This window comes from Pseudomonas sp. NBRC 111127, from assembly GCF_001320345.1.
Classification (GTDB): Bacteria; Pseudomonadota; Gammaproteobacteria; order Pseudomonadales; family Pseudomonadaceae; genus Aquipseudomonas; species Aquipseudomonas juntendi.
The window spans coordinates 1-56,063 of the sequence record NZ_BCBD01000012.1; the positions used below are offsets into that span (position 1 = coordinate 1).

General features: G+C 64.4%; 50 protein-coding genes and 1 pseudogene. 20 read left to right on the forward strand and 31 right to left on the reverse strand.

Annotation, left to right across the window (positions count from 1 at the left end):
- The first annotated feature begins 254 nt into the window (after positions 1-254).
- Complete coding sequence (gene rhtA, locus APH30_RS04060; RefSeq protein ID WP_054911752.1) at positions 255-1,142, forward strand: threonine/homoserine exporter RhtA; 888 nt, start codon at positions 255-257, stop codon at positions 1,140-1,142.
- Positions 1,143-1,331: 189 nt separating this feature from the next.
- On the forward strand, positions 1,332-1,613 hold the full coding sequence (locus APH30_RS04065) for a hypothetical protein (RefSeq protein WP_009684158.1): 282 nt from the start codon (positions 1,332-1,334) through the stop codon (positions 1,611-1,613).
- Between the two features lie 39 nt (positions 1,614-1,652).
- On the opposite strand, the gene APH30_RS04070 is transcribed toward APH30_RS04065, so the two are convergent.
- A complete protein-coding gene (locus APH30_RS04070; RefSeq protein WP_054911753.1) occupies positions 1,653-3,461 on the reverse strand; it encodes an aminopeptidase P family protein in 1,809 nt (602 codons plus the stop codon).
- 186 nt (positions 3,462-3,647) lie between these two features.
- Between APH30_RS04070 and APH30_RS04075 the strand changes: the two genes are divergently transcribed.
- A complete protein-coding gene (locus APH30_RS04075) occupies positions 3,648-4,760 on the forward strand; it encodes a DUF3182 family protein (protein ID WP_054911754.1) in 1,113 nt (370 codons plus the stop codon).
- Entirely contained in the window at positions 4,744-5,514 is a 771-nt protein-coding gene (locus tag APH30_RS04080; RefSeq protein ID WP_054911755.1) for a S9 family peptidase, read from the forward strand. The genes APH30_RS04075 and APH30_RS04080 overlap by 17 nt, the downstream gene beginning before the upstream one ends.
- Here APH30_RS04080 and APH30_RS04085 read toward each other — a convergent pair.
- The gene (locus tag APH30_RS04085) at positions 5,493-5,873 is read right to left on the reverse strand and encodes an antibiotic biosynthesis monooxygenase (RefSeq protein ID WP_009684162.1); all 381 of its coding nucleotides are present in this window, start codon (positions 5,871-5,873) and stop codon (positions 5,493-5,495) included. The two genes, APH30_RS04080 and APH30_RS04085, sit on opposite strands and share 22 nt — an antisense overlap.
- 74 nt (positions 5,874-5,947) lie before the next feature.
- On the opposite strand from APH30_RS04085, the pseudogene APH30_RS27490 reads away from it, so the two are divergent.
- Positions 5,948-6,136: pseudogene (locus APH30_RS27490) on the forward strand (cysteine hydrolase); the annotation flags it as partial.
- Between the two features lie 78 nt (positions 6,137-6,214).
- Here APH30_RS27490 and APH30_RS04090 read toward each other — a convergent pair.
- Positions 6,215-6,778 (reverse strand): helix-turn-helix domain-containing protein, encoded by a 564-nt coding sequence (locus APH30_RS04090; RefSeq protein WP_054906208.1) that lies wholly within the window; start codon positions 6,776-6,778, stop codon positions 6,215-6,217.
- 84 nt (positions 6,779-6,862) lie between these two features.
- Here APH30_RS04090 and APH30_RS04095 point away from each other — a divergent pair, with 84 nt between their 5' ends.
- From APH30_RS04095 to APH30_RS04125, 7 genes are all read left to right on the forward strand, one after another.
- Entirely contained in the window at positions 6,863-7,813 is a 951-nt protein-coding gene (locus APH30_RS04095) for a DMT family transporter (RefSeq protein WP_054911756.1), read from the forward strand.
- Positions 7,814-7,963: 150 nt separating this feature from the next.
- Positions 7,964-10,879, forward strand: coding sequence for a monovalent cation/H+ antiporter subunit A (locus tag APH30_RS04100; RefSeq protein WP_054911757.1), 2,916 nt, complete (start codon positions 7,964-7,966; stop codon positions 10,877-10,879).
- Positions 10,879-11,223: a Na+/H+ antiporter subunit C gene (locus APH30_RS04105; protein ID WP_003250128.1), complete on the forward strand. Its 345-nt coding sequence runs from the start codon at positions 10,879-10,881 to the stop codon at positions 11,221-11,223. Before APH30_RS04100 ends, APH30_RS04105 begins: the two co-directional genes overlap by 1 nt.
- The gene (locus tag APH30_RS04110) at positions 11,220-12,899 is read left to right on the forward strand and encodes a monovalent cation/H+ antiporter subunit D (protein ID WP_054911758.1); all 1,680 of its coding nucleotides are present in this window, start codon (positions 11,220-11,222) and stop codon (positions 12,897-12,899) included. Before APH30_RS04105 ends, APH30_RS04110 begins: the two co-directional genes overlap by 4 nt.
- A complete protein-coding gene (locus tag APH30_RS04115) occupies positions 12,896-13,384 on the forward strand; it encodes a Na+/H+ antiporter subunit E (RefSeq protein ID WP_009684169.1) in 489 nt (162 codons plus the stop codon). The genes APH30_RS04110 and APH30_RS04115 overlap by 4 nt, the downstream gene beginning before the upstream one ends.
- A complete protein-coding gene (locus tag APH30_RS04120; RefSeq protein WP_009684170.1) occupies positions 13,381-13,659 on the forward strand; it encodes a K+/H+ antiporter subunit F in 279 nt (92 codons plus the stop codon). Before APH30_RS04115 ends, APH30_RS04120 begins: the two co-directional genes overlap by 4 nt.
- Entirely contained in the window at positions 13,656-14,021 is a 366-nt protein-coding gene (locus APH30_RS04125; RefSeq protein WP_009684171.1) for a Na+/H+ antiporter subunit G, read from the forward strand. Before APH30_RS04120 ends, APH30_RS04125 begins: the two co-directional genes overlap by 4 nt.
- 12 nt (positions 14,022-14,033) lie before the next feature.
- On the opposite strand, the gene APH30_RS04130 is transcribed toward APH30_RS04125, so the two are convergent.
- From APH30_RS04130 to APH30_RS04190, 13 genes are all read right to left on the reverse strand, one after another.
- A complete protein-coding gene (locus tag APH30_RS04130; protein WP_029885263.1) occupies positions 14,034-14,246 on the reverse strand; it encodes a hypothetical protein in 213 nt (70 codons plus the stop codon).
- Positions 14,243-14,713 (reverse strand): hypothetical protein, encoded by a 471-nt coding sequence (locus APH30_RS04135; RefSeq protein WP_033744322.1) that lies wholly within the window; start codon positions 14,711-14,713, stop codon positions 14,243-14,245. Before APH30_RS04135 ends, APH30_RS04130 begins: the two co-directional genes overlap by 4 nt.
- 336 nt (positions 14,714-15,049) lie before the next feature.
- The gene (locus tag APH30_RS04140; protein ID WP_054911759.1) at positions 15,050-15,244 is read right to left on the reverse strand and encodes a hypothetical protein; all 195 of its coding nucleotides are present in this window, start codon (positions 15,242-15,244) and stop codon (positions 15,050-15,052) included.
- Between the two features lie 177 nt (positions 15,245-15,421).
- Entirely contained in the window at positions 15,422-15,826 is a 405-nt protein-coding gene (locus APH30_RS04145; RefSeq protein WP_003250099.1) for a TraR/DksA family transcriptional regulator, read from the reverse strand.
- Positions 15,827-16,108: 282 nt separating this feature from the next.
- Positions 16,109-16,882 (reverse strand): enoyl-CoA hydratase, encoded by a 774-nt coding sequence (locus APH30_RS04150; RefSeq protein WP_054911760.1) that lies wholly within the window; start codon positions 16,880-16,882, stop codon positions 16,109-16,111.
- 13 nt (positions 16,883-16,895) lie between these two features.
- On the reverse strand, positions 16,896-18,023 hold the full coding sequence (locus APH30_RS04155; RefSeq protein ID WP_054911761.1) for an acyl-CoA dehydrogenase: 1,128 nt from the start codon (positions 18,021-18,023) through the stop codon (positions 16,896-16,898).
- Positions 18,024-18,031: 8 nt separating this feature from the next.
- On the reverse strand, positions 18,032-19,225 hold the full coding sequence (locus APH30_RS04160; protein ID WP_009684177.1) for an acetyl-CoA C-acyltransferase: 1,194 nt from the start codon (positions 19,223-19,225) through the stop codon (positions 18,032-18,034).
- Between the two features lie 11 nt (positions 19,226-19,236).
- Positions 19,237-20,004, reverse strand: a complete 768-nt coding sequence (locus APH30_RS04165; RefSeq protein WP_054911762.1) for an SDR family NAD(P)-dependent oxidoreductase — start codon at positions 20,002-20,004, stop codon at positions 19,237-19,239.
- A gap of 14 nt (positions 20,005-20,018) precedes the next feature.
- The gene (locus APH30_RS04170) at positions 20,019-21,665 is read right to left on the reverse strand and encodes an AMP-binding protein (protein ID WP_054911763.1); all 1,647 of its coding nucleotides are present in this window, start codon (positions 21,663-21,665) and stop codon (positions 20,019-20,021) included.
- Positions 21,666-21,822: 157 nt separating this feature from the next.
- Positions 21,823-26,316, reverse strand: coding sequence for an NEL-type E3 ubiquitin ligase domain-containing protein (locus APH30_RS04175; protein ID WP_054911764.1), 4,494 nt, complete (start codon positions 26,314-26,316; stop codon positions 21,823-21,825).
- 98 nt (positions 26,317-26,414) lie between these two features.
- Positions 26,415-30,914: an NEL-type E3 ubiquitin ligase domain-containing protein gene (locus APH30_RS04180; protein WP_054911765.1), complete on the reverse strand. Its 4,500-nt coding sequence runs from the start codon at positions 30,912-30,914 to the stop codon at positions 26,415-26,417.
- 67 nt (positions 30,915-30,981) lie between these two features.
- A complete protein-coding gene (locus APH30_RS04185; protein WP_054904903.1) occupies positions 30,982-32,004 on the reverse strand; it encodes an AraC family transcriptional regulator in 1,023 nt (340 codons plus the stop codon).
- 92 nt (positions 32,005-32,096) lie between these two features.
- Positions 32,097-33,161, reverse strand: coding sequence for an AI-2E family transporter (locus APH30_RS04190; protein WP_009684185.1), 1,065 nt, complete (start codon positions 33,159-33,161; stop codon positions 32,097-32,099).
- 135 nt (positions 33,162-33,296) lie between these two features.
- Here APH30_RS04190 and yegQ point away from each other — a divergent pair, with 135 nt between their 5' ends.
- The 4 genes from yegQ (at position 33,297) to APH30_RS04210 (ending at position 36,616) form a co-directional block, all read left to right on the forward strand.
- Positions 33,297-34,631: a tRNA 5-hydroxyuridine modification protein YegQ gene (yegQ, locus tag APH30_RS04195; protein WP_054911766.1), complete on the forward strand. Its 1,335-nt coding sequence runs from the start codon at positions 33,297-33,299 to the stop codon at positions 34,629-34,631.
- 45 nt (positions 34,632-34,676) lie between these two features.
- On the forward strand, positions 34,677-35,105 hold the full coding sequence (locus APH30_RS04200; RefSeq protein WP_009684187.1) for a DUF411 domain-containing protein: 429 nt from the start codon (positions 34,677-34,679) through the stop codon (positions 35,103-35,105).
- Positions 35,105-35,542 (forward strand): YqaA family protein, encoded by a 438-nt coding sequence (locus APH30_RS04205; protein WP_054911767.1) that lies wholly within the window; start codon positions 35,105-35,107, stop codon positions 35,540-35,542. The genes APH30_RS04200 and APH30_RS04205 overlap by 1 nt, the downstream gene beginning before the upstream one ends.
- A 75-nt stretch (positions 35,543-35,617) precedes the next feature.
- Positions 35,618-36,616 carry an alpha/beta fold hydrolase gene (locus tag APH30_RS04210; protein WP_054911768.1) on the forward strand — a complete coding sequence of 333 codons (999 nt, stop codon included), beginning with the start codon at positions 35,618-35,620 and terminating at the stop codon, positions 36,614-36,616.
- Between the two features lie 20 nt (positions 36,617-36,636).
- Here APH30_RS04210 and zapE read toward each other — a convergent pair whose 3' ends face one another.
- The 5 genes from zapE to APH30_RS04235 form a co-directional block, all read right to left on the reverse strand.
- Positions 36,637-37,749, reverse strand: a complete 1,113-nt coding sequence (gene zapE / locus APH30_RS04215; protein ID WP_054911769.1) for a cell division protein ZapE — start codon at positions 37,747-37,749, stop codon at positions 36,637-36,639.
- A 33-nt stretch (positions 37,750-37,782) separates the two neighbouring features.
- Positions 37,783-38,934 carry a PQQ-dependent sugar dehydrogenase gene (locus APH30_RS04220; RefSeq protein WP_009684191.1) on the reverse strand — a complete coding sequence of 384 codons (1,152 nt, stop codon included), beginning with the start codon at positions 38,932-38,934 and terminating at the stop codon, positions 37,783-37,785.
- Positions 38,935-38,956: 22 nt separating this feature from the next.
- Positions 38,957-39,274 carry a hypothetical protein gene (locus tag APH30_RS04225; RefSeq protein ID WP_009684192.1) on the reverse strand — a complete coding sequence of 106 codons (318 nt, stop codon included), beginning with the start codon at positions 39,272-39,274 and terminating at the stop codon, positions 38,957-38,959.
- Between the two features lie 141 nt (positions 39,275-39,415).
- Positions 39,416-40,381: an agmatinase gene (gene speB, locus APH30_RS04230; RefSeq protein WP_054911770.1), complete on the reverse strand. Its 966-nt coding sequence runs from the start codon at positions 40,379-40,381 to the stop codon at positions 39,416-39,418.
- Positions 40,382-40,405: 24 nt separating this feature from the next.
- A complete protein-coding gene (locus APH30_RS04235) occupies positions 40,406-41,485 on the reverse strand; it encodes an extracellular solute-binding protein (protein ID WP_054911771.1) in 1,080 nt (359 codons plus the stop codon).
- A gap of 102 nt (positions 41,486-41,587) precedes the next feature.
- Between APH30_RS04235 and APH30_RS04240 the strand changes: the two genes are divergently transcribed.
- Positions 41,588-42,478, forward strand: coding sequence for a LysR family transcriptional regulator (locus tag APH30_RS04240; protein ID WP_054911772.1), 891 nt, complete (start codon positions 41,588-41,590; stop codon positions 42,476-42,478).
- Between the two features lie 121 nt (positions 42,479-42,599).
- On the opposite strand, the gene APH30_RS04245 is transcribed toward APH30_RS04240, so the two are convergent.
- Both APH30_RS04245 and APH30_RS04250 read right to left on the reverse strand, forming a co-directional pair.
- Positions 42,600-45,026: a TonB-dependent receptor gene (locus APH30_RS04245; RefSeq protein WP_054911773.1), complete on the reverse strand. Its 2,427-nt coding sequence runs from the start codon at positions 45,024-45,026 to the stop codon at positions 42,600-42,602.
- A gap of 124 nt (positions 45,027-45,150) precedes the next feature.
- Positions 45,151-46,275 carry a sigma-70 family RNA polymerase sigma factor gene (locus tag APH30_RS04250; protein ID WP_054911774.1) on the reverse strand — a complete coding sequence of 375 codons (1,125 nt, stop codon included), beginning with the start codon at positions 46,273-46,275 and terminating at the stop codon, positions 45,151-45,153.
- A gap of 134 nt (positions 46,276-46,409) precedes the next feature.
- On the opposite strand from APH30_RS04250, the gene APH30_RS04255 reads away from it, so the two are divergent.
- Complete coding sequence (locus APH30_RS04255; RefSeq protein ID WP_009684200.1) at positions 46,410-46,892, forward strand: LEA type 2 family protein; 483 nt, start codon at positions 46,410-46,412, stop codon at positions 46,890-46,892.
- A gap of 11 nt (positions 46,893-46,903) precedes the next feature.
- Here APH30_RS04255 and APH30_RS04260 read toward each other — a convergent pair whose 3' ends face one another.
- A complete protein-coding gene (locus tag APH30_RS04260) occupies positions 46,904-47,167 on the reverse strand; it encodes a hypothetical protein (protein WP_009684201.1) in 264 nt (87 codons plus the stop codon).
- A 122-nt stretch (positions 47,168-47,289) separates the two neighbouring features.
- Here APH30_RS04260 and APH30_RS04265 point away from each other — a divergent pair, with 122 nt between their 5' ends.
- Entirely contained in the window at positions 47,290-47,610 is a 321-nt protein-coding gene (locus tag APH30_RS04265; protein WP_047149846.1) for a YqjD family protein, read from the forward strand.
- 26 nt (positions 47,611-47,636) lie between these two features.
- On the opposite strand, the gene APH30_RS04270 is transcribed toward APH30_RS04265, so the two are convergent.
- Positions 47,637-48,254: a tRNA-(ms[2]io[6]A)-hydroxylase gene (locus tag APH30_RS04270; protein WP_009684203.1), complete on the reverse strand. Its 618-nt coding sequence runs from the start codon at positions 48,252-48,254 to the stop codon at positions 47,637-47,639.
- Positions 48,255-48,408: 154 nt separating this feature from the next.
- On the opposite strand from APH30_RS04270, the gene APH30_RS04275 reads away from it, so the two are divergent.
- The gene (locus APH30_RS04275; protein WP_054911775.1) at positions 48,409-49,272 is read left to right on the forward strand and encodes a universal stress protein; all 864 of its coding nucleotides are present in this window, start codon (positions 48,409-48,411) and stop codon (positions 49,270-49,272) included.
- 54 nt (positions 49,273-49,326) lie between these two features.
- Here APH30_RS04275 and APH30_RS04280 read toward each other — a convergent pair whose 3' ends face one another.
- The 6 genes from APH30_RS04280 to APH30_RS04305 form a co-directional block, all read right to left on the reverse strand.
- On the reverse strand, positions 49,327-49,530 hold the full coding sequence (locus APH30_RS04280) for a formate dehydrogenase subunit delta (protein ID WP_009684206.1): 204 nt from the start codon (positions 49,528-49,530) through the stop codon (positions 49,327-49,329).
- Positions 49,527-52,397 carry a formate dehydrogenase subunit alpha gene (gene fdhF / locus APH30_RS04285; RefSeq protein WP_054911776.1) on the reverse strand — a complete coding sequence of 957 codons (2,871 nt, stop codon included), beginning with the start codon at positions 52,395-52,397 and terminating at the stop codon, positions 49,527-49,529. The genes APH30_RS04280 and fdhF overlap by 4 nt, the downstream gene beginning before the upstream one ends.
- Positions 52,394-53,953: an NADH-quinone oxidoreductase subunit NuoF gene (locus APH30_RS04290; protein WP_054911777.1), complete on the reverse strand. Its 1,560-nt coding sequence runs from the start codon at positions 53,951-53,953 to the stop codon at positions 52,394-52,396. Before APH30_RS04290 ends, fdhF begins: the two co-directional genes overlap by 4 nt.
- Positions 53,947-54,429: a formate dehydrogenase subunit gamma gene (locus tag APH30_RS04295; protein ID WP_054911778.1), complete on the reverse strand. Its 483-nt coding sequence runs from the start codon at positions 54,427-54,429 to the stop codon at positions 53,947-53,949. Before APH30_RS04295 ends, APH30_RS04290 begins: the two co-directional genes overlap by 7 nt.
- A gap of 228 nt (positions 54,430-54,657) precedes the next feature.
- On the reverse strand, positions 54,658-55,155 hold the full coding sequence (locus tag APH30_RS04300) for a PaaI family thioesterase (RefSeq protein ID WP_029885287.1): 498 nt from the start codon (positions 55,153-55,155) through the stop codon (positions 54,658-54,660).
- Positions 55,156-55,212: 57 nt separating this feature from the next.
- Positions 55,213-56,063: amino acid permease (locus APH30_RS04305; protein WP_156326365.1), on the reverse strand; the 851-nt coding region annotated here is incomplete at its 5' end.

Here is a 56,063-nt window from a genome sequence, read left to right on the forward strand (position 1 = left end):
AACACAGTGCCTGGCAGTGCCTGCTACCGCGTTGGAGTGGTGCGCATTATAGGGCGGCGTTTTTGTAGGTCAACCTTTAATTTCAATAATTTAGGTTTTCCGCAGAATCCCTGCAGCCGAGCAACAGCGTGCTCGCCCTGCACCCTGCCCTACACGCTAGCCAGCGCTACAAAACCTCTGCAGGGTACCTTGCCCATCACCCTGCTAATTGCGCACTATATTGCTCACCCCCCTCCAAGGAATGCCGCCCTTAAATGAACACCCAGCCCCGGAGCCTGGCCGCCACCCTCTTCCCGATAGGCTTGCTGCTGATTGCCATGGCATCGATCCAGTCAGGCGCTTCCTTGGCCAAAAGCATGTTCCCCATCGTTGGCGCACAAGGCACCACCACCCTGCGGCTGATCTTCGCCAGCATCATCATGCTGCTGATACTGCGCCCCTGGCGGGTTCGCCTGACCGCCAAAACCCTGCGCAACGTCATCATTTATGGCATGGCCCTGGGCGGCATGAATTTCCTCTTTTATATGGCACTGCAAACGGTGCCCATCGGCATTGCCGTGGCCCTTGAGTTCACCGGTCCGCTAGCCGTGGCGCTGCTGTCGTCGCGTCGACCCACCGACTTCCTTTGGATCGCATTGGCCATTGTTGGCTTACTGCTCTTGCTGCCAGCCGGCCATGGCGGGCAAGCACTTGACCCTGTGGGCGCAGCCTATGCGCTGGGGGCGGGTGTTTGCTGGGCACTGTATATCCTGTTCGGGCAACGCGCCGGCGCCGAGCATGGCATCCAGAGTGCCGCCCTGGGCGTTGTGGTAGCCGCCCTGTTCGTCGCACCTATCGGCATCGCCCATGCCGGCAGCGCACTGCTCACCCCGGCGCTGATTCCCGTAGCGCTCGCCGTTGCAGTGCTGTCGACCGCCCTGCCCTACAGCCTGGAGATGGTTGCCCTGACGCGCATTCCGGCGCGCACTTTCGGCACCCTCATGAGCATCGAGCCTGCATTCGGGGCGCTGTCGGGCCTTTTGTTCCTTGGCGAAGTTCTGACAGTCACCCAATGGCTGGCGATCCTGGCGATCATTGCGGCCTCTGTGGGCACTACGCTGTCGATGCGAAAAGAAACCAGCCCACCCATCGCCGCCGACTGATATGAGAAATATTTTCATTTGAGACCGTATTAGTGATTGTCGCGATCGGCCCCGCTGATTAAGCTGTCACGGCATCACGATCTTCACGCGCTCTACTGAAGCGAACCCTGGCGCTGAGGAAGCTCAGGAAGAACCGAAGCGATAACGACAGAGTCTGACATCGGATTCGCCCTGCATATAAGGACAGGAATGAAACGTATTTTTCTCATCCTGGCCATCTTGGCTATTGCTGGATGTGCCGCCACGGCCAAGACCGAGGTCAAGAAGGGCAAAAAGGGCCTGCATATCAATTGCTCCGGCCTTTCATCCTCGTGGGACAAGTGTTACAGCAAGGCTGCAAGCGCTTGCAGCACCCGCGGTTACCGGGTGGTCGCACGGTCTGGTGACAGCGACGAAGAAGACGGTGACTATTTGTTCGGCATCAACCCAGCGGGCTACACCAGCCGCAGCATGATCGTCATCTGCAAATAGCAGCAAGGGCAGCGCATCGGCTGCCCTCTTTGCCGCGCTTTACAGCGGCGCGGTGCGCGCTTCGAGCCAGCCAAGCGCCTCCCCTTTCAACAACGGGGCCAAACGCTCGCGCACGTGGGCATGATAGCCATTGAGCCACTCCAGTTCGCATTGGGTCAGTCGTTCGGGCAGGAGGCAGCGGGTGTCGATCGGGCACAGCGTCAAGGTCTCGAAGTTCAGGAAGTCACCGAAGGCGCTCGTGCCTGCTTCGCGGTTGACCACCAGATTCTCGATGCGTACCCCCCATTGCCCTGGCCTGTAGGTGCCCGGCTCGATCGAGCTGATCATGCCCGCCTGCATGGCCGTATGGGGCGCCGGTGCCGCCTGGTAGGCAATCACTTGCGGCCCCTCATGCACATTGAGGAAATAGCCCACCCCGTGCCCGGTCCCATGCCCGTAGTCGACCTGGTCCGCCCAGATCGGCGCGCGCGCAATGGCATCGAGCAGGGGCGACAGGATGCCACGGGGAAACGTGGCCCGCGACAGGGCGATCATGCCTTTGAGCACGCGGGTGCAGTCTTCCTTCTGCGCGTGGCTGGGAACACCCACCGGCACCATGCGAGTGATGTCAGTCGTCCCCCCCAGGTACTGCCCACCCGAATCGATCAGCAACAGCCCGTTGCCTTCGATGCGTGCATGCGACTGCTCGGTGGCGCGGTAATGCGGCATCGCACCATTGGCATTGAAGGCTGCAATGGTCGAAAAGCTCAGCGACACGAAATTCGCCCGCCGTGCACGTGCGGCACTCAATTGCTCGTCCACGGTCAGCTCGGTGACGACCTCTCGACCAAGGTTGGCTTCCAGCCAGGCGAAGAATTCGCACAATGCCGCCCCGTCTTCCTCCATGACCTGACGGATGTAGGGGAGATCAGCGTCACCCTTGCAGGCCTTGCTCAGGGTGGTGGGGTTCAGCCCCTCGACCAGCTCCACACCCACCGGCAAGTTGGCCAACAGGCTGCAGGTGACGCGTGCCGGGTCCACCAGCAGCCGGCTGCCTGCCGCCACGGCAGCCAGCGCCTGCCCTGCTTCGCTGTAATCGCGCACTTCGACACCGTCGCTCGCCAGTACCTGGCGCAGGTGCGCATCCACCTTGCCTTGGCCAACGAACAGCATGGCCTGCTGCTGGCTGATCAAGGCGAAGGCCAGAAACACCGGGTTGTATGAGACGTCGCTACCGCGCAGATTGAACAGCCAGGCGATGTCATCGAGGGTGGCAATGAAGTGCCAGTCGGCCCCCTTGGCCTGCATGGCCTGGCGCAACTGCGCGAGCTTTTGCGCCCGGCTCGTCGTGGCGTGCGGCTGCAAATGCTGATAGACCGGATTGCCAGGCAGCGCCGGGCGCCCGTCCCACACCTCGCCCAGCAGGTCCTGGTCGGTTACCAGCCGCGCCCCGCGCGCCTTCAGGCGCTCTGCCAATTGCCGCGCCGAGGCCAATGCCATGACGGCACCGTCGACTGCCACGGTGCCGTTGGGCTCAGCGTGCTCTCCCAGCCACTCCAGCGCGCCAGGCTTGCCCGGCGACAGCTTCATCAGCTCGATGCCACTGCCGGCCAATTCATGCTCGGCCTGTTCCCAGTAGCGGCTATCGACCCATAGCCCGGCAAACGCCGAGGTCACCACCAGTGTACCCACCGAGCCATGAAACCCCGACAGCCACTGGCGCCCTTGCCAATAGCCGGGCAGGTATTCGGAGAGGTGCGGGTCGGCTGAAGGCACCAGCAAGGCATCGATGTGCCTTGCCGCCATGGCCTGGCGCACCCGCACCAGGCGCTGTGGCACGCTGTGTTCAAAGGGGGTCTGCACGTTCATGCGCTCTCCTGCGGCTACATCACGGTTGATCCTATAGGCGGATAATGGAGCAGGCGCCAAAGCCCTGCAATCGCCCAGGCCCGAACCGGAACCGTCCTACACAAGGACCGCCGATCAAGTATTGATGAACTTCCCCAGGGTCACGGCTTCACACACTGTACATTCGCCACACACAGGCAGCAGACCATGCCCAGTGCCTGCCCCGCTAAAACTGCAGTCGTGCTGCTCGACACTCGGGAACATACCCCCGAGCATGAGCGGGCCGTGCACCTGAAGCTCGCCGAGGGCCTGGCACGCTTGCTGGGCTGCCCCCCTGTGCAGCCCACCCGGCTGCCTGTTGCCACCAACAACTGCTATTGCATCCCGACCGCAACCCTGACCGACACCGAGCAGGCTGCCAGCCTGGGCATTGTCAGTGAGTCCGATCTATTCGGCGGCGTGGTACCCTGCCCCTACATGGCCACCAAAGCCATTTCCCACCCCCTGCCTGCGGGAGCCTCCGGCCCTGAGGGCTGGACCGACGGCTTCGCCCGCCAGGCCGGCGACGCCTTGCTGCGCGGTTTTACGGTGTTCAGCAAACCCGATGCCCGCCATGCTGCAGCCTTGCTGTTGCGCGCTGGCCCTGTGCGGGTCAAGCCAGTACGGGCCAGCGCAGGCCGCGGGCAACAGGTGATCACAGAACTGGATCAGCTGACCCCTTTGCTGAACGGTATGGACGACCAGCAGATGGCGGTATGGGGACTGGTGCTGGAAGAAGACCTGAGCCAAGTGCAGACCTTCAGCGTTGGTCAGGTCAGGGTGGCCGGCCTCACCTGCAGCTACCATGGCACCCAGCAACTCACCCGTGACCATCAGGGCTGCGAGGTGTACGGGGGATCTGACCTGATCGTAATCCGTGGCGACTATCAGGCCCTGTTGCAACGCCCCCTTGAAGATCACCTGCGGCTGGCCGTGAACCAGGCCATGGTCTACGAACAGGCTGCCGAACGGCATTTTCCGGGCTTTGTGGCGTCGCGGCGCAACTACGATATCGCCCGCGGCACCACGGCCTCCGGCCAGCCATGCAGCGGGGTACTCGAACAATCCTGGCGCCTGGGCGGTGCCAGCAGCGCCGAGCTGCTGGCCCTGCAGGCATTTGCCGACGACCCGGCACTGCAGCAGGTACGTGCGTCCACCCATGAAGTGTTCGGCAGCGCCGACCTGCCCGCGGATGCCACCCTTTTCTACCAAGGAAACGACAGTGAACTCGGACAACTCAGCAAATTTGCGCGGATTCGCGAGCATGGCCATTCAGAGTGAAATCGTCGAACTGCAGGTCGAGAACGACCGCATCGCCGGGACCTTGGTCAGCCCTGGCAGCAAGATGCCAGGTATTCTCTTCGTCCACGGCTGGGGTGGCAGCCAGCAACGTGACCTGGCTCGCGCCCGGCATATCACCGGCCTGGGCTGCGTGTGCATGACCTTCGACCTGCGCGGCCATGAAAAAACCAAAAGCCAGCGCCTGACCGTCACCCGTGAGCAGAACCTGCAAGACCTGCTGGTGGCTTACGACCGCCTGATCAGCCACCCGGCGGTCGACAGCAACGCCATCGCCATCATCGGCAGCAGCTATGGCGGCTACCTGGCCACCTTGCTGACCCGCGAACGCCCGGTGAAATGGCTGGCCCTGCGGGTGCCGGCCATGTACTGGGACGAAGAATGGGACAGCCCCAAGCAAGCCCTTGATCGTCAGCGCTTGAACGCCTACCGCCAGCGCCCCCTGGGGCCGGCCGACAACCGCGCCCTGGCCGCTTGCGCCGAGTTCGTCGGTGATGTGCTGCTGGTGGAGTCCGAACAGGACGACTATGTCCCGCACAGCACCTTGATGAGCTACCGCTCGGCATTCGTCAGCGCCCACTCCCTGACCCACCGCATGGTCGACGGCGCCGACCACGCGCTATCCAGTGAAGAAAGCCAGAAAGCCTACAGCTCGATGCTGGCGGCATGGATCAGCGAAATGGTCATCGGTGCCCGCCTGGACCGCTACCCACACTACGCACCGTGGTACGCCTGACCCTCCCCTACCTGGCAATGCAGGCCGCCATCGGCGCTGCGCACCAGGCTGCGCAAGGTCTGGTAGGCCGCAAAATTGACACCCCGTGCCTGGTGCCGGCGCAACAGCTCGAGGAAGGGTTCCTCGTTGAAATACTCGGCCGCCGCCGACCAGGCCTGGCGTGACTGCCATTGCAGGTACTGCAGCACCCGGCTGCCATCGTCGCTTGCCTGAATGCTGACGCCTTGCAGGCCTTCGCAGCGCGCTGCCAACACTTCGCTGCGCACCACCAGCGCTTGAGCCAACGCCTGCTGGCACGGGCTTGGCACTTCATATTCGATCATCTGGGTGAACCACAGGGCTTGAGGGTTTGCCGACATCGACAGTCTCCTGGCTACGGGCGCATGCAGCGCGATGCCGAGCAGGGTAAAACCTCAAGTTAAGTCAAGGTCAAGCGGTTTGTGCACGCGCCGACCTGGGCTTTGAAGTGACCGTGGTGCACGATGCCTGCGCGACCCTGGCACTGATGTTCGACTGCAAGCGGGTGCCAGCGGCCCAGGTACAGGATGCGACCATGGCAGCGTTGGCCTTCGCCTACGCCAAAGTCGTGAAGACGAGCGAAATGGTGGCCGAACAGGCTTGAGGTGCTCGGGGCGCTTTGCGCCCCATCCCGCCGGCAGATCACTTGCAAACCACCACGGGGCGTCGAACCTGCGGGGCCTCAGATCACCACATTACGCACAAACCGCACCGGCACAGTGCCATCGTTCCGGTAGGCGTACTGGCAATTGCTGGGGAATACCTGGAACTGCCCCACCTGCAGGCGATGTTCTATCCCCTCGATGATCAGGGTAAGTTGCCCTGCGCACACATAGATCTGCTCACTCCAACCCTCGGCATCGGCCTCGCTTGCATAACGCTCGCCCGGCGCCAGCGTCCACTCCCACAGCTCCACCTCGCGCCGCGCCGCGCTGGTGCCCAGCAAAACCGCCCGGCTCTGGGGGTGCTCGCCCGCCCAGGCCAGCTCTTCGATACGCCCTGGATCACGCAGGTCCGGCGCCTGGATCAGCGTACTGAAGGCCACCCCCAACGCCTCGGCGATCAAATCCAGGGTGGTCAGGCTGACATTCTTTTCCCCCGCCTCGATGGCCACCAGCATGCGCCGGCTGACCCCCGAGCGTTCAGCCAGCACCGCCTGGCTCATACCAGCGGCGTTGCGCAGGCTGCGAACATTGAGGCTGACGTGTTGCAGCACCGAAGCACGGTGCGCGGATTCTTTGTGCACTATATTGCTCACCGTTCTGTATTGCGCAGTATACTGCCTACTTTGCGGCGATTGTGCGCCGCCTGACGCCGAGTGTGCAAGACCATGATCCAGCCCAGCAGCAAGCCAACCCCCACCGTTACCTTTCGCCTGAGCAAGGCAGAAGTCGTGCTGGTGTTCATTACCATGTTGTGGGGCGGCACCTTTCTGCTTGTCCATAACGTGATGAGTGTCAGCGGCCCGATGTTCTTCGTCGGCCTGCGCTTTGCGGCAGCGGCGTTGTTCGTGGGCGTGGTGTCAGCGCGGGCGCTGCCTGGGCTGACCTTCACCGAGCTCAAGGCCGGCATGCTGATCGGTGTCACGATCATGCTCGGCTATGGTTTGCAGACCATGGGCCTGCAGACCATCAGCAGCAGCCAGTCGGCGTTCATCACTGCGCTGTATGTGCCGTTCGTGCCCCTGTTGCAGTGGCTGGTACTCGGCCGCCGGCCAGGCCTGATGCCCAGCATCGGCATTTGCCTGGCGTTCGCCGGCCTGATGCTGCTGGCCGGCCCGGAAGGCGGCAGCCTGCATTTCAGTGAAGGCGAAATGGTGACCCTGGTCAGCGCTGTGGCGATCGCCGGCGAGATCATCCTGATCAGCCGCTACGCCGGCCAGGTCGATGTGCGTCGGGTCACCGTTGTCCAGTTGGCGACCGCGTCGGTGCTGGCGTTTTTGATGATCGTCCCGACCCAGGAGCGCATCCCCGACTTTTCCTGGCTGCTGCTGGTAAGCGCCGTAGGCCTGGGCGCGATGAGTGCGGTAATCCAGGTGGCGATGAACTGGGCGCAGAAGTCGGTCTCGCCCACCCGGGCAACGCTTATTTATGCTGGTGAGCCGGTGTGGGCTGGTATCGTCGGGCGTATCGCCGGCGAACGGCTCCCCGGCGTGGCGCTGCTGGGCGGCCTGCTGATCGTGATCGCGGTGGTAGTCAGCGAACTCAAGGTACGGCGGCGCAGCGAATGCGCCACAGCGGACGGCGAACAGGTACCGGGTGAGCGGCAGGCAGGCCTATGAAGCAGCCAACTGCAGCTATGCTTTGTAAAAAACTGTTATAAAAAAATCACTTGTCACAGTCTATTTGTAGGATTCTGCGACAGCTTGCGTGTTGGTGATCACCCCCCCCGGCACGTATGATCCTTGCAAACTTCTCCAGAATAGGCCGCTATGTCTTTGATAGTGCTATTGCTTCTGCCGTTCGTGGGCAGTTGCCTGGCAGCCGTGCTGCCGCACAACGCACGAAACGCCGAGTCCATCCTTGCCGGGCTCGTAGCCCTGGTCGGTACCGTCCAGGTAGCACTGCTTTACCCTCAGGTCGCCCACGGGGGCGTGATTCGCGAAGAGTTCCTGTGGCTGCCCAGCCTGGGCCTGAACCTGGTGCTGCGCATGGACGGCTTCGCCTGGCTGTTCTCGCTGCTGGTGCTGGGCATCGGCACGCTGGTGTCGCTGTACGCGCGCTACTACATGTCACCCCAAGACCCGGTGCCGCGCTTCTTCGCCTTTTTCCTGGCGTTCATGGGCGCCATGCTGGGCCTGGTGATTTCCGGCAACCTGATCCAGCTGGTGTTCTTCTGGGAGCTCACCAGCCTGTTCTCTTTCCTGCTTATCGGCTACTGGCACCACCGTGCAGACGCCCGCCGCGGCGCCTACATGGCACTGATGGTAACGGGCGCAGGCGGCCTGTGCCTGCTGGTGGGGGCGCTGCTGCTCGGCCATGTGGTCGGCAGCTACGACCTGGACAAGGTCCTGGCTGCCGGCGACACCATCCGCCAGCACGCGCTGTACCCGGTGCTGCTGCCCCTCATCCTGATCGGCGCCCTGAGCAAGAGCGCCCAGTTCCCCTTCCAGTTCTGGCTGCCCCACGCCATGGCTGCGCCAACGCCGGTATCGGCCTACCTGCACTCCGCAACCATGGTCAAGGCCGGGGTATTCCTGCTGGCCCGCCTGTGGCCAGTGCTCTCCGGCAGCGAGGAGTGGTTCTGGATCGTCGGCGGCGCCGGCGCCATCACGCTGTTGCTCGGCGCCTTCGCCGCGATGTTCCAGAATGACCTGAAGGGCCTTCTGGCCTACTCGACCATCAGCCATCTCGGCCTGATTACCCTGCTGCTCGGCCTGAACAGCCCGCTGGCCGCGGTCGCCGCGGTGTTCCACATCCTCAACCATGCCACCTTCAAAGCCTCGCTGTTCATGGCCGCCGGCATCATCGACCACGAAAGCGGAACCCGCGACATCCGCCGCCTCAGTGGCCTGATCCGCCTGGTGCCGTACACCGCCACCCTGGCCATGGTGGCCAGTGCCGCGATGGCTGGCGTGCCCTTGATGAACGGCTTCCTGTCGAAGGAAATGTTCTTCGCTGAAACGGTGTTCATCAGCTCCACCGCCTGGGTCGAAGCCGCCCTGCCGGTAGTCGCCACCCTCGCCGGCACGTTCAGCGTGGCGTATGCGCTGCGCTTTACCGTCGATGTGTTCTTCGGCCCTACGGCCCAGGACCTGCCGCACACCCCGCATGAACCGCCGCGCTGGATGCGGGCACCGGTGGAGCTGCTGGTACTCACCTGCCTGGTCGTGGGCATTTTCCCCGCGCAGTCGGTCGGGCCGCTGCTGGCTGCCGCGGCACTGCCGGTGGTCGGCGGCACCCTGCCGGAATACAGCCTGGCGATCTGGCATGGCTGGAATGCGCCGCTGATCATGAGCCTGCTCGCCATGAGCGGCGGTATCGTCTTGTACCTCATGTTGCGCAAGCAACTGCGCCGGGGCCGCTTCCCTTCACCGCCGGTGATCGAGCGGTTCAACGGCAAGCGCCTGTTCGAATACGGCCAGGTGCAGTTGATGCTGCTTGCCCGGCGCATCGAGCGCCTGCTCACCAGCCGGCGTTTGCAGTCGCAGCTGTTCATGCTGGTGGTCGCCGCATTCCTGGCCGGCCTCACGCCCATGCTCTACAGCGGCCTGAGCTGGGGCGAGCGGCCGAAAATTCCCGGGTCCGGGGTATTCGTCGCGCTGTGGCTGATCGCAATCGCCTGCGCCATCGGCGCTGCCTACCAGGCCAAGTACCATCGCCTGGCAGCCCTGACCATGGTCAGCGTCTGCGGCCTGATGACCTGCATCACCTTCGTCTGGTTCTCCGCACCCGACCTGGCCCTGACCCAGTTGGTGGTGGAAGTGGTCACCACCGTGCTTATCCTGCTCGGCTTGCGCTGGTTGCCTCGGCGTATCGAAGGCGTCTCGCCATCGCCCGGCAGCCTGGAGCGTGCGCGCATACGCCGCTTGCGCGACCTGCTGCTGGCGGTACTGGTTGGTGGCGGCATGGCCTTGTTGTCGTATGCCATGCTGACGCGGCCGACACCCAATGACATTTCCTCGTTCTACCTCAGCCGCGCACTGCCGCAGGGCGGTGGCACCAATGTGGTCAACGTCATGCTGGTCGACTTCCGCGGTTTCGACACCCTCGGTGAAATCACCGTGCTGGTGGCCGTGGCGCTGACCGTGTTCGCCCTGCTGCGACGCTTCCGCCCACCCAAGGAGAGCATGCAGTTGCCGGCCCAGCAGCGCCAGCTGGCGCCTGACGTGGTCACCGACCTGATCAACCCGCGGCATGCCACCGATACCGCACTGGGCTTCATGATGGTGCCAGCGGTGCTGGTGCGCCTGCTGCTGCCCATCGCCCTGCTGGTCTCGATGTACCTGTTCATGCGCGGGCACAACCAGCCAGGGGGCGGCTTTGTCGCTGGCCTGGTAATGTCGGTGGCGTTCATCCTGCAGTACATGGTGGCGGGCACCCAATGGGTCGAGGCGCAGATGAGCCTGCGGCCGCTGCGCTGGATGGGCACCGGCCTGCTTTGCGCAACCCTCACCGGGGGCGGCGCCATGCTGCTCGGCTACCCGTTCCTGACCACCCATACCGCCCACCTGCACTTGCCCTTGCTGGGCGACGTGCACGTGGCCAGTGCGCTGTTCTTCGATGTCGGCGTGTACACCGTGGTGGTCGGTTCGACCCTGTTGATCCTTACTGCGCTGGCGCACCAGTCGGTGCGTGCCTACCGCCCGGGTAACCCGGCGAAAACCAACCAAGCAGGAGCCGCCTGATGGAAGAAGTCATTGCAGTCGCCATCGGAGTGCTGGCCGCCTCGGGCGTATGGCTGATCCTGCGCCCGCGTACCTACCAGGTCATCATGGGCCTGTGCCTGCTGTCGTACGGCGTCAACCTGTTCATCTTCAGCATGGGCAGCCTGTTCATTGGCAAAGAGCCAATTATCAAGGACGGCGTGACCCAGGACTTGCTGCATTACACCGACCCGCTGCCGCAAGCCTTGGTGTTGACCGCCATCGTGATCAGCTTTGCCATGACCGCGCTGTTCCTGGTGGTGCTACTGGCCTCGCGGGGCCTGACCGGGACCGACCACGTCGATGGCCGGGAGCGTGACGAATGAGCGACATGAGTCAACTGATCGTCGCGCCCATCCTGCTACCGTTGGTCACGGCGGCCCTGATGCTGCTGCTGGGCGAAAAACACCGCCGCATCAAAGCCCGCCTGAACCTGCTGTCGACCCTCACCGGCCTGGCCATCGCCGTCAGCCTGCTGCTGTGGGTACGCACCCAGGGCCAGGCAGAATCGATCGGCGTGTACCTGCCGGGTAACTGGCCAGCGCCATTCGGTATCGTGCTGGTGCTGGACCACTTGTCTGCGCTGCTGCTGACCCTGACCGGGGTCATCGGCTTCAGTGCCCTGTTGTTTGCCCGCGCCCGCTGGGACAGTGCCGGGGCCAGCTTTCACGCACTGTTCCAGATCCAGCTGATGGGCCTGTACGGCGCGTTCCTCACAGCCGACCTGTTCAACCTGTTCGTGTTCTTCGAAGTGCTTCTGGCCGCCTCCTACGGCCTGTTGCTGCATGGTTCGGGGCGCGCGCGCGTGCGTGCCGGCCTGCACTACATCGCCATCAACCTGTTTGCCTCGTCGCTCTTCCTGATTGGCGCGGCGATGCTGTACGGCGTGACCGGCACCCTGAACATGGCTGACCTGGCCCTGAAGATTCCCCTGGTGCCAGAAGCTGACCGTGGCCTGCTGCACGCCGGTGCAGCCATCCTGGCCATGGCTTTCCTGGTCAAGGCCGGCATCTGGCCGCTCAACTTCTGGTTGGTACCGGCCTATGCATCGGCCAGTGCGCCGGTGGCTGCGCTGTTCGCCATCATGACCAAGGTCGGCCTGTACGCCGTGTTGCGCCTGTGGACGCTGCTGTTCTCCGGCCAGGCCGGCGCTTCGGCCCATTTCGGCGGCCAATGGCTGGTGTACGGCGGCCTGGTGACCCTGGCGGTGGCCGCAGTGTGCATTCTCGCAGCACAGCGCCTGGAACGCATGGCAGCCCTGAGCATCCTGGTTTCGGCCGGCACCCTGCTGGGCGCGGTCGGCTTTGCCCAGCCCGCGCTGACCGGTGCGGCACTGTTCTATCTGGTCAACTCGACCCTGGCACTGTGCGCCCTGTTCCTGCTCGCCGAGCTGGTCGAACGCTCGCGCTCGGCCAACGAAGCGCCGCTGGACGAAGAAGAAGATGTGATGCCGCCCCCGCTGGAGTCCCTACACCCCCCCAAAGGTATCAACCTCGATGACGAGCAGAAGGCGGTGATCGGCCAGATCATCCCTTGGACCATGGCTTTCCTGGGCCTGAGTTTCATCGCCTGCGCCTTGCTGATCATCGGCATGCCGCCCCTCTCGGGCTTCGTCGGCAAGCTCAACCTGATCAGCGCCTTGTTCAACCCAAACGGCCTGGGCGGCCCCGTCGAGCAGCCCCTGAGTGCGGCCGGCTGGGGGCTGGTAGCGTTGCTGATAATCTCGGGCATGGCCTCGCTGATCGCCTTCGGCCGGGTTGGCATCCAACGCTTCTGGAAGCCCGAAGAGCGCCCGTCACCCGTACTGCGCCGGTTCGAATGCCTGCCGATCGTCATTCTGCTCGGCCTGTGCATCTTCCTCAGCCTCAAGGCCGAGCCATTGCTGCGCTACACCCAGGACACGGCCGCCAGCCTGCAGGCGCCAGATGCCTATATCGATGCCGTAATGGCCGCCCGGCCGATCCCTGGCCCGACTTCGCCCAGCGCCGAGGTGCTGCCATGAGCCGCATGTTCCCCGCCCCGCTCCTCTCGGTCTCGCTGTTCGGCCTGTGGCTGCTGCTCAACCTCTCGGTCAGCCCCGGTAACCTGCTGCTGGGCGCCGCCCTTGGCGTACTGGCGCCACTGCTGATGGCCCCCTTGCGGCCGCAGCACGCACACGTCAAGCGGCCGCTGGTCGTCGCCCGGCTTATCGGCCGGGTCGGCGTCGATGTCATCATGTCCAACCTGCTGGTTGCCCGCGGCGTGCTGCGGGCCGGCAAGCAGCCGCCACGTTCGGCGTTCGTGCATATACCGCTGGCCCTGCGCGACCCGCACGGCCTGGCGGCACTGGCGATGATTACCACGGTGGTGCCTGGCACAGTCTGGTCGGAACTGGCTCTGGACCGCAGCGTATTGCTGCTGCATGTGTTCGACCTGGACGATGAAGCGGCCTTCGTCCAGCACTTCAAGGACACGTATGAACGCCCACTGATGGAGATTTTCCAATGACAGGCCTGCTCGCCAACGCTGTCCTCGCCAGCCTGTTCATTTTCGCCCTGGCCATGGCCCTGGCGCTGTTCAGGCTGTTCCGTGGCCCGTCTGCCCAGGACCGGGTCCTGGCGCTGGACTACCTGTATATCCTGGCCATGCTGACCATGCTGGTGCTGGGTATCCGTTATGCCAGTGACACCTACTTCGAAGGTGCCCTGTTGATTGCGCTGTTCGGCTTCGTCGGCTCGTTTGCCCTGGCCAAGTTCCTGCTGCGCGGTGAGGTGATCGAATGACTGAAACCTTGGTACTGCCATTCTGGCTGGAACTGATCACGGCGGTGCTGCTGATCACCGGCAGCCTGTTCGCCCTGGTAGGTGCAGTGGGCCTGGTGCGCCTGAAAGACTACTTCCAGCGCATGCACCCACCGGCACTGGCCTCGACCATCGGCGCCTGGTGCGTGGCACTGGCCTCGATCATCTATTTTTCGTGGTTGAAGGACGCGGCGGTGCTGCACGCCTGGCTGATCCCCATTCTGCTGTCGATCACTGTGCCGGTGACCACGTTGCTGCTCGCACGGGCAGCGCTGTTCCGCAAGCGGGTGGCGAAAGAGCCAGTGCCTGAAGAGGTCAGCAGCGGCTGCGACAGTGGCAACTGAAGGTCTGCCGCCTCACACCTGGCTCAGGCGCTGCAACTCGCGGCGCACCATGGCGGCGTAAGGTGGCGGGCCGAGCCTGTACAGCTCTGCCGCCACCCAGTTCAACCAGGCCCCTTGCAATGCATCGCGCCGGGCCAGCATACGCTGCGCCTCGGCTACGGCAGCCGCATGATGCTGCCGATGAAACTCCGCCCGGCTGGCGGGCGCATCATCAGTTGCAGTCATTCACTGGCCTTGAAGGTGGTCAGCTCGCCCTTGCGCCATTTGGCAACTTTGCCGGTTACCGCCTTCAGCAACTTGCCCAGGCCTTCCTGTATCTGCTGCTGCGCGGCGAATACCAACATGACCCCTTGGCCTTCGCGAAACACGATGCCCTCGCCTTCCGGCACGGAAACGAAAGCGTAATCACCCACGCCATAGACATTCAACTTGATTTCCCGGAAGCGCATTTCCAACTTGCCGCCTTCGCGGCTGGGCAATACGGCAGCGCGGAAATGGTCGCCAACTTTCAGTTCCAGGCGCTGTTTATCGTCTACCACCAACGCACTTTCTGTGTCGATTTCGGCCATGTACAGGCCTTCGGGATTCTGTTCGGTTACATAAATGAAGCGGCCCTGGAACAGTTGGGCCAATTTACCGCGCAAGTCGCCGAGGGCGAACAACGCATGGGTATCAAGTGTGCTGACTGCCAATGAAGTAATCCTCAACCGGTTACAACCCGCCCTCACCCAAGCTCGGGGAGGCACGGCCCTGTCTTATCGATAGGCGAAAAGAGTAATAAAGCGATATACGAAATGTCTGTGCCCGCCGACGATGCAGCGCGCAGGAAACTTTACTCTGGTTTGCCAGATTCGCCTTCAACCGAAGGCGTTTGGCCCATTCCCGGCACGGGAAACGTGATGCCTGAGATCACTCGCCAGAAAACACGGCCAGGGCGTGAGCCTGCAAGAAGGCAAACCCTGGTGCGCATTACTGTAGGACAAATATGCCCGAAAACACTGAAACCCGTCGAGAGGCAAACAACATTTTCAGGCGGCGAGCCCTTTCTTCAGTTGTCGCTGCCAGGCAGCCTGGCACTCCAACGCTTCCTCGCGCGTGGCAAAAGCGGTACCGCGCCGCTCACCGTTGACCAGCACCACCCAGCAGACACGCCTGCCCAGTGCCTGCATTGTGGCGGGCACACTTGAACCGATCATCACGGCCACATCGACTCGGCTATGCATCATTCCCTCCGGAATTTAAGTAGCACCCTAACGATATAGCCATGATACGCCTGCGCCCAAGGATGAAACAGCGCCGCCCGGTACAGCTGTGTTACGCCTGCAGCAACAAAAACGGGGCGACAACAAACGCAAAAAGCCCCAGGGATCGCTCCGTGGGGCTCGGCACCGCGCGAGGGGTTACACCTGGCGCTGGTGGCGGTCGAGCTGCTCGTGGCGCTCTTGGGCTTCGATGCAGTATTTGGTGGTCGGGCTGATCAGCAGACGCTTCAGGCCGATGGGCTCACCGCTGTCGTCGCACCAGCCGAAGCTTTCGTCGGCAATACGGTCCAGGGCCATTTCCAGCTGAGGCAGCAGGCGCTGGTCGCGGTCGATGGCATTCACCAGCCAGCTGCGCTCTTCTTCGACCGAAGCCACGTCGGCTGGGTCCGACGGCGTGTCCAGGCCTTCGATGGTGGTGCGGCTGAGCTCGATGCGTTCATGGGTTTCGACTTTCATCGCCTGCAGCAGCTCAGTGAAGAAGGCGAGCTGGTCGGCGTTCATGTAGTCATCGGCCGACATGGCCAGCAACTGTTCCTTGGTCATCGATTTCTCTATGAAAAAATGTGCATTTGGGCGATTCAGGTGCCGCCGACGCCTCGGCATCGGCAACGGAATTCTTCAAGCGCCAATCGGCACTCTTTTACAGGGGGCGGCAGTCTAAGGCGCCACGTCGCGTGGAGCAACTGCAAAAGGCTGCGAATTTGCTTTCCGGCACCAGAATCCGCTGGTCGGTGTCGAGCTGGCAGCTGGGGCCAGCGCCCAGATGGGTTGCGCGCCGAGCGGGTCGGAGCCGCCCAGGCGCGAACAGTTGGTCACACACTTCAATCAACGGTCGTTGAACTGTGCCTCACGCTTGGCAATGAAAGCGGCCATGCCTTCTTTCTGGTCCTCGGTGGCGAAAGCCGCGTGGAATACACGGCGTTCAAACCGCACACCCTCGCTGAGGGTAACTTCAAATGCCCGGTTGACGCTTTCCTTCACCATCATGCTCACCGGAATCGACTTGCTGGCGATGGTCGCCGCAACTTTCAGTGCCTCCTCCACCAGCTCGGCCTGCGGCACGATCCGCGCCACCAGCCCGGCCCGCTCCGCCTCTTCAGCGCCCATCAGGCGACCGGTCAGGCACAGCTCCATCGCCTTGGCCTTGCCCACCGCCCGTGTCAGGCGCTGCGTGCCGCCCATGCCCGGCAGTACGCCAAGGTTGATTTCCGGTTGGCCGAATTTGGCATTGTCGGCGGCGAGGATGAAATCGCACATCATCGCCAGCTCACAGCCGCCGCCCAGGGCAAAGCCGGACACCGCAGCAATGATAGGTTTGCGGCGGTTGGCGATGCGGTCGGCATCGCTGAACAGGTCATCGACGTAGATCTGCGGGTATTGCAGCTCGGCCATTTCCTTAATGTCGGCACCCGCGGCAAACGCCTTCGCCGAGCCGGTCAGCACCACGCAGCCAATATTGGCATCGCGCTCCAGCTGGTCGAGGGCCTGGTTGATTTCGCCGACGATCTGCGCGTTCAGCGCGTTCAGCGCCTGCGGCCGGTTGAGGGTGATCAGGCCGACCTTGCCGTGGATATCCAACAGGATGGTTTCGAATGCCATGCAATCTGCTCCTTCATAGGTTGCGCGCAATGACCATGCGCTGAATGTCGCTGGTGCCTTCGTAAATCTGGCAAACCCGAACGTCGCGGTAAATCCGCTCCAGGGGGAAGTCGCTCAGATAGCCATAACCGCCCAGGGTCTGCAAGGCGTGCGAACAGACCTTTTCGGCCATTTCCGAGGCAAACAGCTTGGCCATTGATGCTTCCACCAGGGCTGGGCGCCCGGCATCGCGTAGCGCAGCGGCGTGCAACACCATCTGCCGGGCCACCGCGATCTGAGTCGCCATGTCAGCCAGGCGGAACGCCACCGCCTGGTGCTCGACCAACGCCTTGCCGAAGCTTTGCCGCTCGTTGGCGTACTCACGCGCCACTTCAAACGCGGCCCGGGCCATGCCCACCGCCTGGGAAGCAATACCGATACGGCCACCTTCAAGGTTGGCCAGGGCGATCTTGTAGCCCTCACCCTCGGCACCCAGCCGGTTGGCCACCGGCACCCGCACATTGTCGAAGACGATCTGGCAGGTGTCGGAAGCGTGCTGGCCGAGCTTGTCCTCTACCCGTGCCACCTGGTAGCCGGGTGAATCGGTGGGCACGATGAAGGCGCTGATGCCGCGCTTGCCGGCATCCGGGTCGGTTACGGCAAACACGATCACAACCCCGGCGTTCTGGCCGGAAGTGATGAATTGCTTACTGCCATTGAGCACGTAATGGTCGCCATCCAGACGGGCGCGGGTCTTCAGGCTGCTGGCGTCAGAACCCGCCTGGGGTTCGGTCAGGGCAAAAGCACCGAGCATCGCGCCGCTGGCCAGCGGCGCCAGAAACTGCGCTTTCTGCTGCTCGCTGCCAAAGTGCAGGATCGGCACGCAGCCCACCGAGTTGTGCACGCTCATGATGGTCGAGCACGCGCCATCACCTGCAGCAACCTCCTCCAGGGCCATGGCATAGGCCACGTAGCCGGTGTCGCTGCCACCCCAGGCTTCCGGCACCAGCATGCCGAACAGGCCCAGCTCGGCCATTTCGTCGATCGCCTCCCTGGGGAAGCGGTGCGCCTTGTCCCACTGCTCTGCAAACGGCTTGAGGCGCTCCTGGGCGAAAGCACGGACCGCGTCGCAAATCTGTTGTTGCTCGTCAGTTACCAGCATGGTTCACCTCAGTACAGGCATTCGACCGCCATGGCCGTGGCTTCGCCACCACCGATGCAGATGGCCGCTATACCCCGGCGCAGGTTGTTCTGGCGCAGGGCCGACAGCAAGGTCACCAGGATGCGTGCCCCGGATGCCCCGATCGGGTGGCCGAGGGCACAGGCGCCACCGTGGATGTTGACCTTGTCATGGGGCAGGTCGAGGTGTTTCATGGCCGCCAGGGTGACCACGGCAAAGGCTTCGTTGACCTCGAACAGGTCGACCTCGGCCAGTTTCCAGCCCGTGCGCACAAGGAGCTTGTCGATAGCACCGATGGGCGCAGTGGGGAACAAGGCCGGGGTATCGGCGAAGGCCGAATGCCCGTGAATCACCGCCAAAGGCTTGAGCCCTCGTTTGTCGGCTTGGGAGCGGCGCATCAGCACCAGCGCCGCAGCCCCATCGGAGATCGAACTGGCGTTGGCCGCGGTCACCGTACCGCCTTCACGGAAGGCCGGCTTGAGCTGCGCAATCTTGTCCAGCCGCGCCTTCGGCGGCTGTTCGTCGTCCTTGATGACGCGCGTTTGCTTACCCTCGGTGACCTCCACCGGAATGATCTCGGCGGCAAAACGGCCACGCTTGATCGCGTCCTGGGCGCGGGTCAGCGAGGCGATGGCAAACTGGTCCTGGGCCTCGCGGCTGAAGCCGTTGGCCTGGGCACAGTCTTCAGCAAAGGTGCCCATCAGGCGGCCCTTGTCGTAGGCATCTTCCAGGCCATCCATGAACATGTGGTCGATGATCTTGCCATGGCCCATGCGGTAACCACCGCGGGCCTTGTCCAGCAGGTAGGGGGCGTTGGTCATGCTTTCCATGCCACCGGCCACCACCACCTCGGCGGTGCCGGCCAGCAGCAGGTCATGGGCCATGATCGCGGCCTGCATGCCCGAACCGCACATCTTGTTCAGGGTGGTGCAGGTGGTGTGCTTGTCCAACCCGGCACCCAGCGCCGCCTGACGCGCCGGGGCCTGGCCCTGGCCGGCCGGCAGGACGCAGCCGAACAGCACCTGCTCGACACTGGCGGCATCGATGCCGGCGCGCTCGACTGCGCCACGGATGGCGGCACTGCCCAGTTGCGGCGCGGTCAGGCTCTTGAGGTCGCCTTGCAGGCCACCCATGGGCGTGCGCACGGCGCTGACGATCACAATCGGGTCATTGCTGAGGGTCATGGTCATCCTCCTTACTTGGCAGCCATGCGCAACGCACCGTCGAGGCGGATCACCTCACCGTTGAGCATGCTGTTCTCGATGATGTGCCGCGCCAGCGCGGCATATTCCTGCGGGCGGCCCAGGCGTGGCGGGAACGGCACCCCAGCGGCGAGGGAAGCACGTACGTCTTCGCTCATGCCGGCCATCATCGGTGTTTCGAAGATGCCCGGGGCGATCGTCATCACACGGATACCGAAGCGGGCCAGTTCACGGGCTACCGGCAAGGTCAGGCTGGCAATGGCGCCCTTGGACGCGGCATAGGCCGCCTGGCCGATCTGGCCATCATACGCCGCGATGGAGGCGGTGTTGATGATCACGCCACGCTCGCCATCCCCGCCGGCAACGCCTTCAGCCATGGCGGCGGCAGCCAGGCGCAGCAGGTTGAAGCTGCCGACCAGGTTGACGTTGATCACCTTGGCGAAGCTGGCCAGGCCATGCGGCCCCTGTTTGCCCAGCACTTTCTCGGCGCCTACGATACCGGCGCAGTTGATCAGCCCGTGGAGGCTACCGAACGCACTGACGGTTGCATCGACTGCTGCCTGGGCAGCCTGCTCGTCGCTGATGTCAGCCACCGCGAAACGGGCATGCTCGCCCAGTTCACGCGCCTTGGCCTCAACGGCCTGGGCATTGAGGTCAACCAGCATGACCTTGGCACCCGCCTCCACCAGCATCTGCGCAGTGGCAGCGCCCAGCCCGGATGCCGCGCCGCTGACGATGAAGTGTTTGTTCGCTATCTGCATGGTCGGTTTTCCTTTCAGGCGCTGGCAGGGGTGGCCTGCGGCGCGTGTTGTTTGGCGACTTCCTGGTTACGCAGGATGAAGCGTTGCAGCTTGCCGCTCGGGGTCTTGGGCAGGTCGCTGACGAATTCGATTTCGCGGGGGTAGGCGTGCGCGTACAGGCGCTGACGCACATGCTGACGCAATGCCTCTTCAAGTTCGGGGGTGCCGTGATAGCCGCTGGCCAACACCACGAACGCCTTGATCAACTCGGTGCGCTCCGGATCCGGCTTGCCGATCACCGCAGCCTCGATCACTGCCGGGTGTTCGATCAACGCGCTTTCCACGTCGAAAGGGCCGACACGGTAACCAGAGGTGGTGATCACATCGTCACTACGCCCGACGAAGCTGATGCTGCCGTTGCGGTTCAACTCGACGGTATCGCCGCTCAGGTAGTACTTGCCGACGAAGGCCTTGGTCGGCAAATCCTGGTAGCCAGCGAACCAGCATAGCGGCGACCGCTCGCGGTCGACCGCGAGAATGCCTGGCTCGCCGGCCGGCAGCTCGCGCCCCTGCTCGTCCAGCACCACGATCCGATGGCCCGGGATGGCGAAGCCGGCCGAGCCCGGGTGCACCGGGTGCTGCAGGCCATGATGGTTACACAGCACCATGCCCAGTTCGGTCTGCCCGTAGTGGTCGTGGATGGTCACCCCCAATTCGTCGGCAAACCAGCGAATCACTTCCGGGTTCAGCGGCTCACCGGCACTGCTGACAACGCGCAGGCGGCCTTTGATCGGTGCCGCGAAGGCATCGCCGGCCGCGATCAGCAAACGGTAAGCGGTGGGCGACCCGGCCAGGTTGGTGATGCCCAGCGTTTCGATCACCCGCACACAGCTATCGACACTGAACGGGCCATCGTAGAAGGTGGTGGCATGCCCCAGGGACAGCGGCCCGGTCACGGCGTAGTACAAGCCATAGGCCCAGCCGGGGTCGGCCAGGTTCCAGAAGTTGTCTTCGCGGCGCAGGTCGATGGCATCGCGCATGTAGCCCTGGAAGGCGACGATGGCACGCAACGGTACTTCCAGCGGCTTGGCCGGGCCGGTGGTACCGGACGTGAACATCAGCAGGAACGGGTCGTCGCCCGAGCGCATCACAGGCTCGCATTCAGGCGCGGCGCCGGCCAGGCACTGTTGGAAATCCAGTTCGCCACTGCGGGCGTTCACCGTGATGACCGTCGAGCAGGCGTGTACATCGTCCAGCTTGCCCCGGTTGACGCTGTCTGTGACAACGACACGGGCGCGTGACTGTTCGAGACGGTGCTCGATGGCCTTGGGCCCGAAGGCGGTGAACAAGGGCTGGTACACCGCCCCGATGCGCCAGGTGGCCAGGATGCTGACCAGCAACTCGGGGGTACGTGGCAACAGCCCCGCCACCCTGTCGCCCGCCTGCACGCCTTGCGCCTTGAGCACATTGGCGAACCGGGCGGCCAGCATGTGCAATTGCTCGAAGCTGTAGCGGGCAGTGTGGCCATCGCGATCGACATGCAGCAGTGCCACCTTGCCACCGCCGACATGGCGGTCACAGCACTCGACACACGCGTTAAGGGTTTCGAGGTTGCCGTGCAGTGCCCCAGCTACGGTGTTGCCAAGCTCGAACAGGCGAACAGCCTCGGCGTAATCACGCATCGTCGGACTCCTGGTTTGTTGTTTTTGGAGTTAACCATCGGTCCGACGATGTTCGCGCCGCGCGTCACCCGCGGCAATGGCCAAAGCTGTCAATCTGGGTGACCGGTTTGGCCGTGCGCAGGCAGTGCAATGCGCTCGCGCGCTACCCTGCGGCGGGTCAAGCCCTGTTCAGGCGTTCCCGGGTCAAGCGTAGGGCCAAGGCTTCCAGCGCCTCCTGGCGGTCGCGCATCAGTGTTCGGGCCTGGGCGTCGTAGGCACCACTGCCCAACTGCTGCATACGCTCTTCCAGCGCCTCCATGGCCTGCTCGAATTGCTGCTGGATCAGGGCGAAGTCCTGTGGGTGTTCGGCGCGCAACACGTCAATCCAGAAGTCCCGCTGGCTGATGTAGCGCGTGATGTCTTCACTCGCCTCCCCTGCCAGCACTGCATTGCAAGCGCGCTCCAGGTCGGCTTCAGAGACCACGGCCAACGCACCGAACAGCATGTACCGTGGCTGGCCGATCAGGTTCAAGCGTTCAGCCAGCCCTGTGCGGTAGGCCAGGCTGACCTCGACTTCCTCTTCGGCATGATCGCCGCGCTGCCAACGGCCATCCGCGTAGCGGCTGTTGATGTCCGCCCGGGCCAGTGCCAGTACGGTGTCAAGGCGGTACAGGCGCCGTGCCAGCACCAGCCGCGCATCACGGGTAGCCACAGGCTCACCGCCCTGGGTGGCGTGCAGTACCTGGTACCGGACCTCCAGGTTGCTGAAGCAATTGGCGAGATTGTCGGCGCACGCACGTGGTTCGTCGGCCAGCGCGAACAAGGCTTCGCGCAGGTCGCGGTCCACCGACAGCGCCTCGACCAGGGGCCACACCCTGGCGCCCAATTGTTCAGGCGCAAGGCGGAACTCGGCACTCTGGGTCATCCCCACCAGCAGTTCGAAGAATGCATCACTGCCAGGTTCACTGCGCAAGGCCTGCCACAGCTCGCGGCCTAGGGCCTGGTCAGCCTCTGCGCGCGTGCCCAGCCATGCGTGCATGGCCTGCTCTTGTGCACCTTCGCCCAGCATGAGCGGGACGGGCACGATTTCAGGTGCATAGAGTTGCTCGCGCAACGCAGTGGGCAGCGCGTTGCCTTCCACGTCCACGACCTGCCTCACCGCGGCCGGGGCGTCGAGCAATGCCTGAGGCAGCTCGGCAATCTGGTTGTCGCGCAGATCGGCATACTCCAGGCGCGCGCACCATTGCAGGCCTGAAGGCATGCTGGTCAGCCCCGTACGCCGCAAGCGCAGCCGCTGCAGCCGGCGCAGCCCGGACACATCCAACTGTAGAGCGCCCAGCGGGTTGTCGTTCAGGTCCAGCCGGCGCAAATTGACGCAGCGCAACAACGCAGCCACCTGCCCGGCGCTGGGGCGGATGCGGTTGTTGCGCAGTATCAGCTGGTTCAGCTCGGGCATCCCTTCAAGGCCCTCGGGTAGCTCACGCAAGGCATTGTCGCTCAGGTCGAGCGTGCGCAGGTGCCGGAAGCAGCCCAGGAAACCAGGGGGCAGCGCAGGAACGTGCAAACCTGCCAGTGTCAGTTCCGCCACATGGCCAAAGCTGCTGCCCTGCGGCAACGTCGGCAACTCCCCTACCGCCATGTCAGCCACGTGCAGCCGCAGGCCGACCGGGTTGTTTTGCGCATCGAACACCCGCTCACCTTCCAGCCGCCAGGCGCGGAGCAATGCAGAGGCCAACCGCCGGCGCGCATGTCGGGCCGGGCCCATGACGCGGAACATCCAGCGCTGCAGCTCTTCGTTCAGGCGCCGGAATTCCTGTTCCTGCAGCAACAGGCTGTCGAAGGGCGAGCCGTCGATCTCTGCCATGATCCCCAGGTAACGCTCGACATCGTCATCACTGAACGACGGGTAAAGCCCACGCAGGCGGTTGCGCAACATCTGCTCGATCGACGATGCGGAAGGTAGCCTGCTGGCGCCGCCGCCGAGCAGGTAACCCAGGCGCCCGTCAGGCAAGCGTCGCATCGAGGTGCCCAGCGCCCGCGCTTCACGCCACCCAAGCAGCTTCAGCAGGTCCGAGGAACGCTCAGGTATCGCGCCTTGCAGGGCCAGGCGCAAGCTGTCGGCAGCAGACCCACCCGTGGTACCCAGGCGCTGGCGAGACGCGCTCGGCAGGCACGCCGCCAGGACCTCGAACAGCCCAGCGGGTTCTGCCACCTCCCGTTCAGCAGGCAGGCCCTGTTCGTCATACAGGGTAAAGGCCCCGTCGCGCCAGACCATGACCAGCGTCTGCTGGCTGCCCGCCTGGGGCAGCAACCGTTCCTGCAAAGGGCCGAACACTGAGCGGTCCCGCAACTCCAGGTTGAGCATGCTTTGCGCGAACCCCTGCCGACGCAGCAGGGCAAACGCCAGCGCGACCGCATCGGGGTGATAGCTGCAGCGCAGGTAGAACGCCTCGCGCGCCCTTGTCAGGCGGGCCAGTTGCAACGAGGCACGGGCCTGTTGCGCCAAGCCCAGGGGGACCCGGCCGGTGCTTTCCATCTGCGCCCGCATGGCATCGCTGGCGTGGCTCAGCACGTCGAGCGTGTAGGCGTGCGGCAAGCCGGGATAGTCGCGCGTCAGCAGGCTCTGCAAATTGTCTGCACCGAGGTGGCAACACGAGAAGTACTCGAACATCCCTTCGCGCAGGCTCTGCGCATGCAACGCGATCTGCGCGAGCTGGGCAGGCAGCGTATCCGCGTCGACATCCAGCTCATGCACGCACCACTGCAACAGCTCGGTATCGTTCACGGTGGTATCGAGCTGCTGGAAAAACGTCGCGATCCTGGCATCCACCGCAAACCGCTCGAGGGTGTCGCGCAACTGAACCGGAAGGGGCCGCTCCTCAACCAGCAAACCGCGCAGAAAAGCCTCGTCGACATCGGCCACTTTCAGTATCTGCGTCAATCGCTCTGGGGCAAGTGACTGTGCGGCCGGCCACAATCGCGCCAGCAGACGTGCAGTGCCCTGCCACTCCAATGGCCGTTCGGTCACCAGGCGCCAGGCGCGCTCGCCATTGGTTTGCAAGGCTGGCCCGTAAACATCGGGACCCTCCCGGTGCAACAACCGCCAGGTACCGTTGCGATCCTCGCGCACGCTGTACAATGCCTCATCGCAACGCCACCAATGGCCGCTGCCATCGGTCAACAGACCGTTCTCCAGCGTGGTCAATGGCGCTGCTGGCAGCGCCTGGCGGTAAGGGGCCAGGTCATCGTGCCACAAGCGTGCCTGGCCCGCCTCGTTGGTCACCGGGTGCAGATGCCCGACAAAGGCGCTGTGCAAGGCATAGGCCCCGCCAAGCACAGCGCCGTTGACCGCCAGCGAGGTGGCCACCTGCATCATGTGCTGCAAGGCCTCGTGCTGATGGCCCTGGCTCCAGTCACTGAAACCTTCGAACACCTGCCCCAGCAGTTGCCTTGCCATGTCGGCCATCAACAGCGTGCCAACCACCGGCACGAACAACCCGGCCAGGTTGAGCAACACCTCGCCGACGCCCTCCAGGGCACGCAACCGCTCAGCCGCAGCATCGCTATCGGCCTGTTCGGTGGGCACCGCCAGGTATCGGGCATCGGCCTTGATGCGCTGAATGTGCCAGGCGGCCATCTGCTCGAAGATGGGCGTCGACGTCGAGAGCCTGCGCGGTTGCAGATCAGGCTCGTCGTCTTGCAGGCGTGTGGCGAGCAACGCCTGGTAGCCGGCACGCTCGCTGAGCGCAATCCGCCGTACAAACGCGCTGCGGTAATGGGGAGCAGCCATTGCCGCGACCAATGCGCGGTTGGCGGTGGGCCAATCAGGGTAGTACTGCAGTGGCCGAGCCTGATCATCTGGCAGGTACAACAGCACCCCCTTGAGCAGCAGCAACCTCCCTGTCCCACCGACGGCAATCGACCACGAGTCGAGCAATTCGATGACCAAGGCGCCGTCCACCCGGCAACCCAGCACCTGCAGCCCGCCCACCCGAACATAATGGCTGCCGGGGTTCGTCGGGGTCTCGCCACGACCCAGTTGGCGCAGCATGCGCACTTCATTGATCTTGAGCTGCCCCTTGAGGGTGGCAATTTCTGTAGCCAGCGCCAGTTCAAGGCGCTTGTCCAAGGTCAGGTCGCGTTCGAAGGCCTCGTCCATGATCGCTGCCAGATGCCCCTGGTAGGCCTTGCCGACATCGGCTTCCCGGCAGGCGGCCACGACCGCGTCGATAGTTGCAGGCAGGGCTTGTTCTTCACGCTCGGGCGCAATGGGCGGCCGTACCAGCGCGGTCTGCTCGAAGAACGACTCCCTGGGCTTGAAGTTCTGTAACAGCTTTTCCAGCGCAGGCACCCTGACGAAGTACGATTCGAACTGGCGGATGCCGCCAAGGTCCACACGCAGGCGCCGGCGCTCTTCACGCCAGGTCAGCCGATCGAGCGGTACAGCAAGGCCCAGGGCGCCGTTCAGGCGCGCCTCGGCAAATGCCATCAGTGGCTGCAGGTGTTCGGTAACGCTGCTGAGTGTGCGCTGGCTGGCAAGGTGCGCATCCAGTGCAGACTGCAGCGCAGCAAGGCCAACAGGGCTGGCCTTGCTTAGCCAATCAGGCAAGCGGTTGGCAATGAAGCGCTCTACCGGGTGTTGGAGCCAGGGTTTTACAGGTTGCGAGGGCATGTCAGTGTTCCTTGACGGGGATCATGACCCCCGACTGTGCCGCCTTCCCCAGCGGCGATGGCAGCAGGAAACGATCGCCTGCCGCCAACGCCCGGCAGTCACCCCGAAGCGCGCTCAGTCCTGCTGCCCGACCCCGTGGGCAGGTCCATCGCCTCGCGGGTCAAACGGAACAACAACGCCTCGATCGCCGCCTTGCGCTCTTCCGCCAGCCTGTCGAAATCGCGCAGGTAGGCGCCTTCATTGGCCGCCTCCGCGCTCAGCCCCTCCATGCGGCCCCAGAAAGGCGCTTCCACGGCATTGAACGCTGCTGGTTCTTCGCGCCGCAGGTACTCCTGCCAGAAATCACGTTGCGCGATGAAGCGGGGCAACTGCTCGGTAGCCTCCGCTTCACGCACCGTTGCAGCCGCTGCAGCCAGTTGCTGCCGGCTGACGGCGGCGATGGTCTCGAACTGCATCGTTCTCGGCTGCCCTGGCAGGTCCAGCTCTTCAGCCAGGCCGGTGCGATACGCCAGGCTGACCTCGACTTCATCGACATGCTGCCCTTGCGCCAGGCGCACCTTCACATCCTCTCGGGCCAGGCGCTCCACCTGTTCCAGACGAAACAGCTGCCTCGCCACACGCAAACGGGTGAGCCGTGCGGCCACGGGTTCAGCCTGTTGCAATGACTGGCGCAGATACAAGCGCACTTCCAAGGCACTGAAACAGCTCGCGACGCTGTCGGCACAGGTTCGCGGGTCGGCAGCCAGGTTGAACAGTTCTTCGCGCAACACCGTGTCGTTCTGCATCGCCTCCAGCATGCGCCACACACGCCGCCCCAGGTCATCGGGAATGACCTGATAATCGCGCGTGTCGGTCAGCTCCGTCAGCAACCGGAAGAACGCATCGCTACCTTCTTCACGCTGAACGCCATCCCACCGGGCCTCACTGAAACCCCGCTGCGGCGCCGCGACCAATGCCAGCCAACGCTCGCGTGCGGTGTCGGTGGCCAGCAAAGGCTCGTCAACGGCAGCCTCCACTGCCCCCGCGGCAAGCATGCGCTGCCTGACGGCATTCGACAGCGGGTTACCCGATAATTGCACCGCCAGCCGCAACGCCTCAGGCGCTTCCAGCAGCGGCTCTGGCAGTGCACCGATATGGTTGTCGCGCAAATCCGCGAGCTCCAGCAACCGGCAGCGGTGCAACTGCGCAGGTACCGTCTGCAAGTTGGCGCCGCGCATGTGCAGCTCGCGCAGGCGCCCCAAGGCATCCAACTGCAGCGCAATGGCGCCCAGGGGGTTGTGATTCAGATCGAGGACACGCAGGCGCGTCAGGCTGCCGAGGGTTGCAACACCCGCCGCCGTCATGCGGATCTGGTTGCCAGCCAGGCTGAGGTTGGTCAGGTGCGACAGGTGCCTGAGGTCGGCAGGCACCTCGCTCAGGCGATTGCCACTCATGTTCAACCAGCGCAGTTGGGTGAAACAGCGCAGGAAGCTGGCCGGCACATGCTCCACGGCCAGGTCGCTGAGTATCAGTTCAGCAAGATGGTTGAAATCGGTGCCTGCGGGCAGCTCCGGCAGGCTGCGCAAGGGTACGCCCGTCAGGCTCAGGCGCATGCCCTGAGACTCGCCGTGCTGGTCGACGATCCGCTCGCCGATCAGGCGCCAGCTGCGTCGCAGTTCGCCTGCAGCAGACAGCCGCGCCGCCTGGCTGGCACTGTTGCGGGTACCCTCCACCCACCGTGTCAACGCGTCGCTGAACCTGCGGTACTGTTGTTCCTGCAGCAACAGATTGCAGAACGCCGAACCTGGCCGCTCCAGCAGCAGCTCCAGAAAGGTCTCCACTTCCTCTTCATTGAAACCTGGATAGAGGCTTCGAATGCGGGTACGCAACACGCGCTGGCTGAAGTTACCCGCTGTGCCCCTGCCGCTGAGCACGTAGCCGACCCGGCCATCGGGCAGGCGCCGAACAGGATTCGGCGGCACGCCAACGTCACTGGCACCCAGTAATTTCAACAGCGCAGCACGCCCCTGCGGTAGCCAGCGTTGGAGGGCCAGGCGCAGTGCACTGTACGCCTGGTCGCCCTGCCAACCCAGGCGTTGCCTGTCTGCCGTGGGCAGGCAGGCCAGCAGCGCTTCGTAGAATTCAAGCGGCCGCTGCGCGCTGGCCTGTAGCTCGGTACCGGCCACGTCATACAGGCGGTAGTGGCCCTCCTGCCGGACCATCACCACGTTGGCGGCGGTTTGTTCCGGCCCAGGCAGCTGCGCCAGCCGACGCCCCGCAAGCGACCCCTCACGCAGCTCCACCTGCGCTGTTGCCGGCCACTTGGCATGCTCGCGCAACAGGCAGAACACCAACTCGTCCAGGCCGGGGTGGTGGCTGCCAGCCAGAAACAGCCCTTCACGCATGCGCGTCAGCCTGGCCACCTGCAACAGCTCGCGGGCCTGCTGCGCCACCGCCAACGGCAGGCGCGCCTGGGTGCGCAGGATGACCCGCTGCTCGGTCGAGATATGCCGCAGAACCTCCAACACGTAGGCGTCTGGCAAGCCCGGAAAATCGCGGCGTATGAGCCAGGCCTGGGCGTCTGCCTCCAGATAGCGGCAGCCCAGGTAGTCCAGCAGCCGGGGGCGCAGGCTGGTCGCATGCCGGGTAACCTGCACCACCTGCTCATCCCGCGGCAGCGCTTGCAGGCCAAGGGCGTCCAGGCACCATTGCCACAGCTGACTGTCCGCACTGCCGACCTGGGCGAAGAAACGCTCGATTCTTTCACCTGCAGCAAAGCGCTCCAACGTGTCACGTAACACAACCGGCATCGGACGCTTCTCCACCAGCAAGCCACGCAAATGCTCCTCGGATACGTCGGCAACCCTGAGCACCTGCGCAACGCGCGCCGAGCCCAATGATGATGATGCAGGCCACAGGCGCTGCAGCAGCCTTTGGGCGCCTTGCCATTCCAGCGGCCGTTCGCTGGCCAGTTGCCAGGAGGCTTCAGCGTTCCACTCCAGGGCAGGGCCGAAGGCCGTGTCATCGGTGACGTCCTGCAAGCGCCAAGGGCCATGCTCACCCTGCGACCGTACCCGCCAGTAGCTACCGTCGTGGTACCACCAGTGCCGAACTCCATCGCTCAGCAGGCCATTGTCCAGTTCGCGCAGCGTTCCGCTCGGCCGCGCGCTCTGGTAACGCGTCAGGTCGTTCGACCAAAGCCGTTGCTGCCCTGCATCGTTGGTGACGGGCTCCAGGCCATCGACAAAAGTACTGCGCACGAAGCCACGCGCCACCACCGTGGCGCCACCGGCAACCGCCGCCGTTACCGCCAGGTTCTCCGCCACCCCCAGCAAATGCTCGATAGCCTCATGCTGATGGCCCAGGCTCCAGTGCCTGGCCCCTTCGTAAACCTCCGACAAGGTCTGCACGACCATGTCGGCAAGCAGCAATGCGCCAACCGTCGGCACGAACAACCCCGCCAGGTTGAGCAGTGCCAGCCCTGCCGACGCCAACGCGTGCTCACGTGCCAGCGTCTGGCTGGAATCGGCATCAGCGGTGGGCACCGCCAGGAACCGCGCATCCTCGCGAATCCGTTGCAACTGCTGTAACGCCAGGCCTTCGAACCGCCCTTGCGGCAAGTTGGCGAAGGTCGGCTCCAGGTCAGGTTCATCATCGGCCAGCCGCTTGGCCAGGGTGGCGACGAACCCTGCCCGCTCATGTAAGGCAATGCGTTCCACCAGCGCCGCATACCGAGCGGGATCCTTGAACATCTCGACCAGCTCGAAGTTCACCACACGCCAGGAAACCAAGTGCCGGAAGGCAGCGTGGGCATCGTCCGACAGCACCAGTTGCACACTGCCGGCATACCGCTGGTTGTCGTTGGCAACCTCAACCACCAGTGCCCCGTGCACCGTGCAACCCAGTACCTGCAACGGGCCGCAACGCACGGTGCGGCCGTTTGAAAGGGCAGTTCTGCGGCCTGCCACTATATCGCGCACTATCTGTACATCCTCTGCCGGCAGAAGCCCGCGTGTGGCGGCTATCTCCAGTTGCAAGGCCAGGGTTCGGCGCAGGCTGGTGGCCAGCGTCTGCTCAAAGGCAGGGGTGAACAACCGGGCCAGGTGTTCCTGGTAGCGTGCGCCCACATCGGTACTGCGGCAGGCCTCTACAATCCGTGCCGCATCATCGAGGGCCACCCGTTCCGGCACGTCGGCAGCGGGGTCTGCGGGGTATACCAGTGCCGTCTCCAGATAAAAGGATTCGCCGCTGGCAAAGTTTTGCATCAACCTCTGCAACGCCGGCACCCTCACGAAGTAGGACTCATCCGTGGGCAATTTTCCTGGCTCGACCTTGAACCTGCGCCGCTGCTCGCGCCATTCCAAGCGGTCGAGATCCAGCAGCGCGCCGCCCTCCCGGTGAAGGCCCAGGGTCAGCAAGCGGCGGGCAAACGCATCGATCGGCTGCAACTGCCGGAGTACAGCCGACATTTCAGCCTGGCTTGTGAGGTAGGCGCTATAGGCATCGCGCAGCGCCATGATTTGTGAGGCGCTGGCCCGCCTCAACCAATCAGGCAGTATCTGGCTGATGAAATCGTCCGTCGCGCGTTCGAGCTTGGGGTGCAGGGGTGCCTGTGGCATGAAGGGGTGCTCCTTTGGCTGGAAACCCCCGACGCTGACGCATTGGCGCTGTGTGCAGCAGACGGAATCAGTTGCCAGCGTGGCGAGCCTGGACCACCGCGCGGTATTGCCCCGGGTTGCAGCCGAACCACTTGCGAAAGGCCTTGTAGAACGAACTGGCATCGGCAAAACCCAGCCGTTCGGCAATTTCGCCCATGGCTGGCTCGGCGCCGACCAGCCAGGTGGTGGCAAGCTCGCGCCGCACACTGTCCTTGAGCCCCTGGTAGGTCTGCCCCTCTTCGGCCAGGCGCCTGCGCAGCGTAGAAGCAGACAGGCACAGCGTTTGCGCCAGGTGCTCCAGCGCTGGCCATTGTGCAGGTGCCTGGCGCAGCAGATCGGTACGAATGCGCCGCGCCAGGCTGGACGGGTCACGGTAACGCACCAGGATGTTGGCGGGCGCTTCGGCAAGAAAACGCTGCAATTCCTGCTCGCTGCGCCGCACTGCCAGGCCAAGGCAATCGGCGGGGATGATCATGCGCGTACGCGGGCGGCCGAACTGCAGGCTTTCGGAAAACATCACCCGGTAATCATCACAGAACGGTGGCTCGGCGCAGCGCAGGTCGATCGCCAGGATGGGGATGCGCCGCCCGGCCAGCCAGCAGGCCACGCCATGCACGATCATCCAGAAGGTGAAGTAGGTGAAGGCACGGCGCGGCTCCGCGCGCGGTTCGTTGATAACGATCTCGGCCAGGCCCGGTTGGCGCACCAGGCACGGCTGCAGGTCTTCGAGCATCAGTGCCAGAAAGCCCAGGGCCGTTTCCAGGCCCTGCCCCAGGGTTGGCTGAGCCATGCTCGCACGGCACATGAACGCCAGGCTGCCAGTGCGCAGCCCGCGAGGGTCCATGGCAAAGAACTCGTCATTGCAGCGCCGGGCCAGCAAGCGCCACAGGCGCGCATAGGATTGCGCGGCAACGCGCGCCTCGGGCAGCTCGAGGCAACTGGCATCGATGCCGGCACGCGCCAGCAGGGCGGCATTGGCTTCGCCCGCTGGGCAGGTCTGCATCAGCGCCTCACGCACCAGTTGCATGGAGATCGTATCTTTCGTGCTCATCGGTTGTTCCGGGCCCAGTCACCGGCCATCTTAGGCCGCTGGCGCGAAAACACCAGCCCTTGGGCGCACCGCGCAACTGCCATGGCCGGCCGTCACTGCGGCAATTGCACCTGTGGCTTTGCCTCGGCGAAGATCGCCCAGCTGGACATGAACAGCGCCGCGATCAACGGCCCGATAACGAAGCCGTTGAGCCCGAACACCGTCAACCCACCCAATGTGGATACCAGGATCAGGTAGTCCGGCATGCGCGTGTCCTTGCCTACCAGAATCGGCCGGAGCAGGTTATCCACCAGGCCGATCACCAGCACCCCGAACGCGGTCAGGATGATGCCCGGCAATATCGCCCCGGTCAGCAGGAAGTAGACGGCCACGGGTGCCCAGACAATGCCCGCGCCCACCGCCGGCAGCAGCGACAGCAACGCCATCAGCACCCCCCAGACCAGGGCACTGGGAATATCCAGCACCCAGAAGATGAAACCACCCAACGCACCTTGGGTCACGGCCACCAGCACGTTGCCCTTGACCGTGGCCCGCACCACGCGGTTGAACTTCAGTTGCAAGCGGCGTTTCTGGTGCTCGGGCAGCGGCACTGCCAGGCGCACACGGCGGGCCACATCGGCGCCTTCACGCAGGAAGAAGAACAGCAGGTACATCATGATGCCAAAGCCGATCAGGAACTCGAACGTACCCTGGCCAAAGCTGAAGGCCTGGCTGGCCAGCACCTGGCTGCCCTGGGTCGCCCACTTGGTGATCTTGTCGCGCAAACCATCGAGGTTGCCCACGCCCAGGTGGTCCAGCCCGTTTTGCGCGAACGCCGGCAGCATGTCCTTGCCCCGTTCGACGTAACCGGCAATGTCCAGTTGCCCGCTTTCGATCCGTTGGTACAGGGTCGCGCCTTCCTGCACCAGCAGCAGGCTGGTGATGATCACCGGCAGCACCGCCACCAGCAGGCAGATCATGGTCGTGGTGATCGCTGCCAGGTTGCGCCGGCGACCAAAACGCATCACCAGGTTGCGCTGCAGCGGGGCAAACAGGATAGCCAGCACAACCGCCCAGAATATCGCGCCGTAGTACGGCAGCAGGATCCACACGAATGCGATGGTCACCAGCGCCAGGAGTACCGCGAGGGCTTTGTTCTGTAGGGCAGTTTCGTTCATTGCAGGTCCTCGAATGGCGTATGCGATATTAGTTCGCGCCGCTTGGCCAAAAGTGCCGCTACATCCGTTGATATATATCAAAACATGCACCAGCCCCGTGCCTTAGCATCCGCGCCCTTTGCCCCGGTGCGCACCATGACCCTGATCCGCAAGCCCGAACTCCTGGCCCCTGCCGGCACCCTCAAGACCATGCGCTATGCCTTTGCCTATGGCGCCGACGCGGTCTATGCCGGCCAGCCGCGCTACAGCTTGCGGGTGCGCAACAACGAGTTCGACCACACCAACCTGGCACTGGGCATTGCCCAGGCCCACGCGCTGGGCAAGCGCTTCTACGTCGTGGTCAACATCGCCCCGCACAACGCCAAGCTGAAGACATTCCTCAAGGACCTGGCACCGGTGATCGCCATGGCGCCGGACGCGCTGATCATGTCCGACCCCGGCTTGATCATGCTGGTGCGCCAGCATTTTCCGGACATGCCGGTGCACCTGTCGGTACAGGCCAACACGGTAAACTGGGCCAGCGTGCAGTTCTGGCAAGGCATGGGCCTTGGCCGGGTGATCCTGTCACGCGAGTTGTCACTGGAAGAAATCGGCGAAATCCGCCAACAGGTGCCGGGCATGGAGCTGGAAGTGTTCGTGCATGGCGCCCTGTGCATGGCCTACTCCGGCCGCTGCCTGTTGTCGGGTTACCTCAACAAGCGTGATGCCAACCAGGGCACCTGCACCAACGCCTGCCGCTGGAAGTACGATGCCACGCCCGCCACCGAGAACGCCGTGGGCGACATCGTTCGCCAAGTGCAGCCCACCCTGGGCCTGGGCGCCCCTACCGACCAGGTGTTCCTGCTGCAGGAAAGCAACCGCCCCGGTAGCGAAATGCCGGCGTTCGAAGATGAGCACGGTACCTACATCATGAATGCCAAGGACCTGCGCGCCATCCAGCACGTGGAACGCCTGGTCGGCATGGGCGTGCATTCGCTGAAGATCGAGGGCCGCACCAAGTCGCATTTCTACTGCGCCCGCGCCGTGCAGGCGTACCGCCAGGCAATCGATGACGCAGTGGCCGGGCGCCCCTTCGACCGCGCGCTGATGGACAACCTGGAGTCGCTGGCACAACGGGGCTACACCGAAGGTTTTCTGCGCCGCCACGTGCACGACGAGTACCAGAACTACCAGCGTGGCAACTCGGTGTCCGAGCGCCAGCAGTTCGTTGGCGAGCTGACCGGGGTGCGCGTCGACGGCCTGGCCGAGGTCAAGGTGAAGAACCGCTTCAGGGTGGGCGACCACCTCGAGCTGATGACCCCGCGCGGCAACTACCATTTCGACTTGCAGCGCCTGTGCAACGGTCAGCGGCAGGCCATCGAGGTAGCGCCGGGTGATGGCCACGTGGTCTACCTGCCGATTCCGGAACAGGTCGCCCTCGACCACGCGTTGCTGATGCGTGACCTTGCCCCCGAAGCAGCCACCCGCTGAGAATCCTGTACTATGGACCGGTTTGCTCTGAAGGAGTGTTGCGACATGCTGCGTAAACATCTGTTGACCCTGGGCCTGCTGGCCATGAGCGGCCTGGCCCAGGCTGGCGACACCATCGACGTGTACCGCGACCCCAACTGCGGCTGCTGCAAGGCCTGGATCAGCCACCTGCGCGATAACGGTTTCACCGTCAACGACCATGTCGAACCGAACATGAGCGCGGTCAAGCAGCGCCTGGGCGTGGCCCCACGCCTGGCTTCGTGCCATACCGGGGTGATCGACGGCAAGTTCGTCGAAGGCCACGTGCCGGCCGAACAGGTACGCCTGTTGAGCCAGCGCAACGACCTCAAGGGCCTGGCCGTGCCGGGCATGCCGATGGGCTCACCGGGCATGGAAATGGGCGACCACAAGGATGCCTACCAGGTGATCGGGGTGACCCAGGGCGGCCAGGACACCGTGGTCGCCAACTACTGATGCTCGGCCTGTGGGCGCTGTTTTTCAGTGCCTTTGGCGCCGCCACCCTGCTGCCGCTGCAATCGGAAGCCGTGCTGGTCGGGCTGTTGCTGGGCCAGCCCGAGGCCTGGGCCACCCTGCTGCTGGTCGCCACCTTGGGCAACGTGCTCGGTTCGGTGGTGAACTGGCTGTTGGGCCGGGCCATCGAGCACCTGCGCGACAAGCGCTGGTTCCCCTTCAGCACCGCGCAGTTGGCGCGTGCGCAGAAGCGCTACCAGCGCTGGGGCCAGTGGTCGCTGCTGCTCAGCTGGATGCCGGTGATTGGCGACCCCTTGACGCTGATTGCCGGGATCATGCGCGAACCGTTCTGGCGCTTCCTGCTGCTGGTGAGCGTGGCCAAAGCAGGGCGCTATGCAGTGCTCACCATGATCACCCTGGGCTGGTTTCACGCTCGGTAACACCTTTCGCCCTCCCCTTGGTCCATGGGCTGTTACAGTGTTTTTTTCCTACAAGCTTCTACAGGGAGTTCCCCTATGCTGCGCGCAACAGCTCTGGCCTTGGCGTGCCTGGCCGGCGGTTCGGCCGTCGCTGCAGAATCGCCCACCTTCGGCCCCCAACTCGAAGGTTTCCGCTACCCGCATCCGCTCCAGCATTTCGACTTCAAGTCCCAGGGCCAGGCCCTGCAGATGGGCTACATGGACGTGCCTGCACAAGGCCAGGCCAACGGCCACAGCGTGGTGTTGATGCACGGCAAGAACTTCTGCGCCGCTACCTGGGAAACCACCATCGAGGCGCTGAGCAAGGCCGGCTACCGAGTGATCGCCGTCGACCAGGTCGGCTTCTGCACGTCCAGCAAACCGGCGCACTATCAGTACAGCTTCCAGCAGTTGGCAGACAATACCCATGCCCTGCTGGAGCGCCTGGGGGTCAAGCGTGCCAGCGTGCTCGGCCACTCAACAGGCGGCATGCTCGCCACCCGCTACGCGCTGATGTACCCGCAACAGGTCGAGCGGCTGGCGATGGTCAACCCGATCGGCCTGGAAGACTGGAAGGCGCTTGGCGTGCCCTACCGTACCGTGGACCAGTGGTATGCCCGCGAGCTGAAGCTCAATGCCGAGGGTGTAAGCGAATATGAGCGCAAAACGTATTACGCGGGCCGCTGGAAGCCGGAATACGAGCGCTGGGTGCAGATGCTGGTGGGGCTCAACCAGGGCCCCGGGCATGAAGCGGTGGCGTGGAACTCGGCATTGATCTACGACATGATTTTCACCCAGCCGGTGTACCACGAGTTCAAGGACCTGCAGATGCCCACCTTGCTGTTGATCGGCGACAAGGACAGCACGGCGATCGGCAGTGATATCGCGCCGCCGCAGGTCAAGGCCAGGCTGGGCAAGTACGCCGAACTGGGGCCGCAGGTGACCAAGCTGATCCCCAAGGGTGAGCTGATCACCTTCGAAGGCATGGGGCACGCGCCGCAGATCGAAGAGCCGGTCAGGTTCAACCGCACGCTGATCGAATGGTTGGGGCGCTGAGCGCTGAGCGGCTGTCGGGCTTAGCCCCCTCCAAACCGCTGCAGTTGCATCTCCCGTAGCCGGCTCAGGGTGCGTTGAAAAGGGAACGCCAGGTACCCCTGGGTGTAGAGGGCATCCAGCGGTACGTGCGCTTCCAGGTACAATGCCACCCGGCGGTCATAACACTCGTCGACCAGGGCAATGAACCGGCGCACCGCGTCGTCGTTGGGCGACAAGGCGGGTAGCTGGCGATCGCCCGCCGCTACCCGCAGCGCCGCATCCTCGGTGCCACGGGCAATGCGCCCCGCCCGCTGTTCACCGCCCAGCGCCGGCACTGCCGATAACAGAATGGCTGCAAAACGGTCGCACAAAGCCATGAAATCCACGGCTGCCAGGGGTTGCTCGCACAGGTCGGCAAAACGGCACCAGATGGCGTGGTCATTGCGGCGCACCACCTGGACTTGCCGGGTGCCGATCGGCAACGGCCGGTCGGTTCCGCCATCGTCCGGGCCAAGCTGGCGGAACACCTCGCCCAGCCGGCTGGCCTGCCCCGCCTCTACCACCCAGTAGCGCTGCTGCGCTGCGCCGGGGTGCAGGCGGTGATCCTGGCCGCCAGCCACCGGCAGCACCTGCATGTGGCGCTGGATTGCGGCGATAGCCGGCAGGAAGCGCTCGCGGTTGAAACCGTCGCGGTACAGTTGCTCGGGTGGCTGATTGGACGTGGCGACAACCACCACGCCCTCGTCGAACAGCACCTGGAACAGCCGGCCAAGAATGATCGCATCGCCAATGTCATTGACGAACAGTTCGTCGAAGCACAACACCCGAATCTGGCCGGCGAGCTCCCGGGCCAGCGCTTGCAATGGGTCGGCAGTGCCGTTCAGCTGGAACAGGCGCTGGTGCACCCAAGCCATGAAATGGTGGAAATGCTGGCGTCGGCTGGGCACGGTCAGGCAGCGATGGAACTGGTCCATCAGCCAGGTCTTGCCACGGCCGACCGGCCCCCACAGGTAGATACCCTGGGCCGGGCGGCCCTGTTCAACGGCCTGAAAACAGCCCTGCAAGGCGTCAACGGCGCGCGCCTGGGCAGGGTCGGCGACATAGCCCTGGGTCGCCAGGGCTTGCTGGTAAAGGAATTGCGGGGTCATGGCCATGCCGCATTCTACACGGCCAAGGGCGCGGCAGGTTCAGGGCTCCTTGCTCAGGCCGACCTTGAGCAGCGCGCCATCCTTGTCATCGGTGAGTACGTACACATACCCATCCGGCCCCACCCGTACATCGCGGATGCGCGCCTTCAGATCACCGAGCAGGCGCTCTTCATGGACCACCTTGTCACCCTTCAATTGCAAGCGGATCAGTTCCTGCGTGGCCAGCGCACCAATGAACAGGTTGTGGTCCCACGCCTTGAAGGTGGGGCTGTCGTAGAACGCCATCCCGCTGATGCCCGGCGACTTCTCCCAGACATGGTGTGGGTCGACCATACCCTTGACATGCTTGCCCTTGGCCTCGGGAATCGGCATCAGCGAATAATTGATGCCATGGGTGGCGACCGGCCAACCGTAGTTCTTGCCGGCCTCGGGAATGTTGATTTCATCACCACCGCGCGGGCCGTGTTCGTGGGTCCACAGCTTGCCAGTCCAGGGGTTGAGCGCAGCACCTTGCTGATTGCGGTGGCCATACGACCAGATTTCCGGCCGCACATTGTCCCTGCCGACAAACGGGTTGTCCTTGGGCACCTTGCCATCCGGCCAGATTCGCACGACCTTGCCCTGCAGTTTGTCCAGGTCCTGCGCGGTAGCGCGCTGGTTGTTCTCGCCCAGGGCGATGAACAGGTAGCCATCGCGGTCGAACACAAGCCGCGAGCCGAAATGGTTACCCACCGACAGCTTGGGCTGCTGGCGGAAGATCACGTTGAAGTTCTCCAGCCGGGCGCGGTCTTCGGACAATTGCCCGCGGCCGACCGCCGTGCCGGCCTTGCCGTCACTGCCCTCCTCGGCGAAGGACAGGTAGACCGTGCGGTCTTTGGCGAAGTCTGGCGACAACGCCACATCCAGCAGGCCACCCTGGCCCTCGGCCCACACTTTCGGCACGCCATTGATGGGCGGGCCGACCTTGCCCTCGGCGTTGACCAGGCGCAGGTTGCCGGCACGCTCGGTGACCAGCATGTCCTTGCCACCCGGCAGGAAAGCCAGTGCCCATGGGTTGCGCAGGCCATCGGCCACGGTGCTGACGGTCAGGCTGCCTTCTTCACTGGGAAACTGCTGTTCGGACGCGGCCTGGGCCAGCAGGGGCAGCAGCGCAGCGGCGGTCAGGGTGGCTAGCCAGGGTGCTCGGAGCATGCACAATTCCTTTCAAGTGGGCTTATGGCGCACGCGGGTTGTCGCGCGCTGGCCGGGACGGTTCCAGGTTCGGGGTTTGCTGCTGGCGACGCAGGTTGTCGCCATTGCCGATGCCGCGGTTGTCCAGCGTGGGCACACGCTGTTGCGGCTCGGTAGACGGGCCGCGCACCGGCGGGGTGGCCGGCAGGCTGCCTTGGCGGCTGTTGGGGTTGGCGCGCTGAATCGGGCTGTTGTACGGGTTGCGGTAGTCGGCAGCGAGCTGCAACGGTGGCTGCGGAGCCGCGTGCACGGGCAGGCACAAGGCCAGGCCAAGGGCCAGCGTGGGCAATGTCGGACTCATGCTTCACCTCCTGTACGAAAACGCGGCGCCTGCTGGCTTTGATAGCCTGAGGCGCCAGGGGTTCGCGGCCAGATGTGTGAAAGCAGGTGGAGTTGCATCCTGATGTTTCAGCAGGCGCAGCGGAGGCCGCTGGCGGCCCCCTCATTGGCCGGTATCGACCTTGTGCCGGGCGGCATACAGGCACAGCATCTCCATCGCCAGGGTTGCCCCGGCCAGGGCGGTGATGTCGGCATGGTCGTAAGCCGGTGCCACTTCCACCAAGTCCATGCCTACCAGGTTGATGCCACGCAGCCCGCCGAGAATCTCCAGTGCCTGCACCGTGCTCAAGCCACCACACACCGGCGTGCCGGTGCCAGGCGCGTAGGCCGGGTCCAGGCAGTCGATATCGAAGGTCAGGTACACCGGGCGCTCGCCCACGCGCTGGCGAATCGCCGCAATGACCGCCTCGGCGCCCTGCCGGTGCACCTGCCGGGCGTCCAGGATGGCGAAGCCCTGGCTGTCGTCGTTGGTGGTCCGCAGGCCGATCTGCACCGAGTGGGCGGGGTCGACCAGGCCTTCACGGGCGGCATGCCAGAACATGGTGCCGTGATCGATGCGCTTGCCCTCCTCGTCCGGCCAGGTGTCGCTGTGCGCATCGAAATGCACCAGCGCCAACGGGCCATGGTGGCGGGCATGGGCCTTCAACAGTGGGTAACTGATGAAATGGTCGCCGCCCAGGGTGAGCATCGCGCAGCCGGCTTGCAGAATGCGTTCGGCATGGGCTTCGATGCTGCCGGGTACCGACTGCGGCGTACCGCTGTCGAAGGCGCAGTCGCCATAGTCGATCACCGCCAGGTGGTCGAAGGGGTCGAACGCCCAGGGCCAGTGGCGGGCCCACGCCTGCTGCACCGAGGCGGCACGAATGGCCCTGGGGCCGAAGCGTGCGCCGGGCCGGTTACTGGTGGCGGTATCGAACGGTACGCCGCTGACCACCACATCCACCCCATGCAGGTCGCGGCTGTAGCGGCGGCGAGCAAAACTGGTGATGCCGGCATAGGTACTTTCGGCGGCAGTGCCATACAGGCTGTCGCGGGTAATGGCCTGGTCGTTGTTCAAGGCTTGCTCCACGGTCGGGCTCCTCGGTCTGCAGGGTTATTGGCGGCTGCGAAAGGCAGTCCACAGGCGGTTGCGCTGGCGCAGGTCGGCCAGGGCCATGCTGCGGTCGGCGAACAGCCGCTGACGAACTTCGGCCGGTGGGTAGATATCCGGGTCGTTGCGCACGGTTTCATCCACCAGCGGCGTGGCGGCCTGGTTGGCGTTGGCGAAAAACAGCGTGTTGGTCAGCGCCGCCACCGACTCAGGCTTGAGCATGAAGGCGATGAACGCCCGTGCCGCCTCCGGGTGAGGTGCATCCTTGGGGATGGCCAGGTTGTCTTGCCACACCAGCGTGCCCTCGCGGGGGATGCGGTAGATCAGCTCGAACGGCTTGCCGGCACGCCGGGCCTGGTCGGCGGCCATGGCGGCATCGCCGTTGTAGGTCAGCGCCAGGCACACGCTGCCGTTGGCCAGGTCGCTGATCTGCCGGCCATTGGCAACGTAGCTGATCGACGGCTGCAATTGGCCCAGCAGCTTCTGTGCAGCTGCCAGGTCGTCCTTGTTCTGGCTGTACGGGTCCTTGCCCAGGTAGTTCAGGGCCACGCCGATCACTTCCTGCGGCGAGTCGGGCATGGCGATACCGCAGTCTTTCAGGCGGCTGGCGTACTCGGGCTTGAACAGCAGGTCGAGGCTGTCCAGCGGTACCTCGCCCAGGCGCTGGCGCACCGCCTGTACGTTCACCCCCAGGCCCAGCGTGCCCCAGGTGTAAGGCACCGCGTAACGGTTGCCGGGGTCGGCCTCGGCGAGCTTGGCCAGCAGGTCGCGGTCGAGGTTGGCATAGCCGGGCATGGCCTGGGCCTGCAACGGCTGCAGGGCATTGGCCTTCAGCGCCCGCGCCAGCACCGTGGCGGACGGCACGACAACGTCGTAACCGCTGCCCCCGGTAAGCAGCTTGGTTTCCAGCACTTCGGTGGTATCGAAGGTGTCGTAGCGGACCTTGTAGCCGGTCTCCTGCTCGAAGCGCTGCAGGGTCTGCGGGGCGACATAGTCCGCCCAGCTGTAAAGGTTCACGACTTTCTCTTCGGCTTGCAGCGGCAAGGCGAGTACCAGCGACAACAGGCACAACGATGAACGCATGACAGACACCTCGGCAAATGGGTGGATGCCGCGAGCATGTCAGCCGGGTTACATTGAAGAAATGGCAAGTTTGCAAAGCTGACATTCACCAGGAGCAATGCAATGCTCGGACAAGTGCATGACCCCGACCTGCACCTGCTGCGGCTGTTCGTCACTGTAGCCGAGGCCGGTGGCTTCAGCGCTGCACAGGGGCTGCTGGGCTTGAGCCAGCCCACCATCAGCCAACGCATGGCCCAGCTGGAAACACGCCTGGGCTACCGCCTGTGCAGCCGGGGCAAGGGGGGGTTCCGGCTGACCGAGAAAGGCCGGATGCTGTTGGAAGCCACGCGCGCGCTGCTGCTGAACATCGAGCAGTTCCGCCAGCAGGCCAACGGTGTTGCCGGGCGACTGCTGGGCACCGTGCGCATCGGCCTGGCGGAAAACCAGGACAAGCAGGTGAGCCTCAAGCTGGCGGCGGCGATCGCGGCATTTCGCCGCCGCGTCGAGTCGGTGCAACTGGAACTGATCAGTGCGCCACCGGCGGAGCTGGAGCGGTTGTTGCTGGAGCAGCGGCTGGACTACGCCATCAGCTATTTTTCCGGTAAACAGGCGGCGTTCGACTATCAGCCCTTGTTCGAGGAACGGCAGCGGCTGTATTGCGGCAAAGAGCATCCCTTGTTCGGCATGCCGCAGGTGCCGCGCCAGCGTTTGCTGGAGCAGGACCAAGTGCGCCACCCATACCGGTTCATCGAGGGCGACGAGCCGTTCCAGAGCAGGCACGGCATGGCGGTGGCAGAACAGATCGAGAGCGTGCTGACGTTCATTCTGTCGGGCAGGCACATTGGTTATCTGCCGTGTCACAGCGCCCTGGCCTGGGAGGCCGAGGGGCAACTGTGGGCGCTGGACCCGGGGCTGGATTTTGTCGTGCCGTTTACCCTGGCCCGGCACCGGGCGCAGGTGGCCGGCGAGGCACAGAAGGCATTCGCCGAAGATGTATTGGCGGCCTTCGCCTGAAAGCCAAGCACGGTGCCTGCAGGAGCGGCCTTGCGTCGCGAAGGGCCGCAAAGCGGCCCCGGCAACCACTACTGAATGCTCAACCCAAAGGGCCCCAGGCACCCCTGCCCTGCGCCCAGGCTCAGTAAGCCAAGCTCCAGGTCAGGGTATAGGTGCGCCCGCGCCCCTGGTAGTCATACAGGTACGCCGGCCCGTAGGTCGGCGAATAGAACAGCGTCGCGCGCTGCCCCCAGACCGTACTGTACTGCTTGTCCAGCAGGTTCTGGATACCCGCGCTGAAGGTGCCGAAACCGGTGTCCTGGCTGGCCAGCAGGTCGAAGGTGGTGTAGCCGTCGATCTCATGGTCGGCATCGTCCTTCAGGCTGAAAGCGTGGTTGGCCTGCAACCGCGCGCTGCGGCCGTCACCCTTCCAGCCAACGAAACCGGTGGCCTTCGACAACGACGCATAGCGGGCATCGCGTTTGATCCAGCCGCCGTCGACCGCCTCTTCCTCGGAGCGGGTCAGGTGCAGCGTGCCGCCCGCTTCCCAACCACTCTGGAAGTGGCGGGTCAATGCCCCTTCAAAGCCGAAGTCACGGCTCTTCTGCTCTTCGACATTGATGGTCAGCGTTTGCGAGTCGACGTTGATGATCTTGTCCGACCAGATGTAGTACAGCGCTGCCTGGGCGTCCCAGTCCAGGTCGGCATAGCGCCAGCCCAGCTCCACCTGACGGCTCTTGATCCCGGCCAGGGGGTTGTCTGCCACGCTCAGGCCCGGCTTGCCGTAGTACTTGGCCGGGTCTGGCAGGTCGAAGCCTTCGCCATAGTTGGCCCACGCCTGATGGCCATTCTTGAAGTCGTAAATGGCGCCGACGTTGAACAGGTTGACCTGGTAATCGTTGCTCCCGCCGGGCACGCCCTTGAAGTCGCTGACATCCACGTCCATCTGCTGGCGCCGGGCGCCGCCAGACAAGGTCAGGTTGTCGGTGGCGCGCCAGTCCAGCTGCCCATACAGCGAAACGCCATCCACCCGATAGCTCGGGTAACGTGCGGCCTTGCTCTCCTTCTCCAGGTCCAGGCCACCGGAGTCGGACGAGGTCTGTGCGTTGAAGGTGGTCTGCTCGGCACTGAAGCGCTCGCGGTCCAGGTCCACGCCATAGGTCAGCTTGAGCGTGTCCCATTGCTTGGCGAACAACCCCTTGAGGCTGGAAACCTCGAAGTTCTGCTGCGAGGCAGCAAAATACACCCCCCGCGAGCCTGTAGGGGTGGCCCGGTTGTAGTACGGGAACGGGTAGAAGTTGTCGTCTTCCTTGCGGTACGACGCTTGCAGGTAGAAGTCCTGGCCGAGCACGTCGCTGTGGTGGTAGTTGGCGTTGAGCAGCAGGCGCCGGGTGCGCGGCTCCAGGCCGGCTGAATAACCGCTGCGCAGCTCGGCGTCTTCCAGGTCGGAGGGCGCGTTGTAGTTCAGGTTGGGGAAGTAGATACCGGTGCTGCCGTCGTTGCCCGAGTCGTAATACTGGGCCAGCAGGTCAAGGCTTTGCTGCTCGTTCAACTGCATGCCCAAGCTGCCGAGCACATCGACCGTGCGGTTGTACTGCAGGTCGGTCTGGGTGTTGTCGATGAATATCTGCTCGCCGGCCCCGTCGTAGAACGCTTCGTTCTGCTCGCCGGAGATACCCAGGCGGGCATTGACCCGCTCGTTGCCGCCGCTGATCGACTGGGCAAAGCGGGTGGCCAGGTCGTCGCTGTTGTTGAAGCCGCTGCTGGCACCCAACTGGGTCTCGAAACGGGCCGGCCCGGGTTCGCCCTTCTTGGTGACGATGTTGATGATACCGCCGGTGGCGCCCCCGCCGTAGATGGCGCTGGCACCAGACAGCACTTCGACGCGCTCGACATTGAACGGCGAAATGCTGTCGAACTGGCGTGACAGCCCCCGCGAGCTGTTCTGGCTGACCCCGTCGATCATCACCAGCACATTGCGCCCACGCATGTTCTGGCCGTAGTTGGTGCGCCCTTCCGGTGCCAGGTCCAGGCCCGGCACCAGCTTGCCGATGGCTTCCTTCAGGCTGACGCCACTGTCGATCTGTTCGCGCAGTTGCTGTTGGTCGACCACCCACACGGTCCCGGGGATTTCGCTGATTGCCGTACTGGTACGCGAAGCCACACTGACTTCGATCGGCTTGAGGTTGACCGCCTGCGGCGCAGCCTCGGCCTTGCGCAGGGTAACCGTGCGGGCATCGCTGAATTGCCAGCCCATGCCACTACCGGCCAGCAATTGTTGCAGCGCCTGCTCGACACTGTAGCTGCCGCGCAGGGCCGGGCCGGCCAGGCCGGCGACATCGCCGGTGGTGTACAGCAAGTGCAGGCCGGCCTGGTCGGCAAACGAGGTCAGGGCTTTATCCAGCGGCTGCGCAGGCAGGTCGAGCTGAACCTGCCGGGCCTGCAGCTGGGCGTTTTCGGCGGTGGTCGAAGCAGCCGCATGCAGCGGGCCAGTCAGCATGGCCAGGGCACTGCAAGACAACAGGGCATGGTGAAGTGAACCGCGGCGGCGGGGCAAAGGCTTGGGCATCAGAGACACGTAGGCGCTTCCTGACAAGTCGTAAATGAGAATGAGTTGCTGATCAGTCCCACTACGACGATCTGGCTTGCAGGAACTTGCAGTGGCCACTGCAAATTTTTTCTGCGCTGGCCGCTCAATGCACCACGGCCAACCAAGGCAGGTAGGTCACCTTAAGCCCATACCGCTGCTCCAGGGTGCGCAACAGCGCCTGCGGCTCATCCAGGTCGAAGACCCCACTCACCTCCATCGCCGCCAGGTTGCTGTCGGACAGCACGATGCGCCCGTGCCGGTAACGCTCCAGCTCTTCCAGCACCTGCCCCAACGGCTTGCCATTGAAGATCAGCTTGCCGCGCTGCCAGGCCAACTGGGCACCGGCATCCGCCGCTACTGCCAACGGCTGCTCGCCGACCTTGGCCTCGCCACGTGCCAGTACCACGTGCCCATCACGGCGCACGCTGAAGGTGGCGGCACGGCCCTGCACCGCTGCACCGGCCGTGTCCACCACGAACGGCCGGGCATCATCGGCCATTTCGAACAGTGCCTCACCTGCAGCCAGCACCACGCGCCGCTCATGCTCGCTGAATACCACACGCAAGGCGCTGGCACTGTTCAGGGTGACCCGCGTGCCATCGGCCAACGTCACGACCTGCCGCTCGCCCACGCCAGTGTGGTAATCGGCCAACAACACCGGCGCCTGCTGCCAGGCGACCAGGGCAGTGACCAGCAATACCCCGCAGGCCGCTACGCCCGCCTGCTGCAGCCACCGGCGGCAATGGCGCAGGGCCTGGCCAATGTACTTGGCCACCATGCTTTCCGACACGCCAAGGCGTTGCGCGACCTGCTTCTGGGTCAGGCCGTCGACGCGGTTCAGCAACAAGGCCTGGCGGGCCTTGCAGGGCAACTGCAACAGCGCCTGATCGAGCAGTTGCAGGCGCTCACGCGCCAGCAACACCGCCTCGGGCGCTGGCGCTGGGCAGGCTAGCTCGCCTGCCCCGTCGCAATCATCGTGGCTGGCCGCGATGCGTTGCTCGCGGCGCAGGGCGTCGATGGCCAGGTTACCCGCCACGCGGAAGATGAAACTGCGCGCGTGCAGCACCGGCAACGCCTGCTCGTCGATGTGCACCAGCTTGAGGTAGGTTTCCTGCGCGACGTCGGCGGCACGCTGGCGGTCGCTCATGCGCCGGGTCAGGAACTGCAGCAAGTCGTCGTAGTGCTCCTGGAAACTCGCCAGCAGGCCCGACACAGGTGAAGTCAGCATGGGTTTGGGAACGACCAGTAAGAGAAGTTATCGACTGTTAATGAGAAACAGTATCTTTCATCTGACCCAACACTTTCAACGCCGGCGCGCATTTGCCACACTGACGGCTCGTTCACTTAGGCAAGGTCGTACCCATGGTTGCCCGACTGCACCGCTACACCCGCCTGCTCATCGCCCTGTGCCTGACCAGCAGCCTGGCGGCCTGCGCGCTCCTGCAGCCACGCGACCCGCTGAACATCAGCGTGATCGGCATCGAACCGCTGCCGGGGCAGGAACTGGAGCTGCGCATGGCCGTGAAAATGCGGGTGCAGAACCCCAACGAAGAGGCAATCGACTACAACGGCATCGCCCTCGACCTGGAGGTGAACGGCCAGCCACTGGCTGCCGGGGTCAGTGACCAGCAGGGGCACATTGGCCGCTACGACGAGGCGGTGATCGTGGTGCCGGTGAGCATCACGGCGTTCTCTTTCCTGCGCCAGGCCTACGGGCTGGGCCAGGTGGGTACCCTGCAGGGCCTGCCCTACAAGCTACGCGGCAAGCTGGCCAGCGGGCCACTGGGCACCGTGCGCTTCACCGACGAGGGCAAGCTGGACCTGCCCAAAGGGACCACCTGGTAAACAGCGGGCGCTCAGCGGTTGGCGCTGGCTGCTGCCATCAGCTTGTTGACTTCGCTGCGGACCATGCTGGCGTATTCGGGGGGCGACATGCCCTCCAGCTCAGCGCGCACCCACTCGGCCCACTTGCCTTTGCGCCGTGGCTTCTCGGCGATCAGCCGGGCGGCTTCGCCCTTGGCCTTGCCCAGGTTGGTCTGCCACATTTCGAACAGCCGGGCCTTCTCTGCCTCGATCTGCGCCCGTTCCTCGAAGCTCATGTTGGCCAGATTGAAACTCATGCATCACCTGCTAGACCGTAAATGGCGGCTATCTTACACCAACGCGCCAACCTCACGCCGACGCAACTTTTCCGGCGCGCAAGTATCCATTGTTCAAACCACCCATCGACGAGGACACTTTCATGGCCCGGAAAAAAGCCACGCTGGCCGACAGCGATCAAATCAAGGACCAGGTCTTCAGTGAGTTGCAGGCGCTGATCGAAGAATCGGAGAAGCTGCTCAACGACAGCGCTGCCCTGGTTGGCGAAGAAGCCGACAGCCTGCGCGCGCAGGTCAGCCTGAAGCTGAAACAGGCACGCCAGGCCGCCGCAAACATGCGTGACAAGGCGCAGCCCATGGTCAACGCCACGCAAGACTACATCGGTGGCCACCCGTGGCAAACCGTGGCCATATCCGCCGGCCTCGGCCTGGTGGTGGGCCTGCTGCTGGGCCGGCGCAACTGACCGAGCGGCCGCGCCGGCGGCACGCTTCAGGCGGCTTGCGCCAGCGGAATCCCGCTGTGGAAGCGCAGCTCCTGGTCGGGTGACTGGATAAGCTCCGCTTCCGCCGCGCGCACCAGTTCAATGCGGCGGGCAATGTCCGCCGCATCCCCATAGTGGTGTGCCAGTTTCAGGTAGCCCTGGTAATGGCGCGCCTCGCTTTTCAGCAGGCCATGGTAGAAACGGCCCAGCTCTTCATCCAGGTGCGGCACCAGCGCGGCAAAGCGCTCGCAGCTGCGCGCTTCGATGAACGCCCCGACCACCAGTGTATCCACCAGCTTGACCGGCTCATGGGCGCGCACCAGCCGGCGCAGCCCCGATGCGTAGCGCCCCGCCGACACCGGCCGCAGCGGTACGCCACGGCGTTTCATCAGGCGCAGCACCTGCTCGTGGTGCACCAGCTCCTCGCGCGCCAGGCGCGACATCATGTTGATCAGGTCAAGGTGGGTGTTGTACTTGGCGATCAGGCTCAGGGCAGTGCTGGCGGCCTTGAATTCGCAGTTCTTGTGGTCGATCAGCAAGGTTTCCTGGTCGGCCAGTGCTGCTTCGATCCAGGCGTCTGGCGTCGGGCAGCCCAGGAAGGCATCGATTTCGGGGGTCAGGGACATGAGCATGCAACCACACGGAACAGGCAGGGCTGGCGATTATACCGGCGGTGGCGGTCGGCGCCAGTGGCTATGCTTGATGTGTATCAAGCACCCGCGCGGGCAGCGGGGACTATAGTCAGGCATTGGTTGCCCCCTTTGAGTGGAGTTAACGCCCATGCAAGCCATCCGCAGCATTCTCGTGGTGCTCGACCCCGAACACGCCCACAGCCGGGCACTGACCCGGGCCAAGCTGATTGCAGGCGTCACCGGCGCGCGCCTGCACCTGCTGATGTGCGACAAACGGCATGACCACAGCGCGCTGTTGAGCGTGCTGAGCCGCCAACTGCACGACGACGGTTATGACAATGTCTCCCACGAAGAGGCCTGGCGCGGCAACCTGCACGACACCATCATCTTCGTGCAGCAGGCCGAAGGCTGTGAGCTGGTAATCAAGGAACACCGCCCCGACAACCCGCTGAAAAAGGCCCTGCTCACCCCCGGTGACTGGAAACTGCTGCGCCAATGCCCGTGTGCCGTGCTGATGGTCAAGAGCGAGCGGCCGTGGACTGGCGGCAGGATTCTGGCCGCGGTGGACGTGGGCAACCAGGACGAGGATCACCGCCGCCTGCACGCCAGCATCATCGACCATGGCCATGACATCGCCGCGCTGGCCAAGGGCGAGCTGCATGTCATCAGCGCACACCCGTCGCCCATGCTGTCGGCGGCCGACCCGGTCTACCAGTTGAGCGAAACCATCGAGGCACGCTACCGTAAAGCGTGCGAGGCGTTCCAGGCCGAGTACGGCATCAGCGAGGAACGCCTGCACGTGGCTGAAGGACCGGCAGATGTGCTTATCCCCCATACCGAGCAGCGGTTGGATGCGGTGGTGACCGTGATCGGTACGGTGTGCCGCACAGGGATTACCGGGGCGTTGATTGGCAATACTGCAGAGGTGGTACTCGATGAGCTGAAGGGCGACGTGCTGGTGCTCAAGCTTGAAGAAACCAGCACCAAGCTGGCCGAACGGGTCCGGGGTTGACGCCCCCTGCAGGCGCGCCACGGGGGCGCGCCTGCACAAGGGCGCAGGTAGCCGTCAGCCCAATGCTTCACGCACCTTCGGGTCCAGCCCCTCCCCGTCGTTGGCTGCAATCCACTCCAGCAGCTGCCTGCGCATGGCCGGCGTCCAGAAGCTTTGCAGATGCTGGCGTACCCCTTGCACGGCCAGCGCTCGGTTAGGCTCGCTGTCGAAATAATGGGCAATCTGGTTGGCCATCTTGACCAGGCTGGCGCTGCTCATTGGCGTACCTCGGCTTTCTCCGCTGTGCGGCGCTCCTGCAGCAGGCGCCGCTGTTCGTCACTGAAGTCCTGATAGCGCTGCTGCCATTGCGAAGGCTGGAACACTTTGACCACCTCCACCGCCGTGACCTTGTACTCAGGGCAGTTGGTAGCCCAGTCGGAGTTGTCGGTGGTGATCACGTTGGCCCCCGACTCGGGGAAGTGGAACGTGGTGTACACCACCCCCGCGGCCACCCGCGCACTGACCTTGGCGCGCAGCACCGTCTGCCCGGCACGGCTGCCAATGCCGACCCAGTCGCCGTCCTGGATACCCCGGCTTTCGGCATCGGTGGGGTGGATTTCCAGGCGGTCGGCGTCGTGCCAGGCCACGTTGCCGGTGCGCCGCGTCTGCGCGCCGACGTTGTACTGGCTGAGGATGCGCCCGGTGGTCAGCAACAGCGGGTAGCGGCTGTTGACCTTTTCGTCAGTCGGCACATAGCCGGTGAGCATGAAGCGGCCCTTGCCCCGTACGAACTGGTCGATGTGCATGGTTGGCGTGCCATCCGGCGCGGCCTCGTTGCAGGGCCATTGCAGGCTGCCATGGCGTTCGATTTCGGCGTAGCTGACCCGGCGGAAGGTCGGGGTCAGGCGGGCGATTTCATCCATGATCTCGGACGGGTGGCGGTAGTGCATCGGGTAGCCCAGGGCGCCGGCCAGGGCGATGGTAGCTTCCCAGTCAGCCTTGCCCGCGAGCGGTTCCATGACCTTGCGCACCCGTGAAATTCGCCGCTCGGCGTTGGTGAAGGTGCCGTCCTTTTCCAGGAACGAACTGCCCGGCAGGAACACGTGGGCGAACTTGGCGGTTTCGTTGAGGAAGATGTCCTGTACCACCACGCACTCCATCGCGAGCAACGCTGCGGTGACGTGCTGGGTGTTGGGGTCACTTTGGGCAATGTCTTCACCCTGGCAGTACAGCGCCTTGAAGCTGCCGTCCAGCGCTGCCTCGAACATGTTGGGAATACGCAGGCCCGGGTCGGGCTGCAAGGTCACGCCCCAGGCCTGCTCGAACTCTTCACGCACCGCCTGGTTGGAAATATGCCGGTAACCGGGCAACTCATGGGGGAACGAACCCATGTCGCACGAACCCTGCACGTTGTTCTGGCCGCGCAGTGGGTTGACCCCTACCCCTTCACGGCCGATGTTGCCGGTGGCCATGGCCAGGTTGGCGATGGCCATCACCGCGGTGCTGCCCTGGCTGTGCTCGGTCACCCCAAGGCCGTAATAGATGGCCGCATTACCGCCGGTGGCGTACAGCCGGGCGGCGGCGCGGATCTGCTCTGGCGCTACGCCACACACCGGGCCAAGCACTTGCGGGGCGTTCTCGGCACGGCTGACGAAGTCGCGCCAGCGGGCGAAGTCTTCGGTTTCGCAGCGGGCATCGATGAAGCCCTGGTCCAGCAGGCCCTCGGTGACGATCACATGGGCCAAGGCGTTGAGCATGGCCACGTTGGTACCAGGGCGCAGTTGCAGGTGCAGCTCGGCACGGGCGTGCGGCGCGTCGACCAGGTCGATACGCCGTGGGTCGATCACGATCAGCCGCGCGCCCTGGCGCAGGCGGCGCTTTAGCTGCGAGCCGAACACCGGGTGGGCGTCGGTAGGGTTGGCACCGATCACCAGTATCACGTCGGCCTGCATCACCGAGTCGAAGCTTTGCGTACCTGCCGACTCGCCGAGGGTCTGCTTCAGGCCATAACCGGTCGGTGAATGGCAGACCCGGGCACAGGTGTCGACGTTGTTGTTGCCGAACGCCGTACGCACCAGTTTCTGCACCAGGTACGCTTCTTCGTTGGTGCAGCGGCTGGAGGTAATGCCGCCAATGGAGTCACGCCCATACTTGAGCTGGATACGGCGCAATTCGCTGGCGGCGTAGTTCACCGCCTCGTCCCAGCTGACCTCTTGCCACGGGTCCTCCAGGCGCTTGCGGATCATCGGCTTGGTGATGCGGTCCGGGTGGGTCGCGTAGCCCCAGGCGAAACGCCCTTTGACGCAGGCGTGGCCATGGTTGGCGCCGCCGTTCTTGTCCGGGACCATGCGCACCAGCTTGTCCCCCTTCATTTCTGCGCGGAACGAGCAACCCACACCGCAGTAGGCACAGGTGGTGACCACCGAACGCTCGGGCTGGCCCAGTTGCACCAGGCTTTTTTCCGTCAGGGTCGCGGTTGGGCAGGCCTGCACACAGGCGCCGCACGACACGCACTCCGAAGCCAGGAAATTGTCCCCGCCGGCCGCCGCCACCCGCGACTCGAAACCACGCCCGGTGATGGTCAGGGCGAAGGTGCCCTGGATGTCCTCGCAGGCGCGCACGCAGCGGCTGCAGACAATGCACTTGCTCGGTTCATAGTCGAAATACGGGTTGGAAACGTCCTTTTTCTCAGCCAGGTGGTTGGCGCCTTCATAGCCATAGCGCACCTCGCGCAGGCCAACCTGCCCGGCCACGGTCTGCAGCTCGCAGTTGCCGTTGGCCGAACAGGTCAGGCAGTCCAGCGGGTGGTCGGAGATGTACAGTTCCATCACGTTGCGGCGCAAGCCGGCCAGGCGCGGGGTTTCGGTGCGCACCACCATGCCTTCGCTGACCGGCGTGGTGCACGATGCCGGGTAGCCGCGCATGCCTTCGATTTCCACCATGCACATGCGGCACGAGCCAAAGGCTTCAAGGCTGTCGGTGGCACACAGTTTGGGGATGCTGGTGCCAAGCATGGCCGCGGCGCGCATCACCGAGGTGCCGGCCGGCACGCTGATGGCACGGCCATCGATGCTCAGGCTGACCTGCACGTCGCTGTCGCGAGCCGGGGTGCCCAGGTCGGTTTGCGGGTCGAAGAAGTTGATCACTGTGCGGCCTCCGTGGTGGTCAGCCCGAAATCGGCGGGGAAGTACTTGAGGGCGCTGGCGACCGGGTAGGCGGTCATGCCACCCATGGCGCACAGCGAACCGTACTGCATGGTGTCGCACAGGTCGCGCAGCAACAGGGCGTGGTCATGGCGCTCGCCCGTTTCGCTGCTGGCGATCAAGCGGTCGACCACCTCCATGCCCCGTGTCGAGCCGATGCGGCACGGGGTGCACTTGCCGCACGACTCCTCGGCGCAGAACTGCAGGGCAAAACGCGCCATGCTGGCCATGTTCAGGGTGTCGTCGGCGACCACCACACCGCCATGGCCGAGCATCGCGCCCATGGCGGCGAAGGCTTCATAGTCCAGCGGCGTGTCGAAGTGGCTGGGTGGCACCCAGGCGCCAAGCGGGCCGCCGACCTGCGCAGCTTTCAGCGGCCGGCCAATGGCCGTGCCGCCCCCATAGCCCTCTACCAGCTCGCGCAGGGTCAGGCCAAAAGCCCGCTCCACCAGGCCGCCGTGGCGCACATTGCCGGCCAGCTGGAACGGCATGGTCCCCAGTGAGCGGCCCATGCCGAAGTCACGGTAGAACGCCGCGCCCTTGGCCAGGATGATCGGCACCGAGGCCAGGGTGAGCACGTTGTGCACCAGTGTCGGCAAGCCGAACAGGCCTTGCAGCGCGGGCAATGGCGGCTTGGCGCGGACGATGCCGCGCTTGCCCTCGATCGATTCCAGCAGTGCGGTTTCTTCACCACAGATGTAGGCGCCGGCCCCCACCCGTACCTGCAGCTCGAAAGCCCGGCCGCTACCAGCCACGTTGGCCCCCAGGTAACCGGCCGCACGGGCGATGGCAAACGCCTGCTCGAGCACACGGATGGCATCGGGGTATTCCGAGCGCACATAGATGTAGCCCATGTCGGCGCCCACGGCGAGGCCGGCAATGATCATGCCCTCGATCAGCAGGAACGGGTCGCCCTCCATCAGCATGCGGTCGGCAAAGGTGCCGGAGTCGCCCTCGTCGGCATTGCACACCACGTACTTCTGGCCTGCGCCAGCGTCCCGCACGGTGCGCCACTTGATACCCGCCGGGAAGGCCGCACCACCGCGGCCGCGCAAGCCGGAGTCCAGCACGGCAGCGACCACTTCGGCGCCGTCCAGCGCTACCGCGGCTTCAAGGCCGGCGAAACCGCCGTGCGCCCGGTAGTCGTCCAGCGACAACGGGCGGGTAATGCCGGCGCGGGCAAACAGCAGCCGTTGCTGGGTCTTGAGGTAGGGGATGGCCTCGACCGGCCCAAGCGCCAGCGGGTGCTCGGCGGGTTCACTGGCCAGGGCATCGAGCAGCGCCGGCACGTCTTGTGCGGTAACCGGGCCAAAGCCGAGGCGGCCTTGCGCACTGTCGCACTCGACCAGCGGCTCCAGCCAGTACAGCCCACGCGAGCTGGTGCGCTGGATCTCCAGCGGCAACTGGCGCCGCTCGGCTTCGCGCTGGAAGGCCTCGGCGACCTGGTCGGCGCCCACGGCGCGGGCGACCGAATCACAGGCAATGAACAGCTTCAGCATGCTGCATCCTCCTGGCAGGCATTGACCAAGGCGCGCAAGCGCTCGGGGGTGAGCCGTGCATGCACCTGGCCGTCGAGTTCCAGCGCGGGTGAGCAGGCGCAGGCGCCCAGGCAATATACCGGGCGCAGGCTGATGGCGCCGTCGGCACTGGTGCCATGGTCGTCGAGTGCCAGCTGTTCACGCAGCTGCGCCGCGAGTGCCTCGGCGCCACGGCTCTGGCACGACTCGGCGCGGCACAGGCGCAAGGTATGGCGTGCCGGCGGCGCAGTGCGGAAATCATGATAGAAACTGATTACCCCACGCACCTCGGCCAGGCTGAGGTTGAGGGCATGGGCCAGTTCGGGAACGGCGGCATCGGGGATGTAGCCCAGGTCATGCTGGATAGCATGCAGCATCGGCAACAGGGCGCCGGGGGTGTCTTTGTCGCGCGCCAGAATGCGCTGGATAACGGGCAGGTAGAGCAATTCATCAGGCATACAGCGGACCTCGGCATCACGGACCCTGCCTGTTTTGTTGTAATGGCAGGTATCCAGCGTGTTCTGCTGCGGCACGCCGGCAACGTCACGGTTGCGCGATGGCGGCGGCCTCCTCGCCGACGGCCGCGCATCTGCGTGCGCTGGTCCGACGACATCCTGCAAGCATGGCACTTATGCCGCCGAAGGGTTGCGTACGAGCGACCAGGCGCATCCTGAAACCGACGCTGGTCAGCCCTGGCCGTGGGCCTTGAGCTTGAGTTTTTCGGTATCGACGCGGACGAACACCGAGTCCGCCGTCACGGTCAGCACATCGCCAGCCCAGACTTCACAGATCACCCGGCTTTTGCGCCCTACTTCACCTTCTACCCGGGCCTTGAGCAGCAATTCGATGCCCATCGGGGTGGGTTTCAGGTAGGTCAGGTTGAGCGTGCCGGTCACGCAGTCGATGCGCGGCAAGCTGCCCGGCGCGCGGCCTTCGTGCCGGTAGTGGTAGGCCATGGCGGTCCAGTTGGAATGGCAATCCACCAGCATCGCCAGCAGGCCGCCGTACACCAGGCCCGGCCAACCGCTGAAGGTGCTGTCCGGGGCATGCCTGCAGACCAGGTGGATACCATCGGCATGCCAATGGCTTTGCAGGTGCAACCCGCTGGGGTGGGAACAACCGCAGCCGTAGCAGGTACCGTCTGGTGCCGCCATGGCCTGGAGGGAAAGGGGCTGGTCGTTCATACGCTTCCTGTGCTGATGAAAAAGGGGGCGCGCAACGCCCCCATTAAAGCAGAAACATCAGGCGGCCTGCGCAACCACGCGGCCACGCCGCTGGGTCAGCGACACCAGCAGGATGAACAGGGTCACCCCGGCGGTCATCAGTGTTTCATAGCGGTAGGCATCGCTGAACAGCATGTAGCCCAGCACCATGACAATGGTGCCGATCACCAGCCAGGTGAGGTAAGGGAACAGCCACATTTTCAGCTCCAGCGGGCGCCCTTCGCGTTCGGCGCGGGCCCGCATGCGCAGTTGCGACACGGCGATCACCAGGTACACCAGCAACGCGATGGCACCGGTGGTAGACAGCAGGAAGCCAAACACCTTGCCAGGGAAGACATAGTTGACCAGGCAACCGGCGAAGCCTGCCAAGGTGGAGAACAGCACGGCCACGGTCGGCACCCCGGAGCCGGCAATGCGCTTGGTCATGCTCAGCGCCTGGCCACGCGCGCCCAGCGAATAGAGCATGCGCGAGGCCGTGTACAGGCCCGAGTTCATGCAACTGGTCACTGCCACCAGCACCACCAGGTCGACCAGCAGCTTGGCCCCCGGCACGTTCAACACCTCCAGCACCCGCTGGAACGAACCGACCGCCTTCAATGCCGGGTCGTTCCAGGCCACCAGCGACACCACCAGGAAGATCGAGGCCAGGTAGAAGATCGCGATGCGGTAGACCACGAGGTTGGTGGCACGGCGGATCTTGTCTTTCGGGTTGGCGGTTTCGTCAGCGGCGATGGTGACGATTTCGGCACCGAAGAACGAGAAGATGGTAATCAGCACGCCACCCAGTACGGTGCCGAAGCCGTTGGGCATGAAGCCGCCGTGGTCCCACAGGCGGCTGACCCCGGACACCTCGGCCAGCGGCCAGAAAC

Bases quoted from the DNA above. Each gene is read 5' to 3' on its own strand.
- rhtA (WP_054911752.1), top strand. From the start codon at position 255: ATGAACACCCAGCCCCGGAGCCTGGCCGCCACCCTCTTCCCGATAGGC.
- APH30_RS04065 (WP_009684158.1), top strand. From the start codon at position 1,332: ATGAAACGTATTTTTCTCATCCTGGCCATCTTGGCTATTGCTGGATGT.
- APH30_RS04070 (WP_054911753.1), bottom strand. From the start codon at position 3,461: ATGAACGTGCAGACCCCCTTTGAACACAGCGTGCCACAGCGCCTGGTG.
- APH30_RS04075 (WP_054911754.1), top strand. From the start codon at position 3,648: ATGCCCAGTGCCTGCCCCGCTAAAACTGCAGTCGTGCTGCTCGACACT.
- APH30_RS04080 (WP_054911755.1), top strand. From the start codon at position 4,744: ATGGCCATTCAGAGTGAAATCGTCGAACTGCAGGTCGAGAACGACCGC.
- APH30_RS04085 (WP_009684162.1), bottom strand. From the start codon at position 5,873: ATGTCGGCAAACCCTCAAGCCCTGTGGTTCACCCAGATGATCGAATAT.
- APH30_RS04095 (WP_054911756.1), top strand. From the start codon at position 6,863: ATGATCCAGCCCAGCAGCAAGCCAACCCCCACCGTTACCTTTCGCCTG.
- APH30_RS04100 (WP_054911757.1), top strand. From the start codon at position 7,964: ATGTCTTTGATAGTGCTATTGCTTCTGCCGTTCGTGGGCAGTTGCCTG.
- APH30_RS04105 (WP_003250128.1), top strand. From the start codon at position 10,879: ATGGAAGAAGTCATTGCAGTCGCCATCGGAGTGCTGGCCGCCTCGGGC.
- APH30_RS04110 (WP_054911758.1), top strand. From the start codon at position 11,220: ATGAGCGACATGAGTCAACTGATCGTCGCGCCCATCCTGCTACCGTTG.
- APH30_RS04115 (WP_009684169.1), top strand. From the start codon at position 12,896: ATGAGCCGCATGTTCCCCGCCCCGCTCCTCTCGGTCTCGCTGTTCGGC.
- APH30_RS04120 (WP_009684170.1), top strand. From the start codon at position 13,381: ATGACAGGCCTGCTCGCCAACGCTGTCCTCGCCAGCCTGTTCATTTTC.
- APH30_RS04125 (WP_009684171.1), top strand. From the start codon at position 13,656: ATGACTGAAACCTTGGTACTGCCATTCTGGCTGGAACTGATCACGGCG.
- APH30_RS04130 (WP_029885263.1), bottom strand. From the start codon at position 14,246: ATGACTGCAACTGATGATGCGCCCGCCAGCCGGGCGGAGTTTCATCGG.
- APH30_RS04140 (WP_054911759.1), bottom strand. From the start codon at position 15,244: ATGCATAGCCGAGTCGATGTGGCCGTGATGATCGGTTCAAGTGTGCCC.
- APH30_RS04145 (WP_003250099.1), bottom strand. From the start codon at position 15,826: ATGACCAAGGAACAGTTGCTGGCCATGTCGGCCGATGACTACATGAAC.
- APH30_RS04150 (WP_054911760.1), bottom strand. From the start codon at position 16,882: ATGGCATTCGAAACCATCCTGTTGGATATCCACGGCAAGGTCGGCCTG.
- APH30_RS04155 (WP_054911761.1), bottom strand. From the start codon at position 18,023: ATGCTGGTAACTGACGAGCAACAACAGATTTGCGACGCGGTCCGTGCT.
- APH30_RS04160 (WP_009684177.1), bottom strand. From the start codon at position 19,225: ATGACCCTCAGCAATGACCCGATTGTGATCGTCAGCGCCGTGCGCACG.
- APH30_RS04165 (WP_054911762.1), bottom strand. From the start codon at position 20,004: ATGCAGATAGCGAACAAACACTTCATCGTCAGCGGCGCGGCATCCGGG.
- APH30_RS04170 (WP_054911763.1), bottom strand. From the start codon at position 21,665: ATGCGTGATTACGCCGAGGCTGTTCGCCTGTTCGAGCTTGGCAACACC.
- APH30_RS04175 (WP_054911764.1), bottom strand. From the start codon at position 26,316: ATGCCCTCGCAACCTGTAAAACCCTGGCTCCAACACCCGGTAGAGCGC.
- APH30_RS04180 (WP_054911765.1), bottom strand. From the start codon at position 30,914: ATGCCACAGGCACCCCTGCACCCCAAGCTCGAACGCGCGACGGACGAT.
- APH30_RS04185 (WP_054904903.1), bottom strand. From the start codon at position 32,004: ATGAGCACGAAAGATACGATCTCCATGCAACTGGTGCGTGAGGCGCTG.
- APH30_RS04190 (WP_009684185.1), bottom strand. From the start codon at position 33,161: ATGAACGAAACTGCCCTACAGAACAAAGCCCTCGCGGTACTCCTGGCG.
- yegQ (WP_054911766.1), top strand. From the start codon at position 33,297: ATGACCCTGATCCGCAAGCCCGAACTCCTGGCCCCTGCCGGCACCCTC.
- APH30_RS04200 (WP_009684187.1), top strand. From the start codon at position 34,677: ATGCTGCGTAAACATCTGTTGACCCTGGGCCTGCTGGCCATGAGCGGC.
- APH30_RS04205 (WP_054911767.1), top strand. From the start codon at position 35,105: ATGCTCGGCCTGTGGGCGCTGTTTTTCAGTGCCTTTGGCGCCGCCACC.
- APH30_RS04210 (WP_054911768.1), top strand. From the start codon at position 35,618: ATGCTGCGCGCAACAGCTCTGGCCTTGGCGTGCCTGGCCGGCGGTTCG.
- zapE (WP_054911769.1), bottom strand. From the start codon at position 37,749: ATGGCCATGACCCCGCAATTCCTTTACCAGCAAGCCCTGGCGACCCAG.
- APH30_RS04220 (WP_009684191.1), bottom strand. From the start codon at position 38,934: ATGCTCCGAGCACCCTGGCTAGCCACCCTGACCGCCGCTGCGCTGCTG.
- APH30_RS04225 (WP_009684192.1), bottom strand. From the start codon at position 39,274: ATGAGTCCGACATTGCCCACGCTGGCCCTTGGCCTGGCCTTGTGCCTG.
- APH30_RS04235 (WP_054911771.1), bottom strand. From the start codon at position 41,485: ATGCGTTCATCGTTGTGCCTGTTGTCGCTGGTACTCGCCTTGCCGCTG.
- APH30_RS04240 (WP_054911772.1), top strand. From the start codon at position 41,588: ATGCTCGGACAAGTGCATGACCCCGACCTGCACCTGCTGCGGCTGTTC.
- APH30_RS04245 (WP_054911773.1), bottom strand. From the start codon at position 45,026: ATGCCCAAGCCTTTGCCCCGCCGCCGCGGTTCACTTCACCATGCCCTG.
- APH30_RS04250 (WP_054911774.1), bottom strand. From the start codon at position 46,275: ATGCTGACTTCACCTGTGTCGGGCCTGCTGGCGAGTTTCCAGGAGCAC.
- APH30_RS04255 (WP_009684200.1), top strand. From the start codon at position 46,410: ATGGTTGCCCGACTGCACCGCTACACCCGCCTGCTCATCGCCCTGTGC.
- APH30_RS04260 (WP_009684201.1), bottom strand. From the start codon at position 47,167: ATGAGTTTCAATCTGGCCAACATGAGCTTCGAGGAACGGGCGCAGATC.
- APH30_RS04265 (WP_047149846.1), top strand. From the start codon at position 47,290: ATGGCCCGGAAAAAAGCCACGCTGGCCGACAGCGATCAAATCAAGGAC.
- APH30_RS04270 (WP_009684203.1), bottom strand. From the start codon at position 48,254: ATGTCCCTGACCCCCGAAATCGATGCCTTCCTGGGCTGCCCGACGCCA.
- APH30_RS04275 (WP_054911775.1), top strand. From the start codon at position 48,409: ATGCAAGCCATCCGCAGCATTCTCGTGGTGCTCGACCCCGAACACGCC.
- APH30_RS04280 (WP_009684206.1), bottom strand. From the start codon at position 49,530: ATGAGCAGCGCCAGCCTGGTCAAGATGGCCAACCAGATTGCCCATTAT.
- APH30_RS04290 (WP_054911777.1), bottom strand. From the start codon at position 53,953: ATGCTGAAGCTGTTCATTGCCTGTGATTCGGTCGCCCGCGCCGTGGGC.
- APH30_RS04295 (WP_054911778.1), bottom strand. From the start codon at position 54,429: ATGCCTGATGAATTGCTCTACCTGCCCGTTATCCAGCGCATTCTGGCG.
- APH30_RS04300 (WP_029885287.1), bottom strand. From the start codon at position 55,155: ATGAACGACCAGCCCCTTTCCCTCCAGGCCATGGCGGCACCAGACGGT.